This is a genomic window from Pseudoalteromonas sp. SG44-5, from assembly GCF_014164175.1.
GTDB classification, from domain to species: domain Bacteria; phylum Pseudomonadota; class Gammaproteobacteria; order Enterobacterales; family Alteromonadaceae; genus Pseudoalteromonas; species Pseudoalteromonas nigrifaciens.
Window position 1 is genome coordinate 57,672 of record NZ_JACJES010000009.1, and the last position, 42,394, is coordinate 100,065.

The 42,394-nt window shown below is 40.7% G+C and carries 42 protein-coding genes (1 of these 42 running past the window's edge); 19 read left to right on the forward strand and 23 right to left on the reverse strand.

The window, feature by feature from the left end:
- From H5079_RS11240 to H5079_RS18455, 3 genes are all read left to right on the forward strand, one after another.
- A protein-coding gene (locus tag H5079_RS11240; RefSeq protein ID WP_011326888.1) for a DUF2959 domain-containing protein crosses the window boundary here: on the forward strand, positions 1 to 582 show its 3' portion. 75 nt of this gene lie to the left of the window's left edge; 582 of the gene's 657 nt are visible here — the last part of the coding sequence; its start codon lies off the left edge, out of view; the stop codon is at positions 580 to 582.
- A 92-nt stretch (positions 583 to 674) separates the two neighbouring features.
- The gene (locus tag H5079_RS11245) at positions 675 to 1,754 is read left to right on the forward strand and encodes an MBL fold metallo-hydrolase (RefSeq protein ID WP_011326887.1); all 1,080 of its coding nucleotides are present in this window, start codon (positions 675 to 677) and stop codon (positions 1,752 to 1,754) included.
- A 174-nt stretch (positions 1,755 to 1,928) separates the two neighbouring features.
- Complete coding sequence (locus H5079_RS18455; protein WP_259398063.1) at positions 1,929 to 2,063, forward strand: hypothetical protein; 135 nt, start codon at positions 1,929 to 1,931, stop codon at positions 2,061 to 2,063.
- Between the two features lie 23 nt (positions 2,064 to 2,086).
- Here H5079_RS18455 and typA read toward each other — a convergent pair whose 3' ends face one another.
- Positions 2,087 to 3,910, reverse strand: a complete 1,824-nt coding sequence (typA, locus tag H5079_RS11250; RefSeq protein WP_179807385.1) for a translational GTPase TypA — start codon at positions 3,908 to 3,910, stop codon at positions 2,087 to 2,089.
- 509 nt (positions 3,911 to 4,419) lie between these two features.
- Here typA and glnA point away from each other — a divergent pair.
- From glnA to H5079_RS11295, 9 genes are all read left to right on the forward strand, one after another.
- The gene (gene glnA, locus H5079_RS11255) at positions 4,420 to 5,826 is read left to right on the forward strand and encodes a glutamate--ammonia ligase (RefSeq protein ID WP_086993786.1); all 1,407 of its coding nucleotides are present in this window, start codon (positions 4,420 to 4,422) and stop codon (positions 5,824 to 5,826) included.
- A gap of 115 nt (positions 5,827 to 5,941) precedes the next feature.
- Positions 5,942 to 6,463 (forward strand): DUF4124 domain-containing protein, encoded by a 522-nt coding sequence (locus H5079_RS11260; protein WP_089368922.1) that lies wholly within the window; start codon positions 5,942 to 5,944, stop codon positions 6,461 to 6,463.
- A 92-nt stretch (positions 6,464 to 6,555) separates the two neighbouring features.
- Complete coding sequence (gene glnL, locus H5079_RS11265) at positions 6,556 to 7,626, forward strand: nitrogen regulation protein NR(II) (RefSeq protein ID WP_011326883.1); 1,071 nt, start codon at positions 6,556 to 6,558, stop codon at positions 7,624 to 7,626.
- Positions 7,627 to 7,641: 15 nt separating this feature from the next.
- The gene (ntrC, locus tag H5079_RS11270; protein WP_011326882.1) at positions 7,642 to 9,027 is read left to right on the forward strand and encodes a nitrogen regulation protein NR(I); all 1,386 of its coding nucleotides are present in this window, start codon (positions 7,642 to 7,644) and stop codon (positions 9,025 to 9,027) included.
- 30 nt (positions 9,028 to 9,057) lie between these two features.
- Positions 9,058 to 9,516, forward strand: coding sequence for a Crp/Fnr family transcriptional regulator (locus H5079_RS11275; protein WP_011326881.1), 459 nt, complete (start codon positions 9,058 to 9,060; stop codon positions 9,514 to 9,516).
- 79 nt (positions 9,517 to 9,595) lie between these two features.
- Positions 9,596 to 9,979 (forward strand): RNA-binding S4 domain-containing protein, encoded by a 384-nt coding sequence (locus H5079_RS11280; RefSeq protein ID WP_011326880.1) that lies wholly within the window; start codon positions 9,596 to 9,598, stop codon positions 9,977 to 9,979.
- Positions 9,980 to 10,085: 106 nt separating this feature from the next.
- Positions 10,086 to 10,520: a hypothetical protein gene (locus H5079_RS11285; protein ID WP_011326879.1), complete on the forward strand. Its 435-nt coding sequence runs from the start codon at positions 10,086 to 10,088 to the stop codon at positions 10,518 to 10,520.
- A gap of 186 nt (positions 10,521 to 10,706) precedes the next feature.
- Positions 10,707 to 13,451, forward strand: coding sequence for an aconitate hydratase AcnA (gene acnA, locus H5079_RS11290; protein WP_011326878.1), 2,745 nt, complete (start codon positions 10,707 to 10,709; stop codon positions 13,449 to 13,451).
- Between the two features lie 141 nt (positions 13,452 to 13,592).
- The gene (locus H5079_RS11295; RefSeq protein WP_182684120.1) at positions 13,593 to 13,844 is read left to right on the forward strand and encodes a hypothetical protein; all 252 of its coding nucleotides are present in this window, start codon (positions 13,593 to 13,595) and stop codon (positions 13,842 to 13,844) included.
- 7 nt (positions 13,845 to 13,851) lie between these two features.
- Here H5079_RS11295 and H5079_RS11300 read toward each other — a convergent pair whose 3' ends face one another.
- The 15 genes from H5079_RS11300 to rpsJ all read right to left on the reverse strand — a co-directional run bounded on the left by H5079_RS11300 (position 13,852) and on the right by rpsJ (position 24,223).
- The gene (locus H5079_RS11300) at positions 13,852 to 14,355 is read right to left on the reverse strand and encodes a DUF4124 domain-containing protein (RefSeq protein ID WP_089367569.1); all 504 of its coding nucleotides are present in this window, start codon (positions 14,353 to 14,355) and stop codon (positions 13,852 to 13,854) included.
- A 136-nt stretch (positions 14,356 to 14,491) separates the two neighbouring features.
- Complete coding sequence (locus H5079_RS11305; RefSeq protein ID WP_011326875.1) at positions 14,492 to 15,232, reverse strand: phosphoadenylyl-sulfate reductase; 741 nt, start codon at positions 15,230 to 15,232, stop codon at positions 14,492 to 14,494.
- Positions 15,233 to 15,275: 43 nt separating this feature from the next.
- Positions 15,276 to 16,973 (reverse strand): assimilatory sulfite reductase (NADPH) hemoprotein subunit, encoded by a 1,698-nt coding sequence (gene cysI / locus H5079_RS11310; protein WP_011326874.1) that lies wholly within the window; start codon positions 16,971 to 16,973, stop codon positions 15,276 to 15,278.
- 48 nt (positions 16,974 to 17,021) lie between these two features.
- Entirely contained in the window at positions 17,022 to 18,836 is a 1,815-nt protein-coding gene (locus H5079_RS11315; protein ID WP_182684121.1) for an assimilatory sulfite reductase (NADPH) flavoprotein subunit, read from the reverse strand.
- Positions 18,837 to 19,257: 421 nt separating this feature from the next.
- Positions 19,258 to 19,515 (reverse strand): 30S ribosomal protein S17, encoded by a 258-nt coding sequence (gene rpsQ / locus H5079_RS11320; protein WP_011326872.1) that lies wholly within the window; start codon positions 19,513 to 19,515, stop codon positions 19,258 to 19,260.
- Complete coding sequence (gene rpmC / locus H5079_RS11325; protein ID WP_011326871.1) at positions 19,515 to 19,706, reverse strand: 50S ribosomal protein L29; 192 nt, start codon at positions 19,704 to 19,706, stop codon at positions 19,515 to 19,517. The genes rpsQ and rpmC overlap by 1 nt, the downstream gene beginning before the upstream one ends.
- Entirely contained in the window at positions 19,706 to 20,119 is a 414-nt protein-coding gene (gene rplP, locus H5079_RS11330) for a 50S ribosomal protein L16 (RefSeq protein ID WP_011326870.1), read from the reverse strand. Before rplP ends, rpmC begins: the two co-directional genes overlap by 1 nt.
- Positions 20,120 to 20,131: 12 nt before the next feature.
- A complete protein-coding gene (gene rpsC, locus H5079_RS11335; RefSeq protein ID WP_011326869.1) occupies positions 20,132 to 20,833 on the reverse strand; it encodes a 30S ribosomal protein S3 in 702 nt (233 codons plus the stop codon).
- Positions 20,834 to 20,845: 12 nt separating this feature from the next.
- Positions 20,846 to 21,178 carry a 50S ribosomal protein L22 gene (gene rplV, locus H5079_RS11340; protein ID WP_002957892.1) on the reverse strand — a complete coding sequence of 111 codons (333 nt, stop codon included), beginning with the start codon at positions 21,176 to 21,178 and terminating at the stop codon, positions 20,846 to 20,848.
- A gap of 13 nt (positions 21,179 to 21,191) precedes the next feature.
- Positions 21,192 to 21,470 carry a 30S ribosomal protein S19 gene (rpsS, locus tag H5079_RS11345; RefSeq protein ID WP_010376377.1) on the reverse strand — a complete coding sequence of 93 codons (279 nt, stop codon included), beginning with the start codon at positions 21,468 to 21,470 and terminating at the stop codon, positions 21,192 to 21,194.
- 16 nt (positions 21,471 to 21,486) lie between these two features.
- The gene (gene rplB, locus H5079_RS11350; protein WP_011326867.1) at positions 21,487 to 22,311 is read right to left on the reverse strand and encodes a 50S ribosomal protein L2; all 825 of its coding nucleotides are present in this window, start codon (positions 22,309 to 22,311) and stop codon (positions 21,487 to 21,489) included.
- A gap of 15 nt (positions 22,312 to 22,326) precedes the next feature.
- Positions 22,327 to 22,629: a 50S ribosomal protein L23 gene (gene rplW / locus H5079_RS11355; protein ID WP_011326866.1), complete on the reverse strand. Its 303-nt coding sequence runs from the start codon at positions 22,627 to 22,629 to the stop codon at positions 22,327 to 22,329.
- Entirely contained in the window at positions 22,626 to 23,231 is a 606-nt protein-coding gene (rplD, locus tag H5079_RS11360) for a 50S ribosomal protein L4 (RefSeq protein ID WP_002957897.1), read from the reverse strand. Before rplD ends, rplW begins: the two co-directional genes overlap by 4 nt.
- A gap of 17 nt (positions 23,232 to 23,248) precedes the next feature.
- Positions 23,249 to 23,884 carry a 50S ribosomal protein L3 gene (rplC, locus tag H5079_RS11365; RefSeq protein WP_011326865.1) on the reverse strand — a complete coding sequence of 212 codons (636 nt, stop codon included), beginning with the start codon at positions 23,882 to 23,884 and terminating at the stop codon, positions 23,249 to 23,251.
- A 27-nt stretch (positions 23,885 to 23,911) separates the two neighbouring features.
- Positions 23,912 to 24,223 (reverse strand): 30S ribosomal protein S10, encoded by a 312-nt coding sequence (gene rpsJ, locus H5079_RS11370; RefSeq protein ID WP_002957900.1) that lies wholly within the window; start codon positions 24,221 to 24,223, stop codon positions 23,912 to 23,914.
- A gap of 438 nt (positions 24,224 to 24,661) precedes the next feature.
- Between rpsJ and plsB the strand changes: the two genes are divergently transcribed.
- On the forward strand, positions 24,662 to 27,100 hold the full coding sequence (plsB, locus tag H5079_RS11375) for a glycerol-3-phosphate 1-O-acyltransferase PlsB (protein WP_011326864.1): 2,439 nt from the start codon (positions 24,662 to 24,664) through the stop codon (positions 27,098 to 27,100).
- Between the two features lie 103 nt (positions 27,101 to 27,203).
- Here plsB and tesB read toward each other — a convergent pair whose 3' ends face one another.
- Positions 27,204 to 28,061, reverse strand: a complete 858-nt coding sequence (tesB, locus tag H5079_RS11380) for an acyl-CoA thioesterase II (protein WP_011326863.1) — start codon at positions 28,059 to 28,061, stop codon at positions 27,204 to 27,206.
- A gap of 76 nt (positions 28,062 to 28,137) precedes the next feature.
- Between tesB and H5079_RS11385 the strand changes: the two genes are divergently transcribed.
- On the forward strand, positions 28,138 to 28,599 hold the full coding sequence (locus H5079_RS11385; RefSeq protein WP_182684122.1) for an EVE domain-containing protein: 462 nt from the start codon (positions 28,138 to 28,140) through the stop codon (positions 28,597 to 28,599).
- A gap of 186 nt (positions 28,600 to 28,785) precedes the next feature.
- Complete coding sequence (locus tag H5079_RS11390) at positions 28,786 to 29,817, forward strand: hypothetical protein (protein WP_011326861.1); 1,032 nt, start codon at positions 28,786 to 28,788, stop codon at positions 29,815 to 29,817.
- A gap of 62 nt (positions 29,818 to 29,879) precedes the next feature.
- Here the strand turns inward: H5079_RS11390 and H5079_RS11395 are convergent, their stop codons facing one another.
- Together H5079_RS11395 and H5079_RS11400 are read right to left on the reverse strand one after the other, a co-directional pair.
- Positions 29,880 to 30,083: a PLDc N-terminal domain-containing protein gene (locus H5079_RS11395; protein ID WP_011326860.1), complete on the reverse strand. Its 204-nt coding sequence runs from the start codon at positions 30,081 to 30,083 to the stop codon at positions 29,880 to 29,882.
- A complete protein-coding gene (locus tag H5079_RS11400; RefSeq protein ID WP_179807379.1) occupies positions 30,080 to 31,150 on the reverse strand; it encodes a potassium channel family protein in 1,071 nt (356 codons plus the stop codon). Before H5079_RS11400 ends, H5079_RS11395 begins: the two co-directional genes overlap by 4 nt.
- Before the next feature lie 179 nt (positions 31,151 to 31,329).
- On the opposite strand from H5079_RS11400, the gene H5079_RS11405 reads away from it, so the two are divergent.
- On the forward strand, positions 31,330 to 32,640 hold the full coding sequence (locus tag H5079_RS11405; RefSeq protein WP_182684123.1) for a short-chain fatty acid transporter: 1,311 nt from the start codon (positions 31,330 to 31,332) through the stop codon (positions 32,638 to 32,640).
- A gap of 58 nt (positions 32,641 to 32,698) precedes the next feature.
- On the opposite strand, the gene H5079_RS11410 is transcribed toward H5079_RS11405, so the two are convergent.
- On the reverse strand, positions 32,699 to 33,715 hold the full coding sequence (locus tag H5079_RS11410; protein ID WP_182684124.1) for a metalloprotease: 1,017 nt from the start codon (positions 33,713 to 33,715) through the stop codon (positions 32,699 to 32,701).
- Positions 33,716 to 33,891: 176 nt separating this feature from the next.
- On the opposite strand from H5079_RS11410, the gene H5079_RS11415 reads away from it, so the two are divergent.
- On the forward strand, positions 33,892 to 35,121 hold the full coding sequence (locus H5079_RS11415; protein ID WP_182684125.1) for an EAL domain-containing protein: 1,230 nt from the start codon (positions 33,892 to 33,894) through the stop codon (positions 35,119 to 35,121).
- A 13-nt stretch (positions 35,122 to 35,134) separates the two neighbouring features.
- Here H5079_RS11415 and H5079_RS11420 read toward each other — a convergent pair whose 3' ends face one another.
- A complete protein-coding gene (locus H5079_RS11420; RefSeq protein ID WP_011326855.1) occupies positions 35,135 to 36,211 on the reverse strand; it encodes a hemolysin family protein in 1,077 nt (358 codons plus the stop codon).
- Positions 36,212 to 36,295: 84 nt separating this feature from the next.
- On the opposite strand from H5079_RS11420, the gene H5079_RS11425 reads away from it, so the two are divergent.
- Together H5079_RS11425 and H5079_RS11430 are read left to right on the forward strand one after the other, a co-directional pair.
- The gene (locus tag H5079_RS11425) at positions 36,296 to 38,797 is read left to right on the forward strand and encodes a S9 family peptidase (RefSeq protein WP_182684126.1); all 2,502 of its coding nucleotides are present in this window, start codon (positions 36,296 to 36,298) and stop codon (positions 38,795 to 38,797) included.
- 229 nt (positions 38,798 to 39,026) lie between these two features.
- Positions 39,027 to 39,746 (forward strand): response regulator transcription factor, encoded by a 720-nt coding sequence (locus H5079_RS11430; protein WP_011326853.1) that lies wholly within the window; start codon positions 39,027 to 39,029, stop codon positions 39,744 to 39,746.
- Here the strand turns inward: H5079_RS11430 and H5079_RS11435 are convergent.
- Together H5079_RS11435 and H5079_RS11440 are read right to left on the reverse strand one after the other, a co-directional pair.
- A complete protein-coding gene (locus H5079_RS11435) occupies positions 39,743 to 41,254 on the reverse strand; it encodes a YifB family Mg chelatase-like AAA ATPase (RefSeq protein ID WP_182684127.1) in 1,512 nt (503 codons plus the stop codon). The two genes, H5079_RS11430 and H5079_RS11435, sit on opposite strands and share 4 nt — an antisense overlap.
- A gap of 33 nt (positions 41,255 to 41,287) precedes the next feature.
- Positions 41,288 to 41,902: a trimeric intracellular cation channel family protein gene (locus H5079_RS11440; protein WP_011326851.1), complete on the reverse strand. Its 615-nt coding sequence runs from the start codon at positions 41,900 to 41,902 to the stop codon at positions 41,288 to 41,290.
- Positions 41,903 to 42,394 lie beyond the last annotated feature (492 nt).

Genomic DNA, 42,394 nt, shown 5'->3' on the forward strand with positions numbered 1-42,394 from the left:
TACTCGGCCATGGAAAAGGTAGGCGTACACAAGCGCGATATTCTTATTGACCGCGTAGAAGAAACCAAAGACTCGCAACAAGAGTCTCAAGAAGAGTTTAAATCAGCGCTTGAGCGCTTAACTACACTTATTGATTTTAATGGTGGCGAACTGCAAGACACTTACAATCAGTTAAACGATGACTATGAGTCGAGCTTAAATGCCGCTAACGAAGTGTCAACTAACATCAATAAAGTAGAAGACGTAGCAGAAGCCTTATTTGATGAGTGGAGCGATGAGCTTGAGCAATATAAAAGCGCATCACTTAAACGTGAAAGCAGTAAAAAGCTAGCCGCGACTAAGCGTCAATTTGATCAGCTATTACGCTCAATGCGCAGCGCAGAGAGCAAAATGGAGCCTGTATTAACATCGCTTCATGATAACGTTTTATACTTAAAGCATAACTTAAACGCACAAGCGGTATCGGCTATTAAAGGCGAGTTCACTAACCTTAAACGCGATATACAATTGCTTATGAACGACATGAACAAATCGATTGCCGACTCAAATAAATTTATTGAACAAATGAATAGTGCCGGTTAATTAGCTGATATTATATTTAAATTTGCCTGCATTATTGCAGGCTTTTTTATGGCTGCATGGCTGCTTTAGCACTATTTAAAACGGATTTAATTATGAAACACATTACCCTTATAATCTTTATAAGCTGTTTTTTATCAGCGTGTAGTACACCTAATCAGGTGCAAAAAATAGCTGATAAAAACTCAGTTATTGCTGTTAACAACCAAACAGGTCGTTACCATAATTTATATCAAGGCAAAAAGGTTTACCCAACCACCTGCGAGCAAAACTGCTACCCGCCACATCCGAACTTGATTTGCGAAACACCCAGCAGCAACTGCCAGTATCAAGGTAAGCAAATTAAGCCGCCGCTCAATACCGGTTATACGGTTCGTTGGTTAGGGCATGCCAGCTTTGTGGTCAGCACACGTAATGGGCAAAATGTATTATTTGATCCGGTTAGTGAGCAGTTTGATTCACCGGTTGATTTAGGCTTTAAGCTTGCAGGTGGGTTTTATCGCAAACCCGGAGCATGGCCAAATAAGCAAACACTTGAAAACATTAACGCCGTTATGTATTCGCATATTCATTATGATCACTTTAATAAAGCAGATATTAAAAAACTGGGTAATCAACCACGTTATTTAGCCCCGCTAGGCATGGCAGATAACTTCCCAACGGGTGGCTTTAATATTACTGAAATGGCGTGGTATGCAAAAACCAGCATTGAGGACTTAACCATACACGCAGTGCCTGCACATCACTTTAGTAATCGGGTGCTTATTCCCTATATTTACGAAGATGATAATAAAGATTCTTGGAATGGCTGGCTGCTTGAACAAAATGGCAGCACCTTATTTTTTGCCGGCGATACTGGCTATTCAAAACACTTTAAAGACATACAACAAAAATACGGTGATATAGACCTATGCCTAATGCCAATTGCCTCTTATTACCATAAAACCAACGCTAAAGGGTATCGATACGTTCATACTACGCCAGAGGATGCCCTTAATGCGGCCACAGAGCTTAATTGCAAAGTAATGATACCATGGGGGTATGGCAACTCAAGTTGGCAAATGGGCGATCACAGCAGCCACTCAGCGCTATCGCGCTTACTGCATATGTATAAACAAATGAATGCACCAGTACCGCTGTATATTTTAAATGAAGGCGAAACAATTAAACTTTAACTAATGCACGTAGGTTGGGTTGAGCGCAGCGAAACCCAACGAAAAATACCCTACCAACAAACACTAGTACTTAGCCTTATCGGCTGTTTTAAGCTCACTCTGCGTACAAAAGATCTTTAAGTGAATTATTCACAAAGAGGTTAAGAGGCGCTGCGCTTTTAGAGGAAAAACTCAATGCAGTGCACAAGTGCACAGCACACCAATTATCGCGGTGGTGGTAATTTCTTTAATCTACCCTCTTTAACCTTTTATTTAGCTAACCCACAAACACAAAAAAGCCGCTGTATTTTGCAATACAGCGGCTTTTAAAATCATTATTCTAAATTAATAGATTATGACTTAGGCGCACGACCCGCACGTTTACGTTCGTTTTCTGTAAGATGACGCTTACGAATACGAATGTTTAGTGGCGTTACTTCAACTAACTCATCTTCATCAATAAACTCAAGCGCTTGCTCAAGTGAATAGTTTAAAGGTGGAGAAAGCGTTTGTGCTTCATCTGTACCAGATGCACGTACGTTAGTTAACTGCTTACCTTTAAGGGCGTTAACTGTAAGGTCGTTATCACGGTTATGAATACCGATAACCATACCTTCGTAAACTTCAACACCGTGGCCGATGAATAAACGGCCGCGCTCTTGTAAGTTAAACAATGCGTTAGTCAGTGCTTTACCTGTAGCATTTGCAATGATTACGCCGTTTTTACGAACACCGATTGAACCGCCTTTATGAGGACCGTAATGATCGAACGTATGGTACATAAGACCAGAACCCGAAGTAATTGTCATGAAATCAGTTTGGAAACCAATTAAGCCACGGCTTGGGATAATAAAGTCTAAACGCATACGGCCTTTGCCATCTGGAGACATGTTAGTAAGCTCACCTTTACGTAGGCCAACTTGCTCCATTACAGAACCCTGATGCTCTTCTTGACAGTCAATTGTTACTGTTTCAAACGGTTCTTCTAATACACCGTCAACAGTACGCAAAATTACCTCTGGACGAGATACAGCAAGCTCGTAACCTTCACGACGCATATTTTCGATTAAGATACCTAGGTGTAATTCACCACGGCCAGAAACACGGAAGCTATCTGGGCTAGCAGTATCTTCAACGCGAAGTGCTACGTTGTGTACTAGCTCTTTGTCTAAACGCTCACGAATATTACGTGACGTTACAAACTTACCTTCTTTACCACAAAACGGTGAGTTATTTACAGAGAATGTCATTGTTACTGTTGGCTCATCAACACTTAGTGGTGGTAATGCTTCAACGTTAGTAGGACAACAAACAGTATCTGAAATCTTAAGCTCGCCAATACCGGTTACAGTAACAATGTTACCTGCATAACCACGGTCTGTTTCAATACGCTCAAGGCCTAAGTAGCTTTGTACTGTACCAATTTTACCGTTACGTTTAGTACCATCAGCACTAATAATAGTTACTTGTTGGTTTGGAGCAACAGAACCACGCTTGATACGACCAACACCAATTACACCCACGTATGAGTTGTAATCAAGTTGAGAAATCTGCATTTGGAAGTCACCTTCAGGATCTGCATCTGGTGGTGATACTTCGTCAACGATCATTTGGAACATGGCATCCATGTTATCAGATGGCTCGTCTAAATCTAATGTTGCCCAGCCGTTGATTGCTGATGCATAGATTACTTTAAAATCTAACTGCTCGTCAGTGGCGCCTAAGTTATCGAATAAATCAAAGATTTGATCCATAACCCAATCAGGACGTGCACTTGGCTTGTCGATTTTGTTAATTACTACGATTGGCTTTAAACCTTGCGCAAATGCCTTTTGCGTAACAAAACGCGTTTGTGGCATTGGGCCTTCTTGAGCGTCAACAATTAGTAATACTGAGTCAGCCATTGAAAGTACGCGTTCCACTTCACCACCGAAATCGGCGTGTCCTGGAGTATCTACGATATTAATGTGGTAGCCGTTCCATGAAATAGCGGTGTTTTTCGCTAAAATGGTAATACCACGTTCTCTTTCTATATCGTTTGAATCCATCACGCGCTCTTCATTACCGCCGCGTGTTTCTAATGTGCCTGAAAACTCAAGCAGTTTGTCAACCAGTGTAGTTTTACCGTGGTCAACGTGGGCGATAATTGCTATATTTCTTATCTTTTCGATACTCATTAATATTCACTCAGAGAAATTGAATCTCATTGATCCTGCAGGGGCTTACGCACTCACCTGCGTTTTCACGAGATGTCCCAGCATAGGATTTAAAAGGGCGCATATTATCCCTTATAAATGGAATGGATGAAAGTTTATCCAAAATAAATTTGCAAACTTTCTGGTTTTTTTATTTAACCTACTGTTTTAAATTAACTAATTATAAAAATAAAATTTTTAATATTTTTATAAAAACCTCCACTTTAATGACTTTATTGCTATTTTGGTCAGTCTTTTGTATTTACTTTATGTTAGTCTATCACGATTAAATAGCGAGCAACTTTTTACTCTGTAACTGTTGCACTATATTGAAGCATTTACGCACCACAATGGTGCGCATTAGAAACAGCCGTTATTACTTTTGTATTTTTTATGTTTATAAACATTAAGTTACAATAGTGGCACAAAATCAGCTTATAAAACACAAAGCATTTAAGCAGCAATAACAAAACCTTATAGTTGGAGGACACATGTCGCAATCGGTTTTAGATTTTATTAAAGAAAATGACGTTAAGTTCATTGATTTACGCTTTACTGATACCAAAGGTAAAGAGCAGCATATTTCAATTCCTCATCACCAAATTGATGAAGACTTTTTTGAAGATGGTAAAATGTTCGATGGTTCTTCAATTGCTGGCTGGAAAGGCATAAACGAATCAGACATGGTGCTAATGCCTGTTGCTGAATCAGCTAAGCTTGACCCATTCACTGAAGAAGCCACATTAATTATACGTTGTGACGTAGTAGAGCCTTCTACATTACAAGGTTACGAGCGCGATCCACGCTCTGTAGCAAAGCGTGCTGAAGAATATATGCGCTCTACGGGTATTGCTGATACGGTTTTATTTGGCCCAGAGCCAGAGTTCTTCGTATTTGATGACGTAAAATATAAAACAGACATGTCTGGCTCTATGTACAAAATCGATTCTAAGCAAGCTGCTTGGAACTCAGATAAAGAATACGCAGACGGCAATACAGGTCATCGCCCTGGCGTTAAAGGCGGTTACTTCCCAGTTGCTCCTGTTGATGACTTTCAAGATTGGCGCTCTGCTACTTGTCTAGTATTAGAAGAAATGGGACAAGTTGTTGAAGCACATCATCACGAAGTAGCAACTGCTGGACAAAACGAAATTGCTACGCGCTTTAATACTATGGTGATTAAAGCCGATGAAATTCAAGAAATGAAATATGTTATTCATAACATGGCTCATTTATACGGCAAAACAGCCACTTTTATGCCTAAACCTATTGTTGGCGATAACGGCTCTGGTATGCATTGTCATCAGTCGTTAGCTAAAGACGGTGTTAACTTATTTGCAGGTGATAAGTACGGCGGTCTTTCTGAAGATGCGCTTTATTACATTGGCGGTATTATTAAACATGCTAAAGCAATTAATGCGTTTGCTAATGCCTCTACTAACTCGTACAAACGTTTAGTACCAGGTTACGAAGCACCAGTAATGCTTGCATACTCTGCACGTAACCGTTCTGCATCGATTCGTATTCCGGTAGTACCATCAGCTAAAGGTCGTCGTATTGAAGTACGCTTCCCTGATGCAACGGCTAACCCGTATCTTGCTTTTGCTGCCATGCTTATGGCTGGCCTTGATGGAATTAAAAATAAAATCCATCCTGGTGATGCAATGGATAAAGATTTATACGACCTACCTGCAGAAGAAGCAGCAGAAATTCCAACCGTTGCCTCTTCATTAGAAGAAGCACTGGCATCTCTTGATGCTGACCGTGAGTTTTTAAATCAAGGTGACGTGTTCTCTAATGATTTAATTGATGCTTACATTAAACTTAAGAGTCAAGAAGTTGAAAGACTTAACATGACAACGCACCCAATTGAGTTTGAAATGTATTACAGCTGTTAATTTTAATTAACAGTTATAAAATATACCTTTAAGCCCGCTTTGCGGGCTTTTTTAATGGTAAATTAGTACTTTCTCCACTAAAGTAAAGTTAATGTTAAAAATGCAGGGTTGCAGAGTGAGTAGCAAGATTTTATTACTACTAATTACTTCATTATTAAGTGTTTGTAGTTACGCTGGTGAAAAAAAAATTTACGCATGGAAAGATAAAAATGGCGTACTGGTGTTTTCAGATACCCCCCATATTGGCGCCAAAGAGATAAAACTCACCAGCCAAGATTTAACCATGCCTGCAACAAATACAGATATATTAAATAATCAAACTAAAGCGCAGCCGGTTGCATTTAGTATTGGTATTGCATCGCCTGAGCATCAGCAAACTATTCGTGAAAACACCGGCTCTGTGTATGTATCTACTCGCATTACCCCCCGCTTTGAAAACGACTTTACAATACAGCTATTTCTTGATGGTAAAGCCTATGGCGCAGCAAGTGATACCTCAACCTTTGCTTTAAGAGATGTAGAGCGTGGTGAGCACACTCTGCAAGTTAAGCTGTACAACAAACAAAACCAAGTCATTGCGACAAGCCCATTGAGTGTATTTTTTATGCATAGAAAAGGCTTAAGCTTAGGTAATTAACTCCCACCTAATTCACATTAAAAATAGCAATTGCAGTGCAATTTCATTAAATTACTTGCCTGAAAACACAGGCGCACTAAAATGGTGCAACAATGCTTAATAACACACACTTTAGCCCTGAGCTACTCAATGCCATATGGCAAAATCAAACCACCGCCGTGATGCTTTTAAACGAAAGCTTTACGCTTATTTATGCCAATACCAGTACCAGTGAACTACTTGGTTTAGGCACTAAGCGTTTATTAGGGCAGTCTTTTGATGATTTATTTAACTACCATTCAATCGATTTAAAACGCATAGCGCAATACTCTTTAATTGATGGCGTAGATTGCCACCAGCATAGGGCTGACGTGGTATTTGTTGATTCTCGCCATGCTAAATTAGCAGTCAGTTCAAAACAGATAAAATACCAAGGTGCACTTTATATTTTATTAGAATGTCGGCAAACCGATGATGAAATTAAATTCGATCAAGCATCAAATCAAATGCATCAATACCAAGCCGCACGTAATTTAATTCGAGGTTTAGCGCACGAAATTAAAAACCCTTTAGGGGGAATTCGCGGAGCGGCGCAGTTATTGCAATACGAGGTAGACCAGCAAGAAAGAAATGAATGTGCCGAGCTTATTATTGAGCAAGCCGACCGATTGCGTGAATTAGTAGATAGACTGCTTGGGCCTAACCAATTACCGCAAAAGTCTTATGGCAATATACATCAAACCTTAGAGTCGGTGATCAAATTAAGTACCCTAGATAATAGTGACAATATTCGCTTGGTAAAAGATTACGATCCGAGTATTCCCGATGTTTATATTGACCAAAGTAAAGTGCAGCAAGTGGTGCTTAATATTGTGCGTAATGCCCAGCAGGCATTAGTTAATGGTGGGGAAATAAAAATTAAAACCCGAATTAACTATCAGCACCGCCGGCCCGGTAAGGCACCCAAAAAAGCCTTGTTAATTCAAGTGCTCGATAATGGCCCAGGGATTGATATTAGTGTACGCGATACTTTGTTTTATCCTATGATCACTAATAAAGATGGCGGCTCTGGATTGGGGCTTTCTATAGCGCAAACATTAATTGATCAACACAATGGTTATATTGAGTGCGATAGCTGGCCTGGTCACACCGAATTTAATATTTATCTGCCTTTTGCAGATTAACGCCTTGGAGTATGCATGAAAACAGTTTGGCTTGTAGATGACGATGCCTCAATTCGTTTTGTATTAGAAAAAGCGCTTACTCGCGCAGGTTTTACAGTACAAAGCTTTGCTGAAGCACAAAGTGTGCTTAATGCATTAAAATTTAGCCAACCTAGTGTGCTGATCTCCGATGTAAGAATGCCCGGTATGGACGGCATGGCACTGCTAGAGCTAATAGCAGAGCAAGTGCCCGGCTTACCGGTTATTATTATTACCGCGCATTCAGATCTCGATTCCGCCGTAAATGCCTTTCAAAAAGGGGCTTTTGAATATTTAGCCAAACCTTTTGATTTAAACGAGGCGATTGCCCTAGTTGAAAGCGCCTATAGAGCTAATTCTACAAAAAAAGTTAAACGTAAACTCACGCCCCCTAAAAGCGCACATATAATTGGCGAAGCACCTGCCATGCAAGAAGTGTTTAGGGCCATAGGTAAGCTTGCAGCCTCAAGCATGAGTGTACTTATTAATGGTGAGTCAGGAACGGGTAAAGAGCTTGTTGCCAGCGCCCTGCACAACCATAGTCCACGTAAAGAAAACCAATTTATTGCGCTAAATATGGCCGCAATCCCTAAAGAGCTGGTTGAGTCAGAATTATTCGGCCATGAAAAAGGGGCTTTTACTGGTGCAGATAGCGTGCGAAAAGGCCGTTTTGAACAAGCCAATGGCGGCACTCTATTTTTAGATGAAATTGGCGATATGCCTCTCGACGTACAAACTCGACTACTGCGAGTATTATCTGATGGAGAGTTTTACCGTGTTGGCGGGCATAAAAGCATAAAAGTAGATGTGCGTATTATTGCTGCAACCCATCAAAACCTTGAAGAGCTCGTAAAACAAGGCAAGTTTAGGGATGACTTATTTCATCGCTTAAATGTAGTGCGCCTGCGCTTACCAGCCCTTCGAGAACGTACCGAAGACATTGAGCGTCTAGCACTGCACTTTTTACATAAAAGCGCTAAAGATCTACAAGTAGAAAGCAAAATTCTTAGCCTTAAAGCAATTGAGCAGCTACGCTTGTTCAGTTGGCCCGGTAACGTACGTCAATTAGAAAACACCTGCCGTTGGCTTACGGTTATGGCTCCTGGCGAGCTTGTTAGCGAGCAAGACTTGCCACCTGAAATTATTAATGCCTCACTAACTCAAGAAGAAGGCGATTGGTTAGATGCCTTCCAGTTATGGCTTAATCAGGAACTTAAACAAGGTAAGGAAAATATTTGGCCTAATATTCAAGCGCAACTAGAAACCCGCTTAATAAAAACAGCACTCGCCAATTGCGCAGGCCACAAACAAGAAGCCGCTATAAAAATAGGCTGGGGACGCAATACATTGACCCGTAAATTAAAAGAGCGCAACATTAATTAGTTTTGCGCGTAATAAACTCTTAGGTAATTAATGAAGTTAATAGAGAACATTCCGCTATTTAAACAGATGGAAATTATCAATCGTTTAGGATTTTTTAAAGAATTTAGCCTTAACGAGCGCCAAATACTTTTAGAGTCGTTTGGTTTATTATATTTAGTGCGCGAAAATTCATTTTTATTTAAACAGCACGACAACGATAAGCGCTTATTTATAGTACTTAGCGGTGCATTAATAGTGTTTAAGCACAACCATTTATTAGAGCTCGGTACTATACGTCCTGGGGAGTTTATTGGTGAAGGCGCTTTTATTAATAACCGCGCACGCAGCATTAGCGCACGTGCTAAAACGGATGCAATTGTGCTTGCTATTACCTCTGATGCCCTTACTCGCTTACCCAATGTAATACGCGAAAAAATTAAAGATAGAATAATTGAAGGTATGAGCTTACGTATTGCCAAGTTGAGCGAACACATAGAAAACCATGGTTAGATTTGTATACGCACTTTGATGCAAAAATAGTGACTTCACTTTATACTAGCGTTAATGCGTTACCCCACCGAGAGCAAACATGAACGAAGAATATATAGAAATTGAATTAGAAGAAGAGCCGATTGAGCTGTGTAAATTATTAAAAGTACTAAATTTAGTAGAAGGCGGCGGCCAAGCAAAAAACTTAATTGCTGAAGGTTATGTGGGTGTTAACCATGAAATTTGTACAATTAAACGGAAAAAACTATACAGTGGCGACATACTAGAATTTGATGGTGAGCTTTTCCAACTTGCATTAACCGAAGATGCAACACCGGTAGAGCGACCTGCCGAGCAGCCGCAATCTGAGCCAAGCCAAGCAGCACCGCAGCCAGCGAGTCAGCCTGCAAAAAATAAACGTAAGCGTACTAAAAAACCTAAAGTAGATGAAAAAACCGGTCGTCGCCCTATTTCATTCGGTTAAATTATAGTCTTTTTTGATTTTTTATTTATAAAACCAGCCAGCTTGTATAGTTGGCTTTTTTGATCTTTAATTACCTCACTAACTATAAAAAAAGTAAGGTAATTAAATGCTTGCACACCCCCCTCCTAAGTGGTTAAAACCACTCGCATGGGTAGCGCTTATATGGAACTTATGCGGCGTTATTGCCTTTGCACTACAAATGCTGATGACACCTGAAGTAATTAGCAAAATGCCTATAGATCAGCAAGCTGCATATTCTAACATTCCCGTTTGGTCAACCATTGCATTTGCTATTGCAGTCTTTGGCGGCACGCTTGGCAGTGCTTTATTGCTCGCTAAAAAGTCATTTGCACTGCCCGTATTTACCGTGTCGTTAATGGCTATTTTAATCCAACAGTATTACAATTTTATTGTTATTAACAGCGTTGAAATAATGGGATCTAGTGCGGTATTTATGCCACTGTTTGTGGTAGTAATTGCCATATTGCTACTTTGCGTTAGCTTTAAAGGCAAACAGCAAGGCTGGTTGTATGCAAATTAAAAATATCTTTTGGGTAAGTCTAGCTGGCTCCCTTGAATTAAAAACTTTCAGCATCATCTCTATTGTAATGGCTGTTTAAAAATCACGCTTTAAACACTGTTTTTTATCTTGGTATACACTTTGCAATTCACAAACTATAAAAGGTCACTCTACACAACACTTATCTAATAACAAAAGGGGCAAATAATGAATAATAGTTTCAAAACCCAGCAGCAACTTACCGTTAATGGTGAGCAGTTTCATATTCACTCTCTTAAAGGCCTTGGCGACAAAGCCAAACGCTTACCTTTTTCTTTAAAAATACTACTCGAAAACCTACTTCGTAACGAAGACGGCGAAAACATTAAAGAACAAGACATTCAAGCCCTATTAGATTGGGACCCTCAAGCTAAACCCTCTGCTGAAGTAGCGTTTACGCCTGCCCGTGTTGTGATGCAAGACTTTACCGGTGTACCTGCCATTGTCGATTTAGCGGCAATGCGCGATGCAATGGAAAAACTAGGCGGCGATCCTGCAAAAATTAACCCGCTTTCTCCTGCTGAACTTGTTATTGACCACTCTGTGCAAGTAGATGGCTATGGTAACGAGGGTGCGTTTGACTTAAACGCCAAGCTTGAATATGACCGTAATAAAGAGCGTTATGAATTTTTACGTTGGGGCCAAACTGCCTTCGATAACTTAAAAGTTGTCCCTCCAGCAACCGGTATTGTGCACCAAGTAAATTTAGAGTATTTAGCGCGCGTTGTTTTTAATGATGAACGTAATGGCCAAAAGTACGCGTACCCAGACACCTTAGTGGGTACCGATTCGCACACCACTATGATTAACGGCTTAGGCGTACTTGGCTGGGGCGTAGGCGGCATTGAAGCCGAAGCCGCTATGCTTGGCCAACCTATTAGCTTATTAATACCTCAGGTTGTAGGGGTTAAATTAAACGGCCGTTTACCAGAGGGCACCACAGCTACCGACTTAGTACTTACCGTTACCGAAATGCTACGTAACCATGGTGTCGTAGGTAAATTTGTAGAGTTTTATGGTGATGGCCTTGCCGACTTACCACTTGCCGATAGAGCAACAATTGCCAACATGGCGCCAGAATATGGTGCTACATGTGGTATTTTCCCGATTGATGACGAAACCATTAACTATCTGCGTTTAACCAACCGCGATGAGAAACAGCTTAAACTTATTGAAGATTATGCTAAGCATCAAGGCTTATGGCGTAACGATGGCGATGAAGCTAATTACACCGATAAACTTGAACTGATATTAGATGACGTAGTACCAAGCCTTGCTGGCCCTAAACGCCCACAGGATAGAATATCACTTGATAAAGCTGGCGAAGCAATTAGTCAGCATTTAAAAGAGTTTCAAGACGAGCGTTTAGCAAAAATTAGCAGCAGTGATACAGAGCAAGCACGTATCGAAAGCGAAGGCCCTGTAACTAATCCTGACGAATCAAGCAATGAAGCGCCGTTTATAGGCGCAGCAAAAGTAAACTTTAAGGGCCAAGAGTTCGAACTAAAAGATGGTGCCTGTGTTATTGCCGCAATCACTAGTTGTACAAACACCTCTAACCCCAGTGTTATTTTAGCGGCTGGCTTAGTTGCTAAAAAAGCCAAGCAATTAGGGATTAATGTAAAACCTTGGGTTAAAACATCACTTGCTCCTGGCTCTAAGGTCGTTACTGACTACTTAGAAAAAGCAGGGCTAATGGACGATTTAGAAAGCCTAGGCTTTAACTTAGTTGGCTATGGTTGTACCACGTGTATTGGTAACTCAGGCCCGCTGGCTCCTGAAATTTCAGATGCTATTCAAAAGCACAAACTGGTTGTGAGCTCAATTTTATCGGGTAACCGTAACTTTGAAGGGCGTATTCACCAAGATGTTAAAATGAACTTTTTAGCATCTCCTCCGCTTGTTGTAGCTTACGCCATTGCAGGCAGAACCGATATTGACGTATATAACGAACCACTGGCACAAGATGCTAACGGTAACGATATTTACCTTAAAAACATTTGGCCAAGTGTTAAAGAAGTAAGCGATTTAGTTAAGGAAACGGTAACCAGAGAAATGTTCGAAAAAAGTTATGCTAACGTATACGAAGGCGATAGTCGTTGGCAAAAAATTCAAATACCTGATGGTAAACTTTACGATTGGGATGATGCATCAACCTATATTAAAAAAGCACCCTTTTTTGATGGTATGAGTATTGAGCCTCCGGGTATTCCAACCATTACCGGCGCACGTTGTTTAGCAAAACTAGGTGACTCGGTTACTACGGATCATATTTCGCCAGCCGGTGCGATTAAAGCAGACTCACCAGCAGGGTTATATTTACAAGATAACAAAGTAGGGCAAGCGCAGTTTAACTCTTATGGTTCGCGTCGTGGTAACCACGAAGTAATGATGCGCGGTACCTTTGCTAATATTAGGCTTAAAAACCTCCTTGCACCTGGTACTGAGGGCGGTGTTACCCGCACGCAACCTGATGATGAGCTTGCCAGTATTTATGATGCCGCCATGGAATATCAAAAGAACGATACGCCATTGGTTATTTTAGCTGGTAAAGAATATGGTACCGGCTCATCTCGTGACTGGGCAGCGAAAGGCTCGCTACTGTTAGGTGTTAAAGCTGTAATAGCACAAAGCTATGAGCGTATTCATCGCTCTAACCTTATTGGTATGGGAGTTTTACCGCTACAGTTTAAAGATGGCGAAAGTCATGAGTCGCTAGGTTTAACCGGCCAAGAGCAGTTTGATATTGAAGGCTTGTTTGATAAAACCAAGGAAGTTAGCGTTATTGCAACTAATAGTGAAGGTAAAAAAGTAAGCTTTAGTGCCGATGTACGTATTGATACGCCAAAAGAGTGGGATTACTACAAACACGGTGGCATTTTACAGTATGTACTTCGTAATATGCTCGATTAACTAATAGCAACTTAAACTTACGCCTAAAATTTAATCATAGCCTAACAATTTTGTTAGGCTTTTTTATGCGCGTCAGTTGCGATAAATCAAGGTAATGCTTTAAAAACACCCTACACTAGTAAGACTATTAGTGAGGGCGCTATGTCACAAATCATAATTATTAGGCTACTTAAAATATCAATTGTACTTGGGTTATGCCTAATTGTGACTGGTCATGCGTTAATTGTATCAAGCTACTTTACTAGCCAGCATGGTATTAACGGCATAATTATAGCGGCAGCCTGCATTGCTATTGGCGTATTATTATCGTTACCCACTAAAATTTATTTAACTATTTTACTTATGGAAGCAGAAAAGCGTTATTTAAAAGCGCATAGCCATAAACACAAATAATGAATAATTAAAAACCGTTTAAATCATTTAATTGTTTAGTACGTTGCTCTAATTTTTGTTTTGCTTTTTCAGCGTCATCAAACACCTTTTTAATTGATACTGGATCATAAACTGTAGGTGTAGCTGAAGTGTTATTTACTGCTGAGGATTTGGAACTGCCCGATAAAATAGCCGTATCTTGGGCAACCACCACGTTAATATCTTTAGGGTCTAGTTTTACTTCAACACTTTTACCATTAGGGTGAGGCGTATCTGAAAAATGCCATTGGCCTTGCCGATCTTGCCACTTAAATATTTTACTGCGGGTTGTTGAGGGTGTGTTCGACACGCTACTAACGGCTTGCTCAAACGTATTGCTGGTAAACGAAATTATTTTATCTTTAATTTGCTGAGATTCGTTGATCACAACAGATGTACTAAGCCATGTTTCTCCGTTTGGCTTTTTTAAATAAAATAGAGAAATAACAGCAATAATCATTACTGACACTGCTAAATAGGTAAAGTATTTCATAGCCTTCCTGCTTAAAATTAATCCTTTATTCGGCCAAGTTTAATAAAAAGCAATCAATCAGGCAATCCTTTTGTGTAAGTAAAAAACGCAGCCAAGGCTGCGTTTTATTAAATATTGAGCGAGATAATCAATAATATTAAATACCATCACCATCAATGTGCAAACCACACTCTCGGTTTAAACCAAAAAAGCGAGTTTCCTCTTCGGTCATACCGGGCTCTAGCTTACGTGTAGTATGTATGTCTCCCATAGAGACATAGCCTTCCTCCCAAAGGGGATGGTACGGCAAGTTATGCTTAGTTAAATACTGATATACATCGCGGTTTGTCCACTCAATAATTGGGTAAACTTTTACTGTACCACGGCTAATTTCAATTACTTGCTTATCAGCACGGCTTGATGCTTGGTCGCGACGCAGGCCACTAAACCACGTACCAGCATTAATTTCTTTTAAGGCGCGAGTCATCGGCTCAACTTTATTAAGCTGATTGTACTGCTTAATTCCGGCCTCTCCTTGCTCCCATAACTTGCCAAATTTAGCTTCTTGCCAAGCAGGGCTAAGCTCTGATTTGTACACTTTTAAATTGAGTGATAAACGTGCCGTCATTTGCTCAATAAATTGATACGTTTGTGGAAACAAATAACCTGTATCTGTTAATACCACCGGAATATCTGGCTGTTGTAATGTTATTAAGTGCAACATTACAGCCGCTTGAATACCAAAACTCGATGATAAAAAATGTGTCTCAGGTAAGTTTTCAAGTGCCCATTGCACGCGCTGCTCGGCGCTCATGTTTTTCAGTATGCCATTGGCGTCTGCTAGCATGCTAGTTTGGCTTTGTTTATCTAACTGTAAAATGTTTTTAAATTCACTCATGGTAAATTCCAAACCTTAGCCAGTGTGTTGCACTGGCTTATTATTATGCGTGAAAATCGGTAACTGATACTTTAACTTCAGCAACAATGCCTTTGCGGATCACAAAATCACCAAAGCATTCACCGTCATTACGCTCATTAACCCATTGACCAATTAATTCATCAAAAGCAGCTAAATACACGTCTTCACCCACATTTTCTAAATATAATTTAGGAATACGTGTGCCTTCAAGGTTACCGCCTAGATACACATTATATTTACCCGGACCTTTCCCAACCAATCCCGCTTCGGCTAACATGGCACGGCCACAGCCATTGGGGCAACCCACAACGCGCATAATAATACTGTCATTCGGCACACCATGCTTGGCTAACAGTGCTTCTATTTTTTCAACCAAACTAGGTAAATAACGCTCAGCTTCAGCCATAGCTAATGGGCATGTTGGCAGTGCCACACACGCCATAGAATTTTTACGTTGTTCGGTGTCTTTATCGTCAATTAAACCATGGTTACGGGCAATTTCTTCAATCACGGCTTTTTGATTTGCAGCTACACCAGCAATAATTAAGTTTTGGTTTGCCGTCATGCGCATGTCACCTTGGTGAACTTCTGCTATTTTACGACAGCCTGTTTTTAGTGGTTTGTCTGGATAATCTAAAATACGCCCACTTTGAATAAATAATGTTAAGTGATGTTTGCCATCTATACCTTCAACCCAACCTATACGATCGCCTCGGTGAGTAAATTTATAAGGACGACTTGAAGCAAACTCAACACCCGCACGTTTCTCTACTTCCGCTTTAAATACATCAACGCCTACTCGATCTAATGTGTATTTTGTTTTAGCATTTTTGCGATTTGAACGATTACCCCAATCGCGCTGTACCGACACCACATGCTCGGCAATTTTTAACGTATGTTCTAGTGGAATAAAACCAAAGTCGTCTGCTTTACGTGGGTAGGTTGCTGTATCGCCATGTGTCATGGCAAGGCCACCACCGACAAGTACGTTAAAGCCAATTAATTTACCATTTTCGGCAATAGCTACAAAGTTTAAATCATTGGCGTGCACATCCACTTCATTATTCGGCGGAATTGTTACCGTTGTTTTAAACTTACGCGGTAAGTAATTAGAACCTAAAATTGGCTCTTCTGTGGTTTCTGCTTTTTCACCATTAAGCCAAATTTCGGCGTAAGCCTTGGTTTTTGGTAATAGGTGCTCTGAAATTTTTGCAGCCCACTCATACGCTTCTTGATGCAGCTCTGACTCAACCGGATTAGTAGTACACAACACATTTCGATTAACATCGCCTGCGGTAGCAATAGAGTCAATTCCAACGCTATCCAGTAATTGATGCATGCCTTTAATATTAGGCTTTAATACACCATGAAACTGAAACGTTTGACGCGTAGTTAAACGGATACTGCCATAGCTGGTTTTTTCTTCTGCAAATTTATCTATGGCTAACCATTGCTCAGGCTTAATAATACCGCCAGGCATACGCGCACGTAACATTACGTTGTGTAATGGTTCAAGCTTTTGCTTAGCGCGCTCACCACGAATATCTCGGTCATCTTGCTGGTACATACCGTGAAACCGAATTAACTGGAAGTTATCAGCGGTAAAACCACCGGTGATCTCATCTTTTAAATCTGTTGCTATAGTGCCACGTAAAAAATTACTTTCTCGTTTCATGCGCTCGTTATCAGAAAGCTTTACGTTTTTATCTTGTTCGCTCATGTTTAATCCTAAATTAGTGACAGTGACGGCTGCTTTAAATATTTAATTTTAGTAAACGTCTTTCTGATAGCGGTTTGCGCTGCGTAAATCTTTTAAATACTGCTGAGCATCTTCATCGCTCTTGCCGGTATTTTCTTTAATAATTTCGAGTAATGTTTGGTGCACATCTTTTGCCATATTGTTAGCGTCGCCACACACATAAAAATGTGCGCCAGCTTCAAGCCACTCAAAAATAGCTTTGCTGTTACTACGCAACTTGTCTTGCACATACACTTTTTCGGCTTGATCGCGGCTAAATGCAACATCTACTTTGCTTAGTAAACCCGACTTTAAGTAACCTTGAATTTCAACTTGGTATAAAAAGTCTTGAGTAAAATGTGGATTGCCAAAAAACAGCCAGTTTTTACCTGATGCGCCACGCGCATCACGCTCTTGTAAAAAGGCTCGAAACGGTGCTATTCCCGTACCAGGGCCAACCATAATGATTGGTGTTTCATCATTCGTTGGTAAACGAAAATTATCGTTATGCTCACTAAATATCTTAACTTTACAGCCTTCCTCAGCACGGCGCGCTAAATAGCCCGAACAACCGCCTAAATGCTCACGACCAAAGGCATCAAACTCAACTAATGCTACGGTTAAATGTACCTCGTCTTCAACCTCGCTTTGGCTAGAGGCAATTGAATATAAACGTGCTTGTAATTTACGCAGGCAATCGACGAGTGTTTGCGCGTCAAGCTTAGCGGGGTTTTGTGCAACTACATCAAATATTTGGCGCGGCTCAATGTATTGATGCATTGCCGCTTTATCTTCAACCAATTTTAATAGTTGTGGTGTGCCTGTCGCTATTGCATATTTTTCCACAAAGCCAGGGTACGACTGCGTTAATTCAAGTTTTTCAATCAGTGCATCGCGAATACTTAGCTGTTCATCTGCAACTTTTACTAAACTAGCTGCATCAATTTGCGTGTGTGTAAGCAACTCATCAACACGGGCTTCGTCATTTAAAAAATACACACCTAATGAATCACCTGGTATATAACTAATGTCTGAGCCTTCAAGCGAAATTTCTACGTGGCGGACATCTTTAGTTGAATCGCGACCTGTAATTTTTTGCACTAAACCTAGTTCTGCGGCAAACGGGTTTTGCTTAGTATATTGGCTTGCCACGGTAGTTGACCCAGCAAACGGCATTGCGATAACTTGACCACCTGAGCTACCTTGCTGTGCTTTTAAATCCGGTTCAAAGGCATCCAGTGCGCCAGTGATCCAAGTTGTCGCTTCGTCTTCGTAATCTACATCTAAATCGGCGCGTTGATAAATTGTTTCTGCGCCGAGTGTATTTAACCGCTGCTCAAAGTCTTTTGCTGTTTGGCAAAAAAATTCATAGCTCGAATCCCCTAAGCCAATCACGGCTACCTTCACCCCATCTAACTTAGGCGCTTTTTTAGTGGTTAAAAATTCGTGTAAAGCCTCTGCATCTTCTGGTGGTTCACCTTCGCCGTAAGTTGCAACAACCACAGTTATAAACTTTTCTTTTTTTAGTGCAGTTGGTTTGTAATCGGCCATGCTCACTAGCTTTACGGCTAAACCGCGTGACTCTGCTTGTGCTTTTAACTTAGCAGCTACACCCTTTGCATTACCTGTTTGCGAGCCATATAAAATAGTTAATGCAACTGCCTCACCAGCACTTGGAGCTGCGCCCATAGCACCGCCTAAGGCCGCCGTATTAGCATTTGCAGCAAGATAGCCGCTAACCCATGCTTGTTGAATTGGATTAAGCTCAGCCACTAAACCTTGCAGCTTTTGTACTTGCTCTTGCGATAGCGGACTTGCCGCAGCGTTTAGTTGACCTAGCAACATGAATCAATTCCCCGTAACCCTAAAAGTTAAACACAACGTACTGTTATACGTCGTTCAAAATGAGTTTTACCTCACCCAGAGACTATCTGTTGAGGTTTACTGAGCTTGTAGGATAGCGGGCAATGCAGAGTTAAAAAAAGAACAGAATCAACTTTGATATTCTATTTAGTTATTAACTTTAGTAAATATAGTTAAAAACAGATTAAGAAATGGGTTTTCGAAGGATAAAAGGGGCTATTTGTGCCTGAGCTTTATTGAGTAGATAAATATTGTTGTTATGTATAAATACCACAACCATAAAAGAGCGCTAAATTAACTCTGAGTTGCTGATTGCTTGCAGCTCAAACTCGCAGCTTCGTAAAAACAAAAAGCCCCAGCAAATAAATGCCGGGGCTTTTTATAAAACAGACTTAATTAAAAATTAAGCTTGTTTTGGACGTTCAATAACTGCTACGAATGTCCAAGATTTACTCTTAGAAATTGGAGCACATTCACGGATAGTAACTACGTCACCAGCCTGAACTTCATTATTTTCGTCATGTACGTGTAGCTTAGTCGTGCGTCGAATGAATTTCCCATAAATTGGGTGCTTCACATAACGTGCGATAGCAATAGTGAAAGATTTTTCCATCTTGTCGCTAATTACACGGCCTTGAAGAGTACGAATTTTATCGCTCATTATTGACCTGCCTTCTGGTTAATAACTGTTTTTACACGCGCGATATCGCGGCGTACTGTTCTTAGCGTGTGTGTCTGAGCTAACTGACCAGTGCTTGCTTGCATGCGCATATTAAATTGCTCACGAAGAAGTCCTAGAAGTTCAGTATTAAGCTCTTCTACGCTTTTATCTTTTAGTTCGCTAGCTTTCATCACATTACCGTCCGAGTTACGAAAGTTGTTTTGAATGGCAATTTACGAGCAGCAAGGTCAAACGCTTCACGAGCAAGCTCTTCTGAAACACCTTCCATTTCGTAAAGTACTTTACCAGGCTGAATTTCAGCAACCCAATACTCAACAGAACCTTTACCTTTACCCATACGAACTTCAAGCGGTTTGTTCGTGATTGGCTTGTCTGGGAAAACACGGATCCAGATTTTACCTTGACGTTTCACGTGACGCGTCATGGCACGACGAGCTGCTTCGATTTGACGAGCAGTCATGCGGCCACGGCCAGTAGCTTTCAAACCGAAAGTACCGAAGCTTACTTTGTTACCGTTTTGCGCTAGACCACGGTTGCGACCTTTGTGCGTTTTACGGAATTTTGTACGTTTTGGCTGTAACATTACTCGCTACCTCTACTTAGCACTTTTTTTGGCTTTCTTTGGTGCGCGTTTAGCTGGCTTCTCTTGCTCTTGTACTAGTGGTAAACCACCAATAACTTCGCCTTTGAAGATCCAAACTTTAACACCAATGATACCATAAGTGGTTAAGGCCTCAGAAGTTGCGTAGTCGATATCAGCACGAAGAGTATGTAGAGGTACACGACCTTCACGATACCACTCTGTACGTGCGATTTCTGCGCCGCCAAGACGACCGCTAACTTCAACTTTAATCCCTTTAGAACCGATGCGCATTGCATTTTGTACCGAACGCTTCATAGCGCGACGGAACATAACACGACGCTCTAGTTGAGAGGCAATGCCGTCTGCTACTAGTTGTGCATCTAGTTCTGGTTTACGTACTTCAGAAATATTAATCTGAGCAGGTACACCAGCGATTTTAGTTACCGCTTGACGTAATTTTTCTACGTCTTCGCCTTTTTTACCGATAACAACACCCGGACGAGCCGTGTGGATTGTTACGCGGATTGATTTTGCTGGACGCTCAATAACGATTTTAGACACAGAAGCCGTTTTCAATTCCTTTGTAAGGAATGTACGTACTTTGTGATCGCCAAAAAGCTGTGCAGAGAAATCTTTTGAACTCGCGTACCAGGTAGAAACCCAAGGTTTAGATATACCTAGGCGAATACCAGTAGGATGAACTTTTTGTCCCATTACTTATATCTCCTAGCTATCTGAAACCATAACAGTGATATGGCTTGTACGCTTAAGGATGCGGTCTGCGCGTCCTTTAGCACGTGGCATAATACGTTTCATTGTAGGACCATCGTCCACAAAGATCGTTGTTATACGAAGCTCATCAATGTCAGCACCTTCGTTATGCTCTGCGTTAGCAATAGCAGACTCAAGTACTTTCTTTACTAATACAGCCGCTTTTTTCGGGCTGTACGCCAGGATTTCTAGTGCGCGATCAACCGGTAGTCCGCGGATCTGATCTGCAACTAGACGTGCTTTTTGCGCCGAACCAGAGGCGAATTTATGTTTAGCTAATGCTTGCATTTATCTTCCCCTCTTATCGTTTCTTCGCTTTCTTATCCGCAGCATGGCCACGGTAAGTGCGAGTTGGTGCAAATTCACCTAGTTTGTGACCGATCATTTCGTCTGTGATAAACACAGGAACGTGCTGACGACCATTATGGACAGCGATGGTCAATCCGATCATGTTAGGTATGATCATTGAACGACGGCTCCAAGTTTTAATTGGCTTCTTGTCTCCGCTTTCCAACGCTTTCTCTACCTTCTTCAGCAAGTGTAGGTCTATAAAAGGACCCTTCTTGAGAGAACGTGGCATGGCTATTCCTCAACTATTATTTAGTACGACGACGTACGATAAACTTATCAGTACGCTTGTTCTTACGTGTCTTAGCACCTTTAGTCGGCTTACCCCATGGAGACACAGGATGACGACCACCAGATGTACGACCTTCACCACCACCGTGTGGGTGATCTACCGGGTTCATGGCAACACCACGAACTGTCGGACGGATACCACGCCAGCGATTTGCACCTGCTTTACCAAGTGAACGAAGCATATGCTCAGCATTGCCTACTTCACCTAGAGTCGCACGACAATCAGCTTCAACTTTACGTACTTCGCCTGAACGAAGACGTAATGTTACATACTGACCATCACGAGCAAGGATTTGAACGTATGCACCAGCAGAACGTGCGATTTGAGCACCTTTACCTGGTTTTAATTCTACGTTGTGAACAGTCGAACCTACAGGCATATTACGCATTGGTAATGCATTACCAGGTTTGATTGGTGCATCAACACCAGACTGGATTGCATCGCCAGCTTTTAAGCCTTTTGGTGCGATAATGTAACGACGCTCACCGTCTGCATATAATACAAGAGCGATGTTTGCGCTACGATTTGGATCGTATTCTAAACGTTCAACAGTGGCTGGAATGCCATCTTTAGTACGTTTAAAATCGATTAAACGGTAATGTTGCTTATGACCACCACCGATATGACGAACCGTAATACGACCATTGTTATTACGACCACCTGATTTAGAGTTTTTCTCTAATAGTGGTGCGTACGGCTTACCCTTATGTAAATCAGAGTTAACCACTTTAACTAAGTGACGACGGCCCGCAGAAGTAGGCTTACACTTTTGAAGTGCCATAATTCTATCCCCTTATTACTCGGCGCCGCCGACAAAGTCTAGCTCGCTACCTTCTTTAAGAGTAACGTAAGCTTTTTTCCAGTCGTTACGACGACCGAAACGTGCGCCAGTACGTTTTGTTTTACCCTTAACGTTAAGTGTGCGAACACCCGTTACTTCTACTTCAAAAAGCTTCTCAACTGCTGCTTTAACTTCAGCTTTAGTTGAATCTTTTGCTACTTTAAAAACAATAGTATTGTTTTCTTCAGCAGCAATAGTGCTTTTTTCAGAGATATGTGGAGCAACGATCACTTTTAAAAGACGTTCTTCGCGAATCATGCTAGCGCCTCCTCAAGTTGCTTAACAGCAGCGGCTGTAATAAGTACCTTGTCGAAAGCAATTAAGCTTACAGGATCGATACCAGCTACATCACGCGTGTCAACCTTATAAAGGTTACGTGCCGATAAGAAAAGATTTTCATCTACTTCTTCAGTCACGATAAGAACATCTTTAAGCTCAAGTTCTTTAAGCTTAGCAACTAGTTCTTTAGTTTTTGGTGCTGCTAGAGCAAAACTTTCAACAACGATTAAACGCTCTTGACGAACTAATTCAGATAAGATGCTTTTAATCGCACCGCGGTACATTTTACGGTTTACTTTTTGGCTATGATCCTGTGGTTTAGCTGCAAAGCTAACGCCACCTGAACGCCAAATTGGGCTACGAATCGTACCAGCACGTGCTCGGCCAGTACCTTTTTGAGCCCATGGCTTTTTACCACCACCGCTTACTTCAGAACGTGTCTTCTGAGCACGAGTACCTTGACGAGCACCTGCTGCGTATGCAACAACTACTTGATGTACTAATGCTTCGTTAAACTCACGTCCAAAAGTAGCTTCAGAAACTTCAAGACCGCCAGAAGCGTCTTTAATTGCTAATTCCATCACTAAATCTCCAGGACTTATGCTTTAACAGCTGGTTTAACGATAACGTCACCGCCGATAGCGCCAGGTACTGCACCTTTAACTAAAAGCAAATTACGCTCAGCGTCAACGCGAACTAGTTCTAAGTTTTGAGTCGTTACACGCTCAGCACCCATATGACCGGCCATTTTCTTACCTTTAAACACCTTACCAGGTGATTGGTTTTGACCGATTGAACCAGGAGCACGGTGAGATAGAGAGTTACCATGTGTAGCGTCTTGCATGCTGAAATTCCAGCGCTTAACACCACCTTGGAAACCTTTACCTTTAGAAGTACCGGTTACGTCAACCTTGTTGATTTCGTTGAATAATTCAACAGTAAGCTCAGCGCCTACTTCAAAATCGCCTTCACCACCATTTAGGCGGAATTCCCACAGACCGCGACCCGCTTCAACACCAGCTTTAGCGAAATGACCCGCTGAAGCTTTGTTTACACGACTTGCTTTTTTAGTGCCTGCGGTTACTTGAAGCGCGTTATAACCGTCTGTTGCTTCAGATTTAATCTGAGCAATGCGGTTAGGTGTCGCTTCAATAACTGTCACAGGGATAGATACACCATCTTCAGTGAAGATTCGTGTCATACCCACTTTACGACCGACTAGACCTAATGCCATTTTCCTAAAACCTCTCTAATCTTCCGATTAACCCAGGCTGATTTGAACATCTACACCAGCAGCAAGATCTAAACGCATAAGAGCGTCAACAGTCTTGTCAGTTGGTTCAACGATGTCGATCAGACGTTTATGGGTGCGGATCTCGTACTGATCACGCGCGTCTTTATTAACGTGCGGTGATGTTAGTACAGTAAAACGTTCAAAGCGTGTAGGTAGTGGAATTGGTCCACGTACTTGTGCGCCAGTGCGTTTCGCAGTTTCCACGATTTCCGCCGTTGATTGGTCAATCAAACGGTGGTCAAAAGCTTTTAGGCGAATACGAATGCGTTGATTTGACATTCTTAACCTCAATATAAAGAGCATTTAAAAGAGCATAAAAAAACGACCGAAACAATCTTAAATATTAAGATGTCGGTTGTTAGATTATATCTACGTTGAGTTCCAAATCGGAACTCCTGTTTATTAGCTAGAAATCCTAGCTTAATTTATCCTTCCAAGTTCCCTTGGGAATTTTGAAAGCCTGCGTATTATAATTACATTGGTGATAAATGCAACAGCTAATTAGTAAATAATTACAGCCTGCTGGTTGCTCAAATATACTGCAACCTATTATAGAGCAGCTACAATCAAGTGTAATGCATATATATTAAGCCATAACGTACTGACTAATCGGCAACGCAAATTAAAGGCTTTTTTAGATCTTATGTTATCATATGCGCCAATTTTGCTTTTATATACCCAAATTATATGGGTAATTACTCTCTATATGGTGAGTCGATGCGTATTGTAAATTATTGCTTAAATGTTTTATCAGCTGGAGTAAGCCGCTTACTTGTAAGAAGTAAGGTACTGCCAGAAAAGCCGACTGAACAATATGAATTAAACTCTAAAAACCCTACCTTTTATATTGTGCGCCTAAACTCTCGCTTTGACTTAGCGGCGCTTGCTCGGGTATGTAAACGCCATGGATTACCCGATCCTAGAGAACAACAAGTATTAGGCACACAACGCTTAGACCGCTTTATAGGGATTGAAAACCCACCTCCATTAATTGGTGACATAGCAAAGCCAACTAATGCACTAGCGCAAGGCAAACAAATTATTGATCACTTATTAAGTAGTGGTCAAAAAGATGTACAGGTTATTCCTGTTACTATTTTATGGGGCCGAGCGCCCGGCAAAGAAAAGCCCGGACTTAGCACGCTCATAACACACTCATTAACACCAAGTTGGTTTAGAAAGTTATTTGTGGTGTTGTTTTCTGGCCGAGATAACTTTATCCGCTTTAGCCAACCACTCGACTTATCACTTTTAGTAGACGAAAAAGCGGACGTTAACGAGCTTCCACAAAAACTATTAAGAGTAGCCCGCGTGCACTTTCGCCGCCAAAAACTTGCCGCAACAGGCCCTAAAATGCCATCGCGCGAGCAGCTATTTAACTCATTATTAGCCTCTCCAACAATAAAAAAAGCCATACAAGACGAAGCAAAAGCTAAAAATATTAGCCAAGCGCAAGCACGTCAAAATGCGGTTAAGTTACTTAATGAAATAGCGGCTAACTATTCAGAGGCAATGATACGCGTAGCTGAGCGCTTTTTAACTTGGCTGTGGAATAAGCTATATAACGGTATAGATATAAAATACACAGAGCAAATTCATGAGCTGACTAATAAAGGCCACGAAATTATTTATATGCCGTGCCATCGCAGCCATATGGATTACTTACTACTTACTTATGCTATTTATCATCAAGGTTTAGTACCACCACATATAGCCGCGGGTATTAACCTTAACTTTTTTCCGGCAGGCGGGATCTTTCGCCGCTCGGGTGCGTTTTTTATTCGCCGTTCATTTGCCGGTAATAAGCTCTACTCTGCAGTATTTAAAGAATATTTAAGCCAGTTATTTATTAAAGGTTACTCTGTTAAATTTTATACCGAGGGCGGGCGTAGCCGCACCGGGCGTTTGTTACCACCTAAAACGGGTATGTTAGCAATGACCATGCAAGCTATGCTGCGTGGTATTGACCGCCCTATTTCTATTGTGCCGGTATATATTGGTTACGAGCACGTTATGGAAATTAACACGTACCTTAAAGAACTCGCTGGAAATGATAAAAAAGGTGAGTCTATCTTTGGAATTTTTAAAGCGATTAAAAATCTTAAAAACTATGGTCGAGGTTATTTAAACTTTGGTGACCCTATTTCTATAAACCAATACTTAAACGACAACCAACCCAATTGGCGTGACGACATACACCCTACCGATGTACAAAAACCACAATGGTTAGGCCCACAAGTAGCAAACCTAGCCGACCAAGTTATGGTTAAAATTAACAATGCAGCGGCACTTAATGCAGTTAATTTATTAGCGATGATTTTACTGGTAAACGACAAGCATGCACTGAGTAAGCCAAAACTTTTAGCGCAACTTGATTTTTACTTACGCTTACAACGCGACGCCAGCTACAGTAATAAAGTAACAGCTCCAGAGGAAACGCCAGAGCAACTGTTAACGCATGCATTAAAGCTTAATAAGTTTGATGTGATAAGTGATGAATTTGGCGAAATTATCGCGATTAACGATAAAGAAAAAACACTCTTTAATTATTATCGTAATAATATTTTACATCTTTTTGCCGTACCAAGTTTAATTGCACTGCATTTGTTTAGAGAAAAAACCACAACAGTTTCAAAGTGTCAGCAGCTAGTTGCTGCGTTTTATCCGCTATTTGCTAAAGAATGGTATTTACGAGAGCTAGATGAGGACTACATTACGCGTATTTTAGCTAATTTTGTAGATCAAAACTTAATAGAACTTGATGGCGATAACATTCATATAACCAATACCAACGACTGTTTGGCTAAATTGGATATGTTAGGTAAAGCACTAAACTTTACGTTGCAGCGTTATGCCATTGTGATTGGCTTTATACAAACTAGCAACGGCATTGAAAAAGCAGAGTTAGAGCGAGAAAGCCAAGTGCTAGCACAACGCTTAGGTACTTTGCATGGGATTAAAACCCCAGAGTTTTTTGATAAAAAGGTGCTGGTCAGCTTTATTGATAATTTACGCGCACAGTCTTTAATTACCGATGGTGATGCGGGCTTAATAGGCAGCGTGCAATTATGTGAAACTTATATGCATCTTAAAGCATTATTGCCAGCACGTGTTTGGCAGTCAATTAGCGATATAGTACAAGGTCAGTGTAAATAAAGCCTTAGTTTTGAGTGAGTGCAACGCCGCTTACTTACTTGTTTAAATGTAGGTGCCGTACAATTTATATGGCACCTACTACCCTTTGTTACTAGTGCGTAAGTTAGCGCTGACGCATAACCCCTTCTTGCATTGTTGAGGCAATTAAGTTGCCTTGGCGGTCAAAAAATTGCCCTCTTACTAACCCTCGACCAGAACTTGCACTTGGGCTGTCAACTGAGTATAAAATCCAATCATCCATTCTAAATGGTCGATGAAACCACATTGCATGGTCAATCGTGGCAACTTGCATATTAGGTTGCATAAAAGACACACCATGCGGCTGCAAAGCAGTTGGTAAAAATTCAAAATCAGACGCGTACGCTAATAAGTAATTATGAATACGTTGATCGTCTGGCATTTCACCGTTAGCTTTAAACCAAATGTGCTTAACTGGCTCCATTGCTTCAGGTTTAAATGGGTTATGAAAGGTCACCGGACGTATTTCTATTGGCATTTCACTAATAAATTGATTGCGTATAGCTGCGGGTATTTGCTCGGCGTTTTCTTTATAAAACTCTAACGATGAACGCAGCTCTTCGGGTAAAGGTACGTCAGGCATAGTCGCCTGATGCGATAATCCTTCTTCAGCTCCTTGAAAAGACGCTGTCATGTAAAAAATAGGCTTACCGTACTGAATAGCACTAACCCGACGAGTGCTAAAGCTTTTACCATCGCGAATAGCTTCTACATCATACACAATAGGCTTCGTGGCATCGCCTGGGCGTAAAAAGTAAGAGTGGAGTGAATGTACAATACGCCCCTCTGGTAGCGTTTCTTTTGCAGCAGATAGCGCTTGGCCCATAACTTGGCCGCCAAATACAGCACCAAAACCTAAATCTTGGCTTTGCCCTCGATACAAACCTTGCTCAATTTCTTCAAGTGTTAACAACGACAATAAATCATCTAATACTTGGCTCATTATTACTTCCTCAATTCTCTAATACCCAAATGATACTATACAATAGAGGGATGTAAATCATTCTACGAGTCCTGATATGGCGTATTGGCTATTTAAAACTGAACCCGATGCATTTTCGATTGACGATCTTAAAAATGCACAAAATCAAACCACACTTTGGGAAGGGGTACGTAATTACCAAGCACGTAACTTTATGCGCGACGAGGTAAAAGTAGGTGACCTCGTAATGATTTACCATTCTAGCTGCAAGCTCGTAGGCGTAGTAGGTATTGCTGTAGTAACAAAAGCAGCTTACCCAGATCCAACTCAGTTTGATTTAAGTAGTGATTATTATGATGCTAAAGCCACCAGCGACAATCCTCGCTGGGTAGTAGTAGAAGTAACTTATCAATCTCATTTAGACTCTCTGGTTAGCTTAAAAGAAATAAAAGCTAACCCTCGCATCACCGACATAGCGCTTAAAAAAGGCGGGCGATTGTCAATAATGCCCGTAACCAAAAGTGATTGGCAAATAATCACCCACATGGCTGAGGAGTAAAATATTTTACTATTTAACCTGAGCCTAGTTATTTAAAAAGCGGTAAATTTAGTTACCGGCTAATTTATAAGTAAAGCAATCCTCTATGCAACAGGTATAACTCTCTGACACTAATACAAAAGTACGTTTGTTTTTCTTATCTATGGTAATTTGCTATAATTCGCCGCTTGTTTTTGTGGAGGAAAAATGAAGTTACTGTATTGGTTAGATGAGTGGTTAACCCTTTCGTGTGATGAGCAGCAAGCCAAACTGCCAATGTCTGGGGGAGATTTACTTGGCGATGTATATGTTAAGTACGACTTTATTGATATTAATAAGCCTCTACTATTTACCTTTTCGCCTGCTGGTACTGATGTGCAGGAGCAAGACCTTCACGCAGACTTCGCGCCCTGGGGTTATCACCTGGCACAAAAACAAAACGTAAATGTGATTGCCTTTCAGCATTTGGGTAAGAGCAACTGGTTTCGTAACCGCAATTTAATTTTTTTTCTGGAACAATTATCCCCACTGCTTACATCTTTTAAGACTCGATTAGGTTATGGCTTAAGCCGTGGCGGCTTTGCGGTTGGTGCTTTTGCAAAATTATTAAAGCTAGATCAGGTATTGCTTTTTCACCCTGTTAGCACTAAAAATAAAAGCTTAGTGCCATGGGACGACCGCTCTAGCACAGATATAGCTCAGCAATATGATTGGGAAGGCAGTTATGCCGATTTAGATTTAGGCAACGCCCAAGGCTATATTATTTACGACCCCACTAATCGTATTGATCGACTACATGCCAAGCGCTATAAGCAACTTAACCATTTACGGGTATTTGGTATGGGTCACGGCACTCACGCCACTTACTTAAACAAGTTTGGTTTTTATAAGCAAGTAGCTGTGGACTTTATGCGCCATCAACAAATTGATATTGCGCAGTTTCGCCTGCAAACTAAAACCTTACGCTTTAAAGAGGACTATTACAAAAGGCTCAATAAAGCGAATAAAAAATCGGCGCATCGCCTAGAATTACTAAGTACTGCACATAATATTTTGATAGACGAAAAAACAGCTCACGTACAGGAGCATCAAGCTAGCATTGATATTCAGCCACTTATTGATGTAGCGCTTAAACATCAAGAGCAGCACCCCGATGATGCCATCCAATTACTCGAAGTCGCCAAGCAATTAGCGCCAAACGACCCTCTTGTGAAGCACAAACTGAAAGAGCTTGAATAGTACTAAAATTTAAACTAGCGGCCTGCAATACCACTACTTCCTATTGCCCAAAAGCCTTATATTTAAGGCTTTTTATTTTGCCTTTTTTTACGCCCATGTTTAGGCACTATGGCTAAATACATAATAAGCCCTAACCACGAAAAAAATACAATGCCAATTAACCAAGCATTTTTTTCGTGGCCTTGAGTACGCTTACTATTGAGTACAATAACCACAGGTAAAATATAGGCAATTAAAAGAATGATTAAAAATATAACTTCGTTCATGCTTTTGCCAAAGCCGGCCAGTCAACCTCACGACTTAATACTCGCTCTACTGCTATGTAGTGCAAAATGTCGCCGGCGCTAATTTTATAATCAAGTGGCGGATTTAAATCCATATTTTGTGCACTTAAATTGTGTGCCACACCAAGTAAAATAGCATCATGCTGATGTTTAAAATGATGAAACAACGTACCAAACTCCATCTCTTTGCTTTGCTCTGGAATGGCTAAGCTAAACTGCGTATCGCCATGTAAAATTGATAGGAGCTCTTCGTGCACTCGGCTCGAACCTGGATCTTGCATTGAACGTACGAGTATTTCTGCCGATTTAACACTGCTGCATTCTACATTTTGGCAATGCTCTAATAGCATATCTACTTTTGTTTCATCTAAAAAATGCGCGCTTATATGGCAATCATCTTTAACTAAACGGCTAATACGCAATGCGGTAGTAAAGGTTTGATCGTCGTCTTGGCCGTCAATAATCACTTTATCGGCGTAGCTTATAGCGACACGTTTTAGCTCCTCTAAATCGGTAAAGCTACTTAACCGCACAAAGTCGACACTTTCGTTACTTAAAAATGGGTGCTCCATTTGCTCAGTTACTGCAAGTAAAATACGCCGTTCGGTACGTTTAGTGTCGGCCAGAATGTAATCAATCATTTTTTTAGTACGGGTATCGTGCCAACCAAAAATAATAATATGGTTGCTACTGTGAGCAAAGTTTTTATCACCAGTCATAGCGCGCCTAATTAAGTAAGTTATTGTTTGCCCTGTTTTGCCTAACAGAACGCCAAATAAAGCTAAACCAAAAGGTATTTGTATTAAAGCCACCACCCAACGCCCTAAATCTGTGGTTGGGCTAAAATCGCCATACCCTACGGTTGAAGTGGTTACCGTGTAATAATAAAAAAAGGTTGTTAGGGAGGTGAGTGCTTGCTCATTTGCTATATATAACAATCCCCATGTTAAAAGCATATGAGTCAAAATAGCCAGTGCCACTGCTTGCCAACTCAACTGATCTATATGAGCCCGTACAAGTAACACTAGCCTTTTAAATATCACCGGCATAATACAAAGTCTTAGTTAGTAAATTATCTATAAACAACACGTTACTTTATGCTATTGGTTTAAGCAATATTTTCACTATTCTCATTTAAACATAACGCCCATAAGACTAAATGCGGTTTGCCAATTAATGTTTTTCGTGATTAATTACCCTGCAAATAATACTAACAACAGCCCTAGTTATGCTTAATAAAATAGCCACTCCCTTTACCAAGCTCGTTGAGCGCTACCTGCCTGATCCCTTTATATTTGTAATACTGCTAAGTGTTATTACCTTAGTTATCGCTAGCGTGTTTACTCCAGCAACTGGTATTGAAGTACTGCAAGCGTGGGGCGATGGTTTTTGGAACTTACTTAGCTTTGCAATGCAAATGCTGCTGGTGTTAATTACCGGCTATATGTTGGCAAGCACTCCACCTATTAGTAAGTTACTAGAAAAGCTCGCCACCTTTGCTAACACTGCACCAAAAGCAATTATATTAGTAACGCTTATTTCACTACTCGCTAGTTGGCTTAACTGGGGGTTTGGCTTAGTTATTGGCGCGTTATTTGCCAAAGCCATTGCTAAACACACCCGAGTTGATTACCGCTTATTAGTTGCCAGCGCCTACTCAGGTTTTGTAGTGTGGCATGGCGGGTTAGCAGGCTCAATTCCACTGACGATAGCCACCGAAGGGCACTTTTTGCAATCAAGCATGGGGATTATTAGCACTGAGCAAACGCTATTTGCGGGCTTTAATATTGCCATACTAGTAGGGTTATTTATTATTATGCCGCTAGTTAACCGTTACATGCTACCAAGCGCCGAGGAAAGTGTTTACATAGACCCCGCACTATTAAAAAGTACCTCCCCTGCAATAATTAATATTACCAGGCCAGCCCAACACTTAGAGCAAAGTAAATTGCTTGGTATTACAATTGGATTACTGGGGTTAATTTATTTAGGTTATTACTTTTTAGTTGCCGGTGGCGGCTTAAACTTAAATAGCGTAATTGCGTTGTTTTTGTTTTTAGCTATAACCTTACATCAAACACCGCATAACTTACTCAATAGCTTACAGCAGGCAATTCCTAGTGGCGCAGGTATTGTTATTCAATTTCCGTTTTATGCCGGCATTATGGCGGTAATGGTTGATAGTGGCCTAGCACAGCAAATATCAAGCGGTTTTATTGCCATAGCAGATGCAGACAGTTTGCCATTTTTTAGTTTTATAAGTGCCGGGTTAGTTAATATGTTTGTGCCCTCGGGCGGCGGACAATGGGCGGTACAAGCGCCAATTGTAATACCCGCAGCGCAAGCGCTTGGCGCCGACATCTCACGAGTTGCAATGGCAGTAGCCTGGGGCGATGCGTGGACTAATTTAATTCAACCTTTTTGGGCATTACCAGTACTTGCTATAGCAGGCCTAAAAGCCAAAGACATTATGGGCTTTTGCGTAGTGCAGCTATTTGTAACTGGGGTATTTATATCCTTAATGTTGAGCTTTTATTAACTGTATAAAAATAATGTATTAAGCAGGACTGCAATTACAGCCCTGCTTTTAAATACGATTAGCTCGATAATATTTTCATTGGCAAGCTTAAAATGGGGTTTTCTGAGTCTGCAAAATGCATCATTACGGCTACATGCCCGGCAACCACCAGCGCATACATCACCGCTGAAAAACCTTGGCCATACTTATCAAGTGGCATTAAATGTGAAGTGTGTCTGCCGCGCCATTCAAATACAATTTCCAGCGCACCAATAAACAAAAAGAACACCAACAACATTAAACCAAAGGTGTAACTGAGCCATAAACCAAACAGTACTCCCAATAAACACACACTTAAACCGACCCATGAGCGCATAGAAAAGCTAATACTTTTTAATACATGGCCACCATCAAGCGGTAAAATAGGCAGTAAATTAAATAAGTTAAGTAAAGCGCTAAGCACAGCAACACCGGCAAATATTTCCATTTCGGTAGCGTAGTACAACACTAAACTTAATACTGACGTTATAAGCCCAAACGCGGGGCCCATTAAAGAAATCACTACATCTTGCCAACGCGTGGTAATTTTATCATCACTTACTGCAAGCCCGCCTACAAACGGAATTAAATAAATGCCTTTGGTTTTAATGCCAAAATATTGCATGGCACGCACATGGCCGTATTCATGCACCACTAAGCAAGCAATAAGCATAAGTGCAAACTCAATACTGAATAACCAGGCATAACCGGCAACTGACGCTCCCGCTAACACTACCTTAATTACTTTGGCACTTTTAAATAGCTTAAAACCAAGGGCGGCCAATCCAAGCCAGCCTTTTTTAGTTTCACCACCAGTAGCTGCAGGTAAAGCAAGTTGCGTAGCAAACTCATCGTTTACAAACAACGAAATACTCTGCTCATTTACCAATGAGCTATCAATACCTATTAGTTTGTTATCAAAAGTAAATTGATAATAGTTGTCGCGGGGGTTATCAAAAGTAATAGCTTGTTGACTATGAAATATCTGCACAACTTTTTGCCCAGAAACCATAAGTGTAAAGGGCTGATCGGCTAACTTAAGTTCTATTCTTATCATAATTAAAACCGTTTAAAACAATAGCGCTAGTATACCGACTCAGCTAAAAAACACGAGCGAGCATGATTAATAACAACTTTTTATTAGCCGGCTAATATACACATTAAAAGAATGACAAACACATGAGAATCTACTACTTTTATAGTAATACACACTATGCATTGAAAGGGATAACAGTGAAAAAAGTAGTGCCTAATATTCTGGTCGTTGATGACTCAAAAGCTATTTTAATTGTAATGGAAGCAATCCTCGCTGAGTTAGATATGTCGGATACCATAACCACTTGCCTAAGTACTACAAAAGCGCTAGAAAAAGTTAAACGTGACATAAACTATTTTGATGCCATTTTTACCGATTTAAACATGCCTGAAATGGATGGCATGGAGCTAATACGCCATTTAGGAGAGCTAAATTACCAAGGCGCCATTATTATTATTTCTGAAATGGAGCATAAGGTAATTAGTTTAGCTGCCAACTTAGCCAAGCAGCATAATGCTCACCTTATCGGTAATATTTCTAAGCCCGTACAATTAACTCAAGTAGGCTCCTTGTTAAATAAAGTTGCCTATTTAAATAGCCACACTTTAATAAAAGAACCTGCTATTTCAAAAACAGAGCTTATTAACGCATTAAAAAATGACGAAATAACGCCGTTTTATCAACCTAAAATATGTATTAATACCAGTAAAATAAAAAGTGCTGAAGTATTAGCGCGTATTGTGTCAAATACCGACGGTAGTATAATTTTACCAGCTCGTTTTATTAGCCTTGCTGAGCAACATGATCTAATTAATGAAATTACATTTGCGCTCTTTGAAAAAGCCACCAGTGATTTCGAAAATATAAAAGAGCAGCTAGGACAAAATTTAAAACTGGCATTTAACTTATCCCCCATGCAGTTAAACGATCTTAGCTGCCCAAATAAGCTATTGCTTATATTAAAACTTAACCAGCTTAAACCTAGTGATATTATTATTGAGATAACCGAACAACATGCGCTTTCAAGCCTAAGCCAATTAGAAACATTAAACCGCTTAAGAATGCATGGTTTTGGTTTATCGCTTGACGATTTTGGCGTTGGCTTTACTAACATGAGCCAGCTTAAAAACTTGCCCTTTACCGAAATAAAAATAGACCGCACACTTATTAGTAATATAGAAACAGATCAGTTTTCTCAAGTTGTTGTAAGCTCCCTCATCGACATTACCAATCAAGAGCATTTAGAACTAGTAGCAGAAGGGGTTGAGCGCCCCGAAGAGCTTGCCTATTTAAGGCATTACAAAACTCGCTTAGCAATACAGGGATTTTTATTTAGTCGTCCTAAATCTAAGAGTGAATTTATAGACTGGGCACAATATTGGATTAAAGTGACAGGAAATACCATTAACTATAAACCCCCAAGCTAATAAGGAGACCTCTTTAGTTGTCTCCTCTAGGGTGTTTATCCTCTTCAGTGACTAAGTTTTTACTATTTGCCAAACGTTTATGCCAACGCTGCTTCGCAACCGCACGCATATTAGTGGACTGATCGCGCTCATCTACAATTTCTAAACCCATTAGTGCTTCAATCATGTCCTCAAGCGTAACAATACCCTGTACGTCGCCATACTCATCAACCACTAAACAAATATGCGTGCGGTCTGTTAATAAGGTTTGTAACAACGACGACGCATTTTGCGAACTAGGAACCGTATAGATTGGCTTTACTAGTTTACTAATTTTGTAATCGCTACCTAAGCGATGACATGCCAACATAATATCGTTTTTATGCACAAAGCCGATAATATCGTCAGTGTCTTTATCAAACACTAATATTCGAGAAAACGACGACGAACCATGCAGGTTCAAGTATTCGTTTACGGTTAAGTCTTTATGAACTTTAAAAATAACTGTACGTGGGGTCATCAAATCGCATAATTTGGCATGTCTAAAATGCAATAAGTTACGAATTATTTCAGACTCATCTTGGTGCAGCGCTCCCGACTCAGTGCCTATATCGGCCATGGCTTCTATTTCTTGGCGAATATAATAGGCTTGGTCGTGCTTTGGTCCCATTAAATTTGTCAGCTTTTGTGCAAGCCATACAAAAGGTTTAAGCAATATAACTAAAAAACGTAAACCGTAAGTCACACTTGGGGTAAGTACTCGCCAATAGTTTGCCCCTAACGTTTTAGGTATGATTTCAGAAAACACCAGCACAAATAAAGTCATCACTGCAGAGGCAACCCCTACTGCTGCATCCGAAAATACAATAGCTGCTTGCGCCCCAACTCCAGCGGCTCCGGCGGTATGCGCCACCGTATTAAGCGTTAAAATAGCCGCTAATGGCTGATCAATATTATTTTTTAGCTTTTCGAGCTGCTTAGCTAATACAGGCTGCTTTTTACGCAGTAATGCAACATAACTAGGTGAAATGCTTAACAGCACGGCTTCCATTACTGAGCATAAAAATGAAATAACAATGGCAACGACCATATAAACTATCAGTAATGTCATTTGCTCTCCGCTTAGTTGAATATATGGGCATGATAACAATACATGCTATATTTGGCCAAAGACTCAATAATAATAGGTATAATAATGAAACTTAACGCACTTTGGCGTCATAGCAATAAACTATTTAAACACTCCTTTGCCCTTTTTACTCTTAGCAGCTTAAGTTTTGCCGCGTTTGCAGCGCCGCTTGATAAATCTAAAATTCAATTTATTGGTCCACTGGCTGAAAACATGCAATTAAAGCCTTTTCAAACGGCCCAAAGCGATAGCATAATTAGTAACTTATTACCCCAGCTACAACTCCCCGTAGCTAACTTTTCGGTGTTTGACAAAAAACACAGCTGGCAGCCATTTAATAAAATAAATGCACTCACTTTAGGCGGCTTACAGGCACTTAAGTTTAATATAGAAACCACGCGTTTTAGCCAAGGTACGTTAACCTTAAAAGGCATTGAACAAGGGCAATTGTTTATAAATGGCGAATTGCAAAAGGCAGACAACAGCAGCTACAAACTCGCCTTAAATAATGGTAGTCATACTGCTATTATTGTTGCGCAACAAGTTGCAAATTGGCACGATGTAATACTCGACTTTGCACCAAAAACACCGAGCGATAATATTACCCTTAGTACTTCACAAACTAAGCGTTTATCGGCAAAACAATTATTTGATGCTCCCACTATTAGCGGCTTATCATTAGCGCCAAACTCAGAGCACTATATTACGACAACGCGCCGCTTTAATGATAAAACACTAAATCAAGCAAACAATGTAACTGAACTTAAAAACACCGACAATCAAACACTGTATCGCTTTGAGGCAGAACAACCAAGCAACCTTATTTGGAGCCCAGACAACCGCTTTTTAGTGTATTTACTAAATGGTGAATTAAAACAACTTAACCGTAAAAATTTATCAATAAAAACCCTCTCTACTCGCTTAGAAGGCGCTAGCGGTTTTACCTTTTATAACGAGCACAGTGTAATATTTAGTTGGTCTAACCCTGCATCTGACAAGGGTAATGACAAACTCACGAAGCATTATAAAGGGTTACAAGATCGCTGGTCATACGCACGTTCAGTAAGCCAAGTTTATATGCTTGATACGCAAAGTGGTTTAATAAAAACACTTAGCCAAGGGCCACTTTCGCATAGCTTTGAAGACTTTAACAATAAGCGCGGTAAACTATTAATGAGCCGCCCTGTAGTCGCTATGCAAACGTCAACTCACCCAGAAACAGAACTAGTAGAGCTTGATTTAAAATCAAATAAGCTTACTTCTTTGGGTAAATTTAAAACTTTTAATCAGGCCAAGTACGCCAATAAGGACGTGTATGTTGTTGCAGGTCCCGACTTTAAAAATGGGGCAGGTAGAGCATTGCCAAAAGAAATGCTAGCGAATAACTACGACGGTCAACTTTACCTGCTTACAGACGGCGGAAAAAACGTTAAAGCACTCAGTAAACAGTTTGATCCAGCAATTGGAAGACTGAGTGTTTTAAACAATGGCGACGCATTGCTAAAGGTTACTGAGCACGACACCCAACCGCTCTACCTATTTGATTTAAGTAAGCAGCGCTTTAAAAAATTAAATACCGGTTTAGATATTGTTGAGCAGTTTAGCTACTCAAACGAGCGCAACATTGAAATATTACTCAGTGGCACCACGGCTTCTAGTCCACAACAATTAAAGCGATTTAATATAAGTAAAAACACCGCTAAAATAGTCTGGGATTCAAAGCCACTTAGCTATGCAAATACACAAATTCCAACTCTCGAAGAATTTAATTTCACTAATAAAAATGGCGTTGAAATTTCAGGGCGTGTTTATATCCCAAATAACCTTGATAAAACTAAAAAACACCCAGCGCTGGTTTATTACTATGGCGGCACATCGCCAGTGACACGAGGCTTTACTGGACGTTATCCGTTTAATTTATGGGCGGCAAACGGGTATGTGGTTTATGTAATACAGCCAACAGGCGCTACCGGCTTTGGGCAAAAGTTTTCGGCGCAGCACGTTAATGCGTGGGGCAACTACACCAGCGACGATATAATTGCAGGCACGCAGGCATTTTTAAATAAATACAACTATGTAGATAGCGAAAAGGTAGGCAACCTAGGTGCCTCTTACGGTGGTTTTATGACTATGCATTTAGCAACTAAAACCGACTTATTTAGCGCATCGATTTCTCATGCTGGTATTTCTAACCTCACATCTTACTGGGGTGAAGGATGGTGGGGCTACTTATATTCTGGCGAAGCGTCTAAAAACAGCTTTCCGTGGAATAACCCCGAGCTTTATAGTAAACATAGCCCGGTATTTAATGCCGATAAAGTAACCACGCCTATGCTACTCATTCATGGTGACAGTGATACTAACGTACCCGTTGGCGAAAGCTTAACTATGTACACTGCACTTAAATTACTTAATAAAGATGTAGAGTTAATAGAATACAAAGGTGCGAACCATCAAATTATTGCCCGCGACAAACGTTTTGATTGGTGGAATACCATGCTAGCTTATTTTGATAAAAAACTTAAAAATGAGCCACAATGGTGGGATTATCTTTACCCTAACGACTAGTCGCTAAATTGTTTTTAATAATTAAGTGAACTGAGATTAAGATATTTATTCTGAGTACAGCAGGCTAAATAGCACCTTTAATAAAACCCTAAAGGTGCTAAATTTTCTAAACTGTAAACTTATTAACTACTTTTGAAACATTAGCTTACTTAAAAACAATAAACGCCCTTCTCAGCCTTTACTTAATGGTGCTACCATAGAAAACTATAAGCATTAACAATAAAGTATTATGACTATTCATGTTTTATTGGTTGAGGACGACGAATTACTCGTTAAACGCATCCAAAATCATTTTACAAATACCGAGTTTACAATAGAAGTTGACCCTACTGGCGCCGATGCACTGAGCACTATAAGGTCGCGAGTTAATTTGCGCGGTGCTTTTTCATTAGCCATTATTGATATTGTTTTACCAAAGCGCGACGGCTTACAACTTGCAAAAGAGCTAAATACCCTTACCGATATTGGCGTAATTTTATTATCGAGCCGTGATTCACAGGCCGATCGCATTGCTGGCCTTGCCCAAGGCGCAGACGACTACATATGCAAACCCGTAGACTTACTTGAACTAGAGCTGCGCATGCGTGCTTTATATAAACGCATTGCACACTTAAATTCAGACAATGATAAAAACGATGATAACGGCGAAGAGTTTATAGAATATGCCGACTTTAAATTACACCCCGACAACCGCACACTAATTACAGCTACAGGTGCTGAATCGCGCTTAACCGAAGCGGAACATAAAGTACTTATTTGTTTAATTGGTAACGCAGGTAAAGCAACTTCTCGTGAAAAAATATCTGAAGAAATAGGCCAGCCTGATTGGAGCCCAAACGATCGTACTGTTGATGTGTTAATTGGCCGTTTGCGTAAAAAATTAAATGATGAAAAAGATCAAAAGCGCATTGTTACCGTACGCGGTAAAGGTTATATGCTCTCTATTTAGTACTTAGTTAATTGCGCTAGTAAGCGCTCAAAGGCGCGGTAGTTAAGTGCTTCTTTTAGCTCATCTAAGCTAATACGCTCCGCCCCTTTTAAATCACTAATAGTACGCGCTACTTTAATTATTCTATGGTATGAGCGTGGCGATAATGCCAGTTTTTCACTCGCTCTGGCTAAAAACTGCAACTCAGTGGAAGCGAGATCACAATGTATACTCATTTCTTTATTGTTTAACCGCGCATTCACTTTACCTTGGCGTTTTAGCTGCAAATAATAAGCAGCCTCTACTCGCGCTCTTACTACTGCACTGGTTTCTTCGGGTTTGCTACTTTGTAACTCAACACTCGTTAGCCTTGGTAATTCAATTTGTAAGTCAATACGGTCAATAAACGGCCCCGAAACACGCGACAAATAACGCATTACTTGATCAGGCGTTGCCCGCTTATCATTATGGCAACCTGTAGGGCTGGGGTTTAGCGCCGTAATAAGCTGAAACTGCGCCGGAAACTCCATTTGCCTTGCCGCACGCGAAATAGTGACAGTACCAGTTTCCATAGGTTCACGCAGCGAATCGAGCACTTTACGTTCGAATTCTGGCAACTCATCTAAAAAAAGCACGCCATTATGCGCCAATGAAATTTCACCCGGTTTAGGGTTTGACGAGCCACCGACTAATGCAACGGCAGAGCAGGTATGGTGAGGATTGCGAAATGGCCGTTGTCGCCAATTAGTTAAATCAATCGACTGGCCAATAATAGAATAAAGCGCCGCAGTAGCAATTGCTTCATCATCTGACATGGTTGGCATAATGGTTGCCATACGTTGAGCCAGCATTGACTTACCCGTACCAGGGGGTCCTAAAAATAGTAAGTTATGGCCTCCTGCAGCGGCAATTTCGAGTACTCGCTTTGCCCCAGGCTGGCCTTTCACATCACTTAAATCAAGCAAAAAATCAGGAGCTTGCGTACAATCTGGGTATTGTATATTTAACGGCAGTGGTTGCTGATTAAGTAAATCGCCCCACACTTCTGCAATAGAGCTTACGGCTTTGCGTTTAACCCCGTTAACTAAACTGGCTAAGCTATCATTTGCCAGTGGTAAAAAACAGCAACGGTCCTGCTCTTTAGCAGCAAGCACCGAGGGCAAAATAGCATTTACACCACGTATCTCACCGTTAAGTGCCAGCTCCCCATAAAATTCATATTTATGAATGTCAGAGCACACTATTTGCCCTGAGGCGACTAAAATACCTACAGCAATAGCAAGATCGAATCGGCCACCGTCTTTTGGTAAATCGGCAGGGGCTAAATTAACAGTAATACGTTGATCGGGAAAACCAAACTTAGAATTTTCAAGTGCGCTACGCACTCTGTCTTTAGATTCTTTAACCGAAGCCTCGGGCAAACCGACAATATGAAAAGCAGGCAAACCATTACCTAAATGCACCTCAACAATCACTTCGGGGGCATTTATGCCCACCTGAGCACGAGAATATATGCGAGCTAACGACATTCCCTATCCTAATAAATACCCTTTAGCTTTAGTTTAGTCGGGATATTTAAAAACGTGTAATACAATACCCCATTTTATGGCTGCAAAACGCAGTAATAGAGTCATCAACATACTCAAAATCATCGCAACTTCAACGATAAGCGAAAAGTTAATACACAAGGTGTACACTATTCCCCCTGCTATACAGGTGGTTGCATAAAGCTCGCCCTTTAACAGCATGGGGATCTCTCGGGCAAGTACATCACGAATTAGGCCACCAAAACATCCAGTAATAACCCCCATAATCACTGCTGTCATATCTGGCATACCGGCAAGCAATGCTTTTTGTGTGCCCATCACGGCAAAAAAAGCTAAACCAAACGCATCGGCAATTTGTAAGTTATAGTGGGGTATGGTTCTTTGCTTATTTATTAGTCGCGTTGTTAGTAATATTGCAGCTAAAATTGCAGCAAAATAACTTTGGTCGTGCAGCCAAAATACCGGAACATTTAATATCACATCGCGAACAGTTCCTCCGCCGATAGCGGTTACGGTAGCAAGTACAACAACACCAAAGCCATCCATCTTCTTTTCATACGCTACCAAGGTGCCCGATATGGCAAATACTGCAACACCTATTAGATCAAACCAGTGGTAAAGTTCTGTCATGCCTACTCTTGCTAAAATATTTACGTTATTGCTACATAAGCTACGCTAAGTTTAAAAAAATAACTACTTTTAGCACTAATTAAGCTGCTAAGTTCCTTTTATATTCAAAACTAACCTATAAACCCTATGAGTTAAATTAACCTTTATAGCCGTTTATTACTCCTTCCTGATTAGCCAATTGAACATGGTAAACAGTAAAGCGACGGCTTTTGGGTTGTAAGTCATTCGCCAAATTTTAGACATAAAAAAACACTCTTTAAGAGTGTCTGTTTATTCTTATTTATTTCAGTGGTTGCGGGAGCCAGGGTTTATGAAGAGCGAACGCATCACGCAGTGACGACGACCTTCGGGTTATGAGTCACTCACTAAATTTTAGACATAAAAAAACACTCTTTAAGAGTGTCTGTTTATTCTTATTTATTTCAGTGGTTGCGGGAGCCAGGGTTTATGAAGAGCGAACGCATCACGCAGTGACGACGACCTTCGGGTTAT

Excerpts from the sequence above, each read along its gene's own strand:
- H5079_RS11245 (WP_011326887.1), top strand. The coding sequence starts at position 675 with ATGAAACACATTACCCTTATAATCTTTATAAGCTGTTTTTTATCAGCG.
- H5079_RS18455 (WP_259398063.1), top strand. The coding sequence starts at position 1,929 with ATGCAGTGCACAAGTGCACAGCACACCAATTATCGCGGTGGTGGTAAT.
- typA (WP_179807385.1), bottom strand. The coding sequence starts at position 3,910 with ATGAGTATCGAAAAGATAAGAAATATAGCAATTATCGCCCACGTTGAC.
- glnA (WP_086993786.1), top strand. The coding sequence starts at position 4,420 with ATGTCGCAATCGGTTTTAGATTTTATTAAAGAAAATGACGTTAAGTTC.
- glnL (WP_011326883.1), top strand. The coding sequence starts at position 6,556 with ATGCTTAATAACACACACTTTAGCCCTGAGCTACTCAATGCCATATGG.
- ntrC (WP_011326882.1), top strand. The coding sequence starts at position 7,642 with ATGAAAACAGTTTGGCTTGTAGATGACGATGCCTCAATTCGTTTTGTA.
- H5079_RS11275 (WP_011326881.1), top strand. The coding sequence starts at position 9,058 with ATGAAGTTAATAGAGAACATTCCGCTATTTAAACAGATGGAAATTATC.
- H5079_RS11280 (WP_011326880.1), top strand. The coding sequence starts at position 9,596 with ATGAACGAAGAATATATAGAAATTGAATTAGAAGAAGAGCCGATTGAG.
- H5079_RS11285 (WP_011326879.1), top strand. The coding sequence starts at position 10,086 with ATGCTTGCACACCCCCCTCCTAAGTGGTTAAAACCACTCGCATGGGTA.
- acnA (WP_011326878.1), top strand. The coding sequence starts at position 10,707 with ATGAATAATAGTTTCAAAACCCAGCAGCAACTTACCGTTAATGGTGAG.
- H5079_RS11295 (WP_182684120.1), top strand. The coding sequence starts at position 13,593 with ATGTCACAAATCATAATTATTAGGCTACTTAAAATATCAATTGTACTT.
- H5079_RS11300 (WP_089367569.1), bottom strand. The coding sequence starts at position 14,355 with ATGAAATACTTTACCTATTTAGCAGTGTCAGTAATGATTATTGCTGTT.
- H5079_RS11305 (WP_011326875.1), bottom strand. The coding sequence starts at position 15,232 with ATGAGTGAATTTAAAAACATTTTACAGTTAGATAAACAAAGCCAAACT.
- cysI (WP_011326874.1), bottom strand. The coding sequence starts at position 16,973 with ATGAGCGAACAAGATAAAAACGTAAAGCTTTCTGATAACGAGCGCATG.
- H5079_RS11315 (WP_182684121.1), bottom strand. The coding sequence starts at position 18,836 with ATGTTGCTAGGTCAACTAAACGCTGCGGCAAGTCCGCTATCGCAAGAG.
- rpsQ (WP_011326872.1), bottom strand. The coding sequence starts at position 19,515 with ATGAGCGATAAAATTCGTACTCTTCAAGGCCGTGTAATTAGCGACAAG.
- rpmC (WP_011326871.1), bottom strand. The coding sequence starts at position 19,706 with ATGAAAGCTAGCGAACTAAAAGATAAAAGCGTAGAAGAGCTTAATACT.
- rplP (WP_011326870.1), bottom strand. The coding sequence starts at position 20,119 with ATGTTACAGCCAAAACGTACAAAATTCCGTAAAACGCACAAAGGTCGC.
- rpsC (WP_011326869.1), bottom strand. The coding sequence starts at position 20,833 with ATGGGACAAAAAGTTCATCCTACTGGTATTCGCCTAGGTATATCTAAA.
- rplV (WP_002957892.1), bottom strand. The coding sequence starts at position 21,178 with ATGCAAGCATTAGCTAAACATAAATTCGCCTCTGGTTCGGCGCAAAAA.
- rpsS (WP_010376377.1), bottom strand. The coding sequence starts at position 21,470 with ATGCCACGTTCTCTCAAGAAGGGTCCTTTTATAGACCTACACTTGCTG.
- rplB (WP_011326867.1), bottom strand. The coding sequence starts at position 22,311 with ATGGCACTTCAAAAGTGTAAGCCTACTTCTGCGGGCCGTCGTCACTTA.
- rplW (WP_011326866.1), bottom strand. The coding sequence starts at position 22,629 with ATGATTCGCGAAGAACGTCTTTTAAAAGTGATCGTTGCTCCACATATC.
- rplD (WP_002957897.1), bottom strand. The coding sequence starts at position 23,231 with ATGGAATTAGCAATTAAAGACGCTTCTGGCGGTCTTGAAGTTTCTGAA.
- rplC (WP_011326865.1), bottom strand. The coding sequence starts at position 23,884 with ATGGCATTAGGTCTAGTCGGTCGTAAAGTGGGTATGACACGAATCTTC.
- rpsJ (WP_002957900.1), bottom strand. The coding sequence starts at position 24,223 with ATGTCAAATCAACGCATTCGTATTCGCCTAAAAGCTTTTGACCACCGT.
- plsB (WP_011326864.1), top strand. The coding sequence starts at position 24,662 with ATGCGTATTGTAAATTATTGCTTAAATGTTTTATCAGCTGGAGTAAGC.
- tesB (WP_011326863.1), bottom strand. The coding sequence starts at position 28,061 with ATGAGCCAAGTATTAGATGATTTATTGTCGTTGTTAACACTTGAAGAA.
- H5079_RS11385 (WP_182684122.1), top strand. The coding sequence starts at position 28,138 with ATGGCGTATTGGCTATTTAAAACTGAACCCGATGCATTTTCGATTGAC.
- H5079_RS11390 (WP_011326861.1), top strand. The coding sequence starts at position 28,786 with ATGAAGTTACTGTATTGGTTAGATGAGTGGTTAACCCTTTCGTGTGAT.
- H5079_RS11395 (WP_011326860.1), bottom strand. The coding sequence starts at position 30,083 with ATGAACGAAGTTATATTTTTAATCATTCTTTTAATTGCCTATATTTTA.
- H5079_RS11400 (WP_179807379.1), bottom strand. The coding sequence starts at position 31,150 with ATGCCGGTGATATTTAAAAGGCTAGTGTTACTTGTACGGGCTCATATA.
- H5079_RS11405 (WP_182684123.1), top strand. The coding sequence starts at position 31,330 with ATGCTTAATAAAATAGCCACTCCCTTTACCAAGCTCGTTGAGCGCTAC.
- H5079_RS11410 (WP_182684124.1), bottom strand. The coding sequence starts at position 33,715 with ATGATAAGAATAGAACTTAAGTTAGCCGATCAGCCCTTTACACTTATG.
- H5079_RS11420 (WP_011326855.1), bottom strand. The coding sequence starts at position 36,211 with ATGACATTACTGATAGTTTATATGGTCGTTGCCATTGTTATTTCATTT.
- H5079_RS11425 (WP_182684126.1), top strand. The coding sequence starts at position 36,296 with ATGAAACTTAACGCACTTTGGCGTCATAGCAATAAACTATTTAAACAC.
- H5079_RS11430 (WP_011326853.1), top strand. The coding sequence starts at position 39,027 with ATGACTATTCATGTTTTATTGGTTGAGGACGACGAATTACTCGTTAAA.
- H5079_RS11435 (WP_182684127.1), bottom strand. The coding sequence starts at position 41,254 with ATGTCGTTAGCTCGCATATATTCTCGTGCTCAGGTGGGCATAAATGCC.
- H5079_RS11440 (WP_011326851.1), bottom strand. The coding sequence starts at position 41,902 with ATGACAGAACTTTACCACTGGTTTGATCTAATAGGTGTTGCAGTATTT.